Source organism: Mesorhizobium sp. M8A.F.Ca.ET.218.01.1.1, assembly GCF_004791165.1.
In the GTDB taxonomy this organism is placed as follows: Bacteria; Pseudomonadota; Alphaproteobacteria; order Rhizobiales; family Rhizobiaceae; genus Mesorhizobium.
This window is the reverse complement of record NZ_SRUZ01000009.1, coordinates 57,672-115,342: the sequence shown is the minus strand read 5'-3', so window position 1 is coordinate 115,342 and position 57,671 is coordinate 57,672. Positions and strand designations below refer to the sequence as shown.

Annotated in this window: 48 protein-coding genes and 3 pseudogenes (2 of these 51 cut by a window edge); 16 read left to right on the top strand and 35 right to left on the bottom strand. The window is 61.3% G+C overall.

Annotated features, from left to right (window positions below; genetic code table 11):
* The 4 genes from EN861_RS28490 to EN861_RS28475 all read right to left on the bottom strand — a co-directional run.
* Positions 1–1,380: the 5' portion of a S8 family peptidase gene (locus EN861_RS28490; RefSeq protein ID WP_135867171.1), read on the bottom strand. 957 nt of this gene lie to the left of the window's left edge; only the first 1,380 of its 2,337 coding nucleotides appear in the window; the start codon lies at positions 1,378–1,380; the stop codon falls past the left edge of the window.
* A gap of 12 nt (positions 1,381–1,392) precedes the next feature.
* Positions 1,393–2,388: an ATP-binding protein gene (locus EN861_RS28485; RefSeq protein ID WP_135867169.1), complete on the bottom strand. Its 996-nt coding sequence runs from the start codon at positions 2,386–2,388 to the stop codon at positions 1,393–1,395.
* A gap of 324 nt (positions 2,389–2,712) precedes the next feature.
* Entirely contained in the window at positions 2,713–4,941 is a 2,229-nt protein-coding gene (locus tag EN861_RS28480) for a relaxase/mobilization nuclease domain-containing protein (protein ID WP_135867167.1), read from the bottom strand.
* Positions 4,938–5,345, bottom strand: a complete 408-nt coding sequence (locus tag EN861_RS28475; protein ID WP_135867165.1) for a MobC family plasmid mobilization relaxosome protein — start codon at positions 5,343–5,345, stop codon at positions 4,938–4,940. Before EN861_RS28475 ends, EN861_RS28480 begins: the two co-directional genes overlap by 4 nt.
* Before the next feature lie 501 nt (positions 5,346–5,846).
* Between EN861_RS28475 and EN861_RS28470 the strand changes: the two genes are divergently transcribed.
* Both EN861_RS28470 and EN861_RS28465 read left to right on the top strand, forming a co-directional pair.
* Positions 5,847–6,527 carry a ParA family protein gene (locus EN861_RS28470; protein ID WP_189343761.1) on the top strand — a complete coding sequence of 227 codons (681 nt, stop codon included), beginning with the start codon at positions 5,847–5,849 and terminating at the stop codon, positions 6,525–6,527.
* Entirely contained in the window at positions 6,524–6,931 is a 408-nt protein-coding gene (locus tag EN861_RS28465; RefSeq protein ID WP_135867161.1) for a hypothetical protein, read from the top strand. The genes EN861_RS28470 and EN861_RS28465 overlap by 4 nt, the downstream gene beginning before the upstream one ends.
* A 116-nt stretch (positions 6,932–7,047) precedes the next feature.
* On the opposite strand, the gene EN861_RS28460 is transcribed toward EN861_RS28465, so the two are convergent.
* The 6 genes from EN861_RS28460 to EN861_RS28435 form a co-directional block, all read right to left on the bottom strand.
* Positions 7,048–7,389, bottom strand: a complete 342-nt coding sequence (locus tag EN861_RS28460) for a hypothetical protein (RefSeq protein WP_135867159.1) — start codon at positions 7,387–7,389, stop codon at positions 7,048–7,050.
* Between the two features lie 59 nt (positions 7,390–7,448).
* Positions 7,449–7,772, bottom strand: coding sequence for a DUF736 family protein (locus tag EN861_RS28455; RefSeq protein WP_135867157.1), 324 nt, complete (start codon positions 7,770–7,772; stop codon positions 7,449–7,451).
* A 706-nt stretch (positions 7,773–8,478) separates the two neighbouring features.
* Entirely contained in the window at positions 8,479–9,012 is a 534-nt protein-coding gene (locus EN861_RS28450) for a hypothetical protein (protein WP_135867155.1), read from the bottom strand.
* Positions 9,013–9,497: 485 nt separating this feature from the next.
* Positions 9,498–10,439, bottom strand: coding sequence for a DUF2493 domain-containing protein (locus tag EN861_RS28445; RefSeq protein ID WP_135867153.1), 942 nt, complete (start codon positions 10,437–10,439; stop codon positions 9,498–9,500).
* Positions 10,440–10,687: 248 nt separating this feature from the next.
* The gene (locus EN861_RS28440; RefSeq protein ID WP_135867151.1) at positions 10,688–11,731 is read right to left on the bottom strand and encodes a toprim domain-containing protein; all 1,044 of its coding nucleotides are present in this window, start codon (positions 11,729–11,731) and stop codon (positions 10,688–10,690) included.
* Positions 11,732–11,743: 12 nt separating this feature from the next.
* A complete protein-coding gene (locus EN861_RS28435; protein ID WP_135867149.1) occupies positions 11,744–16,240 on the bottom strand; it encodes a strawberry notch family protein in 4,497 nt (1,498 codons plus the stop codon).
* Positions 16,241–16,425: 185 nt separating this feature from the next.
* On the opposite strand from EN861_RS28435, the gene EN861_RS28430 reads away from it, so the two are divergent.
* On the top strand, positions 16,426–17,619 hold the full coding sequence (locus tag EN861_RS28430; RefSeq protein ID WP_135867257.1) for a DUF1173 domain-containing protein: 1,194 nt from the start codon (positions 16,426–16,428) through the stop codon (positions 17,617–17,619).
* A 34-nt stretch (positions 17,620–17,653) separates the two neighbouring features.
* On the opposite strand, the gene EN861_RS28425 is transcribed toward EN861_RS28430, so the two are convergent.
* Complete coding sequence (locus EN861_RS28425) at positions 17,654–18,337, bottom strand: transposase (protein WP_245512133.1); 684 nt, start codon at positions 18,335–18,337, stop codon at positions 17,654–17,656.
* Positions 18,338–18,627: 290 nt separating this feature from the next.
* Between EN861_RS28425 and EN861_RS28420 the strand changes: the two genes are divergently transcribed.
* Positions 18,628–19,023 carry a hypothetical protein gene (locus tag EN861_RS28420; RefSeq protein ID WP_245512132.1) on the top strand — a complete coding sequence of 132 codons (396 nt, stop codon included), beginning with the start codon at positions 18,628–18,630 and terminating at the stop codon, positions 19,021–19,023.
* Between the two features lie 188 nt (positions 19,024–19,211).
* On the opposite strand, the gene EN861_RS28415 is transcribed toward EN861_RS28420, so the two are convergent.
* From EN861_RS28415 to EN861_RS28405, 3 genes and pseudogenes are all read right to left on the bottom strand, one after another.
* Positions 19,212–19,811 carry a DUF1419 domain-containing protein gene (locus EN861_RS28415; RefSeq protein WP_135867145.1) on the bottom strand — a complete coding sequence of 200 codons (600 nt, stop codon included), beginning with the start codon at positions 19,809–19,811 and terminating at the stop codon, positions 19,212–19,214.
* A 132-nt stretch (positions 19,812–19,943) separates the two neighbouring features.
* Positions 19,944–20,126: a hypothetical protein gene (locus EN861_RS28410; RefSeq protein WP_245512131.1), complete on the bottom strand. Its 183-nt coding sequence runs from the start codon at positions 20,124–20,126 to the stop codon at positions 19,944–19,946.
* 58 nt (positions 20,127–20,184) lie between these two features.
* Positions 20,185–20,529 (bottom strand): annotated as a pseudogene (locus tag EN861_RS28405) (hypothetical protein); the annotation flags it as partial.
* A 408-nt stretch (positions 20,530–20,937) separates the two neighbouring features.
* Between EN861_RS28405 and EN861_RS28400 the strand changes: the two are divergent.
* On the top strand, positions 20,938–21,180 hold the full coding sequence (locus EN861_RS28400) for a DUF982 domain-containing protein (RefSeq protein ID WP_095775686.1): 243 nt from the start codon (positions 20,938–20,940) through the stop codon (positions 21,178–21,180).
* Positions 21,181–21,380: 200 nt separating this feature from the next.
* Positions 21,381–21,599 (top strand): hypothetical protein, encoded by a 219-nt coding sequence (locus EN861_RS28395; RefSeq protein WP_127399524.1) that lies wholly within the window; start codon positions 21,381–21,383, stop codon positions 21,597–21,599.
* 427 nt (positions 21,600–22,026) lie between these two features.
* Here the strand turns inward: EN861_RS28395 and repC are convergent, their stop codons facing one another.
* The 3 genes from repC to repA all read right to left on the bottom strand — a co-directional run bounded on the left by repC (position 22,027) and on the right by repA (position 25,599).
* The gene (gene repC, locus EN861_RS28390) at positions 22,027–23,232 is read right to left on the bottom strand and encodes a plasmid replication protein RepC (protein ID WP_135867143.1); all 1,206 of its coding nucleotides are present in this window, start codon (positions 23,230–23,232) and stop codon (positions 22,027–22,029) included.
* Positions 23,233–23,386: 154 nt separating this feature from the next.
* A complete protein-coding gene (gene repB, locus EN861_RS28385; protein WP_135867141.1) occupies positions 23,387–24,421 on the bottom strand; it encodes a plasmid partitioning protein RepB in 1,035 nt (344 codons plus the stop codon).
* Positions 24,418–25,599, bottom strand: coding sequence for a plasmid partitioning protein RepA (repA, locus tag EN861_RS28380; protein ID WP_135867139.1), 1,182 nt, complete (start codon positions 25,597–25,599; stop codon positions 24,418–24,420). The genes repB and repA overlap by 4 nt, the downstream gene beginning before the upstream one ends.
* A 408-nt stretch (positions 25,600–26,007) precedes the next feature.
* Here repA and EN861_RS36450 point away from each other — a divergent pair.
* A pseudogene (locus EN861_RS36450) lies at positions 26,008–26,456 on the top strand (hypothetical protein); the annotation flags it as partial.
* 403 nt (positions 26,457–26,859) lie between these two features.
* Here EN861_RS36450 and EN861_RS36445 read toward each other — a convergent pair.
* Positions 26,860–27,295: pseudogene (locus EN861_RS36445) on the bottom strand (integrase); the annotation flags it as partial.
* Between the two features lie 160 nt (positions 27,296–27,455).
* On the opposite strand from EN861_RS36445, the gene EN861_RS28365 reads away from it, so the two are divergent.
* Together EN861_RS28365 and EN861_RS28360 are read left to right on the top strand one after the other, a co-directional pair.
* On the top strand, positions 27,456–27,791 hold the full coding sequence (locus tag EN861_RS28365) for an MbcA/ParS/Xre antitoxin family protein (protein WP_179296568.1): 336 nt from the start codon (positions 27,456–27,458) through the stop codon (positions 27,789–27,791).
* Positions 27,788–28,306: an RES family NAD+ phosphorylase gene (locus tag EN861_RS28360; RefSeq protein WP_135867136.1), complete on the top strand. Its 519-nt coding sequence runs from the start codon at positions 27,788–27,790 to the stop codon at positions 28,304–28,306. Before EN861_RS28365 ends, EN861_RS28360 begins: the two co-directional genes overlap by 4 nt.
* Positions 28,307–28,350: 44 nt before the next feature.
* On the opposite strand, the gene EN861_RS28355 is transcribed toward EN861_RS28360, so the two are convergent.
* On the bottom strand, positions 28,351–29,574 hold the full coding sequence (locus EN861_RS28355) for a site-specific integrase (RefSeq protein ID WP_135867134.1): 1,224 nt from the start codon (positions 29,572–29,574) through the stop codon (positions 28,351–28,353).
* Between the two features lie 125 nt (positions 29,575–29,699).
* Between EN861_RS28355 and EN861_RS28350 the strand changes: the two genes are divergently transcribed.
* Both EN861_RS28350 and EN861_RS28345 read left to right on the top strand, forming a co-directional pair.
* A complete protein-coding gene (locus tag EN861_RS28350) occupies positions 29,700–30,722 on the top strand; it encodes a DUF1403 family protein (protein WP_135867256.1) in 1,023 nt (340 codons plus the stop codon).
* Between the two features lie 5 nt (positions 30,723–30,727).
* Positions 30,728–31,435, top strand: coding sequence for an SMC-Scp complex subunit ScpB (locus EN861_RS28345; protein WP_189343760.1), 708 nt, complete (start codon positions 30,728–30,730; stop codon positions 31,433–31,435).
* A 275-nt stretch (positions 31,436–31,710) separates the two neighbouring features.
* Here the strand turns inward: EN861_RS28345 and EN861_RS36700 are convergent, their stop codons facing one another.
* The 6 genes from EN861_RS36700 to EN861_RS28310 all read right to left on the bottom strand — a co-directional run bounded on the left by EN861_RS36700 (position 31,711) and on the right by EN861_RS28310 (position 39,691).
* The gene (locus EN861_RS36700) at positions 31,711–32,883 is read right to left on the bottom strand and encodes a Shedu anti-phage system protein SduA domain-containing protein (RefSeq protein WP_210235197.1); all 1,173 of its coding nucleotides are present in this window, start codon (positions 32,881–32,883) and stop codon (positions 31,711–31,713) included.
* Between the two features lie 52 nt (positions 32,884–32,935).
* Positions 32,936–34,900: an ATP-binding protein gene (locus EN861_RS28330; protein ID WP_135867130.1), complete on the bottom strand. Its 1,965-nt coding sequence runs from the start codon at positions 34,898–34,900 to the stop codon at positions 32,936–32,938.
* 209 nt (positions 34,901–35,109) lie between these two features.
* A complete protein-coding gene (qatD, locus tag EN861_RS28325; RefSeq protein ID WP_135867128.1) occupies positions 35,110–35,844 on the bottom strand; it encodes a Qat anti-phage system TatD family nuclease QatD in 735 nt (244 codons plus the stop codon).
* Entirely contained in the window at positions 35,841–37,151 is a 1,311-nt protein-coding gene (qatC, locus tag EN861_RS28320) for a Qat anti-phage system QueC-like protein QatC (RefSeq protein WP_135867126.1), read from the bottom strand. The genes qatD and qatC overlap by 4 nt, the downstream gene beginning before the upstream one ends.
* On the bottom strand, positions 37,148–37,768 hold the full coding sequence (locus tag EN861_RS28315) for a hypothetical protein (RefSeq protein ID WP_245512130.1): 621 nt from the start codon (positions 37,766–37,768) through the stop codon (positions 37,148–37,150). Before EN861_RS28315 ends, qatC begins: the two co-directional genes overlap by 4 nt.
* 150 nt (positions 37,769–37,918) lie before the next feature.
* Positions 37,919–39,691 (bottom strand): P-loop NTPase fold protein, encoded by a 1,773-nt coding sequence (locus tag EN861_RS28310; protein ID WP_135867122.1) that lies wholly within the window; start codon positions 39,689–39,691, stop codon positions 37,919–37,921.
* Between the two features lie 394 nt (positions 39,692–40,085).
* On the opposite strand from EN861_RS28310, the gene EN861_RS28305 reads away from it, so the two are divergent.
* From EN861_RS28305 to EN861_RS28285, 5 genes are all read left to right on the top strand, one after another.
* A complete protein-coding gene (locus tag EN861_RS28305) occupies positions 40,086–40,715 on the top strand; it encodes a DUF6088 family protein (RefSeq protein WP_135867120.1) in 630 nt (209 codons plus the stop codon).
* The gene (locus tag EN861_RS28300) at positions 40,708–41,772 is read left to right on the top strand and encodes a nucleotidyl transferase AbiEii/AbiGii toxin family protein (protein ID WP_135867118.1); all 1,065 of its coding nucleotides are present in this window, start codon (positions 40,708–40,710) and stop codon (positions 41,770–41,772) included. Before EN861_RS28305 ends, EN861_RS28300 begins: the two co-directional genes overlap by 8 nt.
* Before the next feature lie 105 nt (positions 41,773–41,877).
* Positions 41,878–43,596 carry an SIR2 family protein gene (locus tag EN861_RS28295; protein WP_135867116.1) on the top strand — a complete coding sequence of 573 codons (1,719 nt, stop codon included), beginning with the start codon at positions 41,878–41,880 and terminating at the stop codon, positions 43,594–43,596.
* Positions 43,593–44,210: a hypothetical protein gene (locus EN861_RS28290; protein WP_135867114.1), complete on the top strand. Its 618-nt coding sequence runs from the start codon at positions 43,593–43,595 to the stop codon at positions 44,208–44,210. Before EN861_RS28295 ends, EN861_RS28290 begins: the two co-directional genes overlap by 4 nt.
* Positions 44,207–46,621, top strand: a complete 2,415-nt coding sequence (locus EN861_RS28285; protein ID WP_135867112.1) for an AAA family ATPase — start codon at positions 44,207–44,209, stop codon at positions 46,619–46,621. The genes EN861_RS28290 and EN861_RS28285 overlap by 4 nt, the downstream gene beginning before the upstream one ends.
* A 1,217-nt stretch (positions 46,622–47,838) precedes the next feature.
* Here the strand turns inward: EN861_RS28285 and EN861_RS28280 are convergent.
* From EN861_RS28280 to EN861_RS28235, 10 genes are all read right to left on the bottom strand, one after another.
* Positions 47,839–48,594: an SDR family NAD(P)-dependent oxidoreductase gene (locus EN861_RS28280; protein ID WP_135867110.1), complete on the bottom strand. Its 756-nt coding sequence runs from the start codon at positions 48,592–48,594 to the stop codon at positions 47,839–47,841.
* An 18-nt stretch (positions 48,595–48,612) separates the two neighbouring features.
* Positions 48,613–49,386 (bottom strand): SDR family oxidoreductase, encoded by a 774-nt coding sequence (locus tag EN861_RS28275; RefSeq protein WP_135867108.1) that lies wholly within the window; start codon positions 49,384–49,386, stop codon positions 48,613–48,615.
* A complete protein-coding gene (locus tag EN861_RS28270; RefSeq protein ID WP_135867106.1) occupies positions 49,383–50,891 on the bottom strand; it encodes an FGGY-family carbohydrate kinase in 1,509 nt (502 codons plus the stop codon). Before EN861_RS28270 ends, EN861_RS28275 begins: the two co-directional genes overlap by 4 nt.
* A 46-nt stretch (positions 50,892–50,937) precedes the next feature.
* Complete coding sequence (locus tag EN861_RS28265; RefSeq protein ID WP_135867104.1) at positions 50,938–51,273, bottom strand: carboxymuconolactone decarboxylase family protein; 336 nt, start codon at positions 51,271–51,273, stop codon at positions 50,938–50,940.
* Complete coding sequence (locus tag EN861_RS28260) at positions 51,270–52,868, bottom strand: acetoin dehydrogenase dihydrolipoyllysine-residue acetyltransferase subunit (protein ID WP_281041228.1); 1,599 nt, start codon at positions 52,866–52,868, stop codon at positions 51,270–51,272. Before EN861_RS28260 ends, EN861_RS28265 begins: the two co-directional genes overlap by 4 nt.
* A gap of 17 nt (positions 52,869–52,885) precedes the next feature.
* Positions 52,886–53,863, bottom strand: coding sequence for a pyruvate dehydrogenase complex E1 component subunit beta (locus EN861_RS28255; RefSeq protein ID WP_135867100.1), 978 nt, complete (start codon positions 53,861–53,863; stop codon positions 52,886–52,888).
* Positions 53,860–54,933, bottom strand: coding sequence for a thiamine pyrophosphate-dependent dehydrogenase E1 component subunit alpha (locus EN861_RS28250; protein WP_245512128.1), 1,074 nt, complete (start codon positions 54,931–54,933; stop codon positions 53,860–53,862). The genes EN861_RS28255 and EN861_RS28250 overlap by 4 nt, the downstream gene beginning before the upstream one ends.
* A gap of 12 nt (positions 54,934–54,945) precedes the next feature.
* The gene (locus tag EN861_RS28245; RefSeq protein ID WP_135867098.1) at positions 54,946–55,920 is read right to left on the bottom strand and encodes an ABC transporter permease; all 975 of its coding nucleotides are present in this window, start codon (positions 55,918–55,920) and stop codon (positions 54,946–54,948) included.
* 13 nt (positions 55,921–55,933) lie between these two features.
* Positions 55,934–57,439, bottom strand: a complete 1,506-nt coding sequence (locus EN861_RS28240) for a sugar ABC transporter ATP-binding protein (RefSeq protein WP_135867096.1) — start codon at positions 57,437–57,439, stop codon at positions 55,934–55,936.
* A 71-nt stretch (positions 57,440–57,510) separates the two neighbouring features.
* Positions 57,511–57,671 carry the final stretch of a sugar ABC transporter substrate-binding protein gene (locus tag EN861_RS28235; RefSeq protein WP_135867094.1) on the bottom strand. It continues 970 nt past the right edge of the window, so the window shows 161 of its 1,131 coding nt (coding positions 971–1,131); the start codon falls outside the window, past its right edge — the gene reads right to left on this strand; it ends in the stop codon at positions 57,511–57,513.

Genomic DNA, 57,671 nt, shown 5'->3' with positions numbered 1-57,671 from the left:
GCCGAGCCGCGCATCGAGCCCATTGCCATGGGCGAGAGACCCGACCGTCACAACGTTGATGGCGCCGCCGGGCTCAAAAATCCGATTGCCCTCTTCGATTAGGTAGCGGGGATACTCCGTCACGGCCTGTTCGATCCTGTTGCCCGCACGCGGGGCACGGTTGCCGGCCGAGACCACGATCACAACATCAAGTTCGCGCGCGAGTTCATCCAGTGTCGCGGCCCAGGTGCCGACTTTCCCACCGTCATAGACGCGCTTGCGGTCGGCTAGCGCTATGACAAACAGCCGGCATCCAAAACGGGCGTGAAGCGCAGTGACCGCCTCTCGCATCTGAGAGGGTACCAATCGCCGCTCATCGAAATCGCCGCGCTCGTTGACGACCTTGGCGGAACAAAGACGCGCTGCGCGCGCGAGGGCACCGCCGGCAAGCTGAGCACGAAGATCTCCGAATACGGCCACGCCGCCAACGCGCGTTCCATGCCCCCATTCGTCGGCAGTGCCCAGACGTTCGGGAACGCCGATCGCGCCCACGAGGATGTCCTCAATTAGGGGATGGTCATTGACGCCGCTGTCGATCACGCCGATGAGCGGCGCGTCTTCACCAAGGAGCCCCGGCTCCGGCAGTTCGCCTAGTTCGAGGCGCATGGCTTCTGCCGTTGCAACGTCCGGGGACGGCGGAAGGTCGATGGACGCGACGTCCTCAAGCGAAAGCAACGATCGAAAAACCTCTCCGCTGGCGCGGATACGTGCCAGGGTGATCGACGGCCCAATATACTCGTCGAGCCATTCGCCGCCGCGAGCGACCACATAGGCTTCGATGTCGGCAAGTTTGCGCTGACGTAGGTCACGTCGGCCCAGATCCCAGAGCTCCAGGTCGGCGATCAACTCACCGACAGCGTCGAAGTCTTCGGAATCGGTGTAGCCCTCTTCTCTCAGGCGCATCCCAATCCGATCTCTTGGATCGACCGTACCGACCGATGCAATCGAGGCGACGAAGGTCGCATACGGAGCGCCCGCCTGCCCAGCCGGGATCGGACCGCCATAGGCGACGATCCGCGCCCGGAAGTCGTCCAATTCGTCGTTTGACGAAAAAAGGACAAGAGTTCGGTCAGCGTCGCTCGATAGCACCGTTAGGCCTAGATCCTCCCAGTCGCTTTCGAGCAGCGAACCCGTCATGCGGACACGAAGGATCAGAGATGGATTGACGGTCCCAGGAGGACGCCGACGCTGCTGAACCGCAACCGCATCGTTGAGCTCCTCGGCGATTCGGCGGCTGTGATCAGGACGGTCGCGCTCCGGTGCTGCACCAAAGCCCGGGCGCTTGCGGCGTTCGAGTTGCTCCGGCAGCCTTGCGAGCTGCAAATGGTCGTACCGGGCCATTAAAGCGGCCTCCTACGACTGGCTGGTGAGGCGCGACCGACCCGCACTGCGACGCTGTTCGTCGAGGATGGCGGCATTGAAATCCCGCTCCCTGACGTCCTTGCGCTTTTCGATGACCGCCGACTTTATCGCCTGAATGCAGACGCGCTCGATCTCCGCGTAGGATAACCCGATCAGTTCACCAGCCTTCGTTCCGACATCGAAGGCCGTCGACACATTTCGGAATTTTGTGCGTAGGTAGCGGCCGATCAGCTGCTCATCCGGCTTGTCAAACCAGATCACCTCGTCGAACCGCCGCCAGATCGCGCTGTCGAGAGCGTGGTCGAGGTTTGTTGCAGCGATCAGGAAGCCCTGGGGTCTGAGGCGGTCGATGAACAGGAGCAGACTATTGACGACGCGCCGGAGCTCGTTGTGTTCGCTTGAATCATCGCGAGACCGCGCCAATGCGTCGAACTCGTCGAGAAAAAGAACACAAGGCTGCTTCCGGGCGAAGTCGAAGATCTTCCGAAGATTGCTCGCGGTTTCCCCAAGATAGGAGGAAATCAGCTGGTCGAGTTTGACGGCAAACATCGGCAAGCCGAGCTCAGCGGCAAAAACCTCCGCTGATACGGTCTTGCCGCAACCGGGCGGTCCGCAAAACAGGAGCTTTGATCGCACAGGCAAACCCCTGCGCCGGATTTCTTCAGCCCGTCGGAACTCCTTGAGGAGTCCGATGAAGACACGCGTGTTGGAAGCGCTGAGAACGACGTCTTTGGTTGTATGCGTCGGCTCGACCCGCTCGACAAAGTCCTTGGCGGCATCCGGAAACGGGATGAGTGGCGCAAGCGATTTCATGGACCTAGGCCCGCTCGGCGAAGGACCGCTTTCGAGAGTCTTGCGAAGAGTGCGCGCAAGAACCTTGTTGTTCTTCTTTTCTTCCTCGACGATTATCTGCTCAGCAACCGCACGAAACTCATCGTCGCGGCCATAGCTCGCCAGCAATTTCTTCATCAATTCACCGCGAGCCATCAGAAATCCTATACTTTGCCCTTGCAGGTACTTGATAATCGCTCCGTGCTGAGGAACCCCGACGCTTAGCGCCAGACCGTCAGAATCGGCCCCGCGATACCTTACTTGGGAATCATTCTGGTCGAAAGCGGTTACAGGGCCGTTTCTAATGCGTTGACCGAGTTCGGCGAGCGGTCCTTCATGACGGGACGTCCGCTTTCGGCGTCGCATAAGAACTACCGCAATGTCCGCAATGGGGGCGCATTACTACTCTGCAGCCTGATCATTCTGTGACGAATGCGTCGTTTTGCTGACCACGCGCGAGGACGCCAGGATGGCCCTTGCTCAGCGCTCGTAGTCGTTATCATTCGAGCGCTGAGTCTTGCGGTCCTGCTCTTCAGCCTGCTGAACCTTCTGCTTTTTGGCATCCTTCTGCTTGGCTCTCTCCAGCTCGGTGCCGGCGCGCGGCTGCTCCGTGTGGCGGGGATCGTCCCGGGTTGGAAGGTCTCGCCCTCGCGCCTCGCGCTCGGGGATCGGCTCGCCACCACCACGACGCTGTTGCTGCCGCTCGAATTGCAGCCGCGCGAGACGATCGTGCATCTTGTCGTTCACCTCTTCACGATACTGTTCGAACTGTCCTTGATGCGCCGGCGGCAGCGTCTCGCGCATATTGTCCAGAGCCTGATTGACGCGGGCCATCTGACGCCGCATTTCCAAGGGGGTCTGCGCCATGTCCAAATCTCCTATCAGTGCATTCAATTCTCTCATACCGGGATGGGACAGGAAAGACTTTTGCCCCGGTTGATCAGCCCCGCGGCCCGCGGCAGGCCTTGCCTGCCCCTCTCCTGCCCGATCGCGACGGAATTGCAGGAAATTGTTGCCGATCGACTCCGCTGCCGTGAGAGCCTGACCGACTATGCCCGCGGTCCGCATCGTCGTCACAGTCTTTTGCCATGCGGTAGCGATTGCATCGCCGTTCACGACAAGGGAATGTCCATCCAAACGGCGTTGCCGCTTGGCCTCCACGCGCTCGATCGTTCTTGCGCTGACCTGGTAGCGCGGATCGCTCTGGGCGCGGCTGTAGGCTCCGGCATGCTCCTTCGTGAAGGGCCGCGTCATCGCATGATCCATGCGCCGCGTCGCCACCATCGCAATGCCGTTCTCGCGTGCTTTTTCCGCAAAGGCCTCGCGCCAGGCGACCAGATCTGGCTTGTAGAATTTCAGGCGCTCGCCGTCGGCTGACCGTGCCTGCACCATCGCGTGGATATGGACGTGCTTGGTGTCCTTGTGATGCGCCAGGACGAACTTGTATCCTGGCGCTCGCTCCTCGAGCACGGCGCGCGCCGCGGCCATGACGGCGGTGGCATCGGTGCCGGCTCTTGCCGAGAAAAGCAGGTGATAGGCATTGCGGCGCTCACGCCCCGAAAACTGCGGGCGCCATTGTTCATAGACCGAAGCCGCCGCCTTGGTGGAATTCTTCGCCCCGGGCACAGGTTCGCCATTTGCGTGGCGGACCTGGCTGTGGGTGCGGATGAACTTCTGCAGGAAATATTTCGCTTTGGGTTCACGGCTTACGGCCGCCGTCACCTCTGCCTTGGCTACTACCCCCGCCGCGCCCATGGCTTCGGACAACCGCGCCTCGATCTTGTCGAGCGCCTTGCTGCGCGAATTCTCCCGCCCACCGGCAAGCACCTTGGCGAGCGGTCCTGCCCGCTCATCGGTGTGCGCGTATACCTCCACCGCCTCACCGTCCCGTGCATAGATGAACGGTTTTGCGCCGAAGGCCTTGTTCAACGCCTCGCTCAAGGCGGCATCGGTGAGCTCGCCGGCGAGCTCGAAACGAACCTCGATAAAATTGGTATTCTCCAAGGGCGGTTCGAACGTTTCGCAAAACGTCTCCAGGAACGCCTTTCGTGCGCCGCCTGTCGCAAGGACCTGTCCATCCTCATCGAAGATATCGATGTCGTGTTTCTCGCCTTTTTCGTCCTCGCGCTTGCCGATGTAATTGAGCAGCCGACCGGCGGCCTCCTTGGTCGATGGCGGATTCGGCATGACCTTGAACACGGCAGGTTGCGCGCCCGCCGCATAGCCTGCCCGTGCCGCCACGGCCCGCGCCTGATAAGCGACCCGCGCCGCTCGTCCCGTACCGCTCTGGCGATCGGTGCCACGGCCGCCGCCGCCGCGCCGCTTCCAGTCTTCCTCCTCCTCTTCCGGCCGGAAACCGGCGAGCGTGGCGCCATAGACCATGATCGGGGCGCTAACGGCCTTGGGCGAGCTCGCCGCAGCAGTGGACTTCGGTGCCCCGCTGGACATGGAGATCCCCGCCGCTCCTGCCCCTCCCGGCGAAGAACGAGCGGCGTTCCTGCCGCCACCTAGCGTCGAGCCGGCTTGTCCTTGCCCCAGGCGTCCGCCGCCACCGGTCAGCTCATAACTCTTCATCGCCTGGAATTCACCGGCCTCGCGTCGGGCGCCCGTCACGGACTTGTCGTCGTCCATGTCCTCACGCTTCACGCCGGACTCGCCGCGCAGATAGCGTTCGATTTCGGCCGCGTAGCCAGCAAGACGACCGCTCATGGCCGGACCTCCCTCGCCTTGCGAGACTCGACGGTTATCGTTTTCAGTTCCTCGCGAAACTGCCGCACAAGGTCGCCCACTGCGATCAGCGCCTGCTCAAGATCCTCATCGTGGGCAACACGGCCGTCGTTCATGGCGCGCACGGCCTGATTGAAATTGATGCCGACGCGCCGCAGCTGATCGGTCATATCCACGATCGCCGGCCGCAACGCCTCTGACGCAAGAGGCAGATACCCCGCCTCTGCCCGCACTACACGCCGGACGACCTCGCTGACGGTGACGCCGTCCCGCTCCGCAATGGCTTTGAGGCTGGCCAGCTCGTCAGCCGAAAACCGGATGTGCGTCACCTCGCCGTAGCGTCGTGACGCGCTCTTCACCGCTGTTTTCTGGACGTCTGCATTCATCTCTCAAGCCCGCTTGCGGGCGCTAAGGCCCCAGGGCCGCGCCGCTTATTTTGTGTGTATCACAAAATAGGCTATCCTGCCAATAAAACAGCGAGAAAGCAGAGAATTGAAAATTACGGGGCGCGCCTTCTCACCAGCTCAGTTGTCGGCGGCAGTAGCGCGGGCGAAATGTTCCCATCGTGATTTGATGCGATGTGTATATGATGCGTTGGCGACTTGTTTCCATGTTAACATGGAAACATCGGCCTCTGATGGTCAGCCGGAAAGCGTAATCGGAAAATGCGCGGTCGACGGGCCACCGGGCCCGTTCTTTCCTGAGATAGCAGCTGCGCATAAACTGCATCTTTAGCGAGCCCTTATCTGTGCGCGCCTGGGTTGCCAAACCAGGCTTCCCCGTCGACTATGCCATGATGTTTCGCCCGTGATTTTGTTTCATGATCCATGATGACTTGTCTCCACGTTAACATGGAGACAAGGAGACAACGCCGGAAGGAGGCCCCCATGATCATCTCCGCTGCGATCCCAAAGGGCGGCACTGGCAAATCGACGATGCTGCGTGCCCTCGCATCCGTCGCGCTGCATCGGGGCTATTCGGTCACTCTCATCGACGGCGACCGGCGGCAGAACATGAACCGCTGGTTCGAGATGCTGGGCGAAGCTGGCAATCGTCCTGACAGGCTCCAGATGGTGAGCGCGATGACCCCACAGGAAATCCTTCGCGCGGCAGCCACTCACAACGGTGAACGCACCGTCGTCTTGATCGATACGGAAGGCACCACAAACGACAACCTCATGGCCGGGCTCTTCGCCGCCGATATTGTGGTCGTGCCGGTGTATTTTGCCCTAGACGATGTAACCGCCGCTATCCAGATCACCGACCACTACATTCCGCTGGCGGTCGAGAGCCGGGATAGACCGCTGCCTGCGATATTCGTGCTGACCAAGCAGACCATCATCGATGGCAGGGCGCGAGCCCTGACCGAACTGCGCGCCATCATCCAGGCCAACGGCACGCCGATTGCAGAACACGTCCTGCACAATCGCGTTGCCTACCGCGACCTTCAGACCGGGCAGACCCTTTACAGCCCCGAGGTGCCTGACGCGAAGGCGGTTGCCGAGAGCGAAGGGGTCTTTGACGACCTTCTGCAAACCTTCATCGAAGCCACAAGGAACGCGGCATGAGTGAAGAAACCGCGCCGAAACCCGGTGACGACAAGAAAGCCCGCATGATGAAGGCGATTTCCACGCAGCCGCCGGCGCTGCCGAGCATGTTCATCACACCGAAGGTTGAGACATCAGGGACCAAGGAGCAAGCTGCGCCACAGGTGCAGGACCCGTCAAAGCCGTCCCCGGCAGTCGGGCCCGACTTTCGCAAGCTGCTGCGACAGGGTCAGAAAAAGGACCCCATCGCCGGAAAGAAGATTCGCGAGGAGGAGATGATCCGCTGCGGCTACTATTTGACGGCTGCGGAGCAGCGCCAGTTCAAGTTGCTGGCGATCAGCAACGGGCACAGCATGACCGAACTGCTGCGAAAGGCTGTCCAGGACTATATCCGCATTCATAAGCACAAACTGCCGAAGGAATAATCGGCGGTTTGGAGTCGCTGTCTCTTGCTGTAGCGGGTGATGTTCGTGGCTCTTTTGCGACGTGCAAAAAAAAGGGCCGCGACGGAACACTCCGTCGCGGCCCTGGGACGTGTTGCCTACTTGGGTTGGTTGAGGTGTTTCAGCACCTGGCCGAAGATTGTGTCTCGCACCGGACGCCCGCTGGCTGCCGCTTTGTCGTCGACCAGCTTTGCGGCCAGTTTGGGCGACAGCGACATGAAGTCGTAGCCGTGTGAGATGGCTGCATGGCGAAGATCCTCAAGCGTTTCGAACGCGCGATTGTGGGTGCCGAGCCAAAGACCGGGCTCGTCGGTTTCTTCGTGCGGGAACGCTTGCAGGAAGTAGGTCCGGAGTGGTGGATCGTAGCCGATGACAGCGTCTGGGTCCGAGCGGCCCTGTCCGGTGACGGTGCCAGTGACGGTGATGGTGTAGCGGCTCATTGCAACCTCCTTTTTGCCGGTGGGGAGCCGGCCCCTTGCGGGGGCCGGCCACCGATGCCTCACTGGGGGTTGTTCCAGAGGATGACCTTCTTGTTTTCCTCGCCACCGGGGGCGGGAGCGACATTGCCGAAGATGACGCCGATCTCCGGGGCTTCCAGCTTGACCGAGAGGTATTCCTCGCCCGAACGCTGGGAGATGCGGTGCCAGCCGGCTCCGATCTCGAAGCCCGTGCGCTTGTTGACGATCCGGTAGTCGGGCGCGTCCTCGCGCGACTTGTTGGTGTTCGGGATCAGGGTGATCGGAGCGTTGACCCGGAGCGTGGCGAAGACGCCTTCCATCGAGCCGTCGGCCTTGGTGGTGAGGTTTGCGATCGTGGTGGCCATGGTAGTTCTCCTTCGGTTGCATCGGGACCATTCCCGATGGCGCCAAAGGAGAGGGCCGTCCTGCTGCGGTCATCTCGGCGAAAATTCTGGAAAATTCTATTTTCCGAAAAATTGCGGGCAGGCCCTTCGCCTGTCCGCGGACAAAAAGCAGAAATCGAATTTTCCTGAATATTCGCCGAGTGTACCCCCAACGGGGGTTGACCGCACAAAGCAGGCGGTCGTCTACAAAGGCGACATGAAACGGGAATGGTCCCGGATGCGACCGAAGGAAAAGAACTCAGGCCGCCATCGCCAGACCGCCGACGCAACGCTGGCGGATCGCAGGAACATGCTGCAGCCTCTCGGGTCATATAGTCGCCATTGCCAACACATCGAACAGCAGCCCGGCGCGTGACCGCCTTGCGTGTTCGGTATGGCGGCATAGCGGTTTCGAGATCGGGCCGGCTGGCAGCGGCCTTCACGCCCCCTCGGGGACGATACCGCGCAGTCAGGTTGGATGACCCGGCAAGCCAGGATGTTGTTCGGCACGCTTGCACCGGCTTCAGAGGTGAGAAAAGATGATCATCCGCACAAAGCCCCGCGGCTCTGCGCGTGGACCGGTTTCGAAGGGGCCGGCTCCGTCCGCACATACAAATGGATTAGGCGACGAGGAGCCGGATCCACATATCTGATTGAACCCGCCGGGCTGTCGGCGGGACCGCATCCATCATCCTGGCAACGTTAGACGCTCCTCGGGCGTCATGCGGGCTTCGACGTGGCGGCGAGTGTCCGGATCGACATGGCGGAGCATGGCGCACCAGTCCTCCACATTGTACGTTGTCGCCATCCGGCCCCTGGCCAGATCGTAAATGACGCAGGGCCTGTTCGCGATTGCGAGCCGAAGCACGTTGACGGCCGTACCGGGTGATGCGCCGTCCCAGACCATCATGCCAAAGTCGGCGCGCCGCGCCATCTCCCGGTCCTTGGCGGCATCGTCCCAATATCCATGAGTGCCTCCAGGTGACGGGACATGGTAGGCGGCCCAGTCGCCCAGATTGTTGCGGGGCTCGTTGCCGGCATGGAAGACGCCGACATGCTCGTACTTGTAGCCCGCGAGCAGGATCTGCGCCTCGGCATCTGCTCCTGAGGCGTCGCCAATCAGCACGCCGTGCTCGGCAGCAACGATTGCACTGATGCGAGTGATGGCAGGTTCCGGCAGTTCGAATATCTCGCTTGATCCACCTATGAATATCATCGACATCGTGACTTTCCCTTCTCTCCAGCGTCCCCCGCCCCCGCGCCCACCCCCCTCTCCCTCTGGCCCTGCGCGAGGGATCGTCACCCGAAGGCCGAGACGGCGAAGCCGGCGCGGGAGCGGCGGGACGCCGCGACTAGAGCCCGGCCGGCCGCAGGCCGGCGCGCCCAGGCCCTGAACCGCTGCCGGAGGTGCTACGCGCGCGGACGGCCTTCGGCCAGCCAGAGGCTCGCGTCCTGGATCAAGTGGATCAGGATAGACGGGTTGTCCCGCAACGGAACAAAACCCCAGCTCCGCCAGTAGCTCTCAGCCTCGGTGTCGATCGTCCGCACCACCACCGCGCGGCCTCGCGGGCTGCAATACGAAGCCGCGCAGCGGCACGCTCCGCCGCGTTGATACGATCCGTGGAGGCGCAGGGTGCCGAGCTTCGCGCGCGCGGGCGAACCCGACCGCGGTCGGGTTCGATGGTGCGGTTGCGAGGAAAGCGGCGCTCACGCGCCGCCCTCCGCGAACCGCCAGACGGGGATGCCGAGCCGACGGGCCTTGTCGGCAAGATTGTCGGTAATGCCGGAGCCGGGAAAGACGATCAGGCCGGAGGGCACCACCGAGAGAAGCTGGTCATTGCGGCGGAAGGGTGCGGCCTTGGCGTGACGGTTCCAGTCCGGCTTGAAGGCGATCTGGGTGATTTTGCGGTTCTCGGCCCAGCAGGCGGCGATGCGCTCAGCGCCGCGCGGGCTGCCGCCGTGAAGCAGCACCATGTCGGGATGCTTTTCGTGGGCCTTGTCGAGTGCGTCCCAGATCCGGTCGTGATCATTGCAGTCGAGACCGCCGGCAAAAGCAATCTTGGTGCCGGCTGGAACGAGCACCTCGGTTTCAGCGTGGCGACGGGCGGCTAGGAAGTCTCTGGAGTCGATCATGGCTGCGGTCATTGCCTGGTGGCTGACCTTGGAGCCGGTGCGCGGCCGCCATGCGGATCCGGTTTGTGCCTCGTAGAGGTCGGCAGCCTCATCGCGCATGATTTCGAGCACGTTGCGGCGCTCGATATAGGTGATGCCCTCGGCGGTGAGCCGTTCGAGCTCGACCGACTTCACCTCCGAGCCGTCCTGCTCCTGCTGACTCGAGCGCTGCGCCTCCTCGTTGCGGTCGAGGCTGCGGGCGACGCGCTCGGCGGCACGGTGGAAGACGTTCGCGAAGGACCAGAGCAGATCGTCGAGATCGGGTTCGAGCCTGGTGTCGCCAAGCATGCCGGCGAAGGTTTCCACGATCCCGGCGAGGCCGGCCCGGATCACCTCGTCGTCGGGAAGTGGCCGAGGATCAGGTTCGTCCTGATGCGGGCGATGGCCGTACATCTGCAGTTCGAGGATGACGCGATCGGTCGGCGAGGAGGCGTGGTAGGGCTCGTAGACGTCGTCGAGAGGAAGGTCGTAGGTCATGGCGGTGTCTCCGTCGGGTGTGGCCGCGCCTATCGCGGCCTGACAGCGCATCCCGGCCGCGCGCCGGGCGCGGCCGCACCGAAGGCCGGAGCGCGAGCGAAGGACGGCGAAGCCGTTGCGGCCGTGACCGGGGGGTGGCAGGGGTCGCCTCTCAGGCAGGCCGCTGGCGCGGCCTCTCCGGTGGACCGCCGCCATGCCTGCAGGCTATCCGTCGGCGTCGCGCCGGCCCGCGTGCCGGCCCGACCCATTCATCCGGGCGGCAGGAAGCGACGGGCATCCTCCGGGACAAGCTGGTCGCTGAGCCATGCCGCGAGATGGGCCGGGCCGAGATGACGCAGATCGTCGTTGAAGTCGCCGAGCTGCGGCCTCAATACCAAGGCGAGAATCCCGGCCTCGGCTGCGCGCTGGCTGAGACGCTCGATGCCGTGCCGGCCGGCGGCGTCGGCATCGGCTGCGATGTAGAGGCGACGGCAGCCAGGCGGGAAGATCAGGCCGGCGAGGTGATTGGCCGAGGTGGCGGCTGCCACCGGAAGCGCCGGCATGACCGTCCGGAGCGACGCCATCGTCTCAAGGCCCTCGCCGGCGGCCACAACCGGGACTGGTGCACGGGGCTCGTGGCCTAGCCAGATACCATTGCCAAACAGGTGACCCAGCGAGCGGCGTGGATCGGCGAGTTGCGCCTTGCCTTGACCCGAGGGATCAAGCCAAGTGCGCTGTAGGCCTGTGATCTGCCCGTCGAAGTTGGTGACAGCAGCAATCAGGGCAGGAAGCGTCCGCGTCTCGCCCGTAAAGAGATCCCTGTAGTAGCAGCCGGGATGGAAACGCAGGGCACGCTCACGCGTGGAGAGCAGAATGCCGCGGCCGGCAAGATAGCGTTCGGCCAACGTGCCGGCGATCGGCTGGGACATGCCGAACAGGCGCCGCGCGGCGTCAGGCGAGCCGCGTGCCGCGACGGGTTGGCGCTGCGCGCCAGGAGCTTGGGGCGGTGGGAGCGGCATGGAGAGGAAGCGACGTGCTTCATCCGCGACCTCGCGGAAGTCGACCAGACCACAACTCTGCTCGATGACGTCAAGCAGGTCGCCATATTCCCCCGACGATTCGTCCACCCATTTCCCGGCTGCCTTGCCGCCAACCGCCTTGAGCCGCACATGCATGGAACGGCCGGGCGTATTGTGGACATCGCCGACCATCCAGTAGTTGCCGGAGCGATGGCCGTTGGAGAGAAATTCGCGGCACACCGCCTCGGCATGTTCGCCAAGGCGGCGCGCCAGCTCGGAGGCCGAGACGGTCATGATCGTCTCCCCTCACGCCGCTGCCGTAGGGTCGGTGACCCCGACCAGCGTATGACGATCGAGAAGGGAGGCGAGGATGGCGCACCCCAGCGCGGACGTCGGGATGAACAGCCGGAGCTTCCAGGAGATAATGTCGGAGATCAGCCCCAGCGCCTTCAGCCGGGGGACCGTCGCCTCGGTGAAGCCGATCAGCTCGATACGGTAATCGTTCATGACGCGGCTGCGGCGCAGGATCAGGCCATCGGCGAGTTGCAGTCCGATCCTGCCTTCCACAAGGCCCGTCCATGCATCTTCCGGCGCGAGCGCCGGCACATCGTCGAGCCCCAGATTGTGGAACATGGTCGCGACAAGGGTCGGAGCGATGTGACGCCCGATGATGCGTTCGCCGGCATCGGTCTGGATCCGGTAGACCTGGCAATCATGGTCCGGCAGCCGACGCCAGATCGGCAGGAGCAGACCCGTCACGATGTGGAACGTGCTGGTGGTGAACTCCGGGATGGCGGCCACTTCCGACTGCCACAACTCGCAGAACTGCCTCCGGTCAGCCGGCTCCCAATGGGTCTCGGCCAGGGCGTCGAGACCGAAGCGCAGTTCGTCCGTCGGCCGCAGCAGGCGTACGCGGTGCTCTATCGTGCCGTCGTCGAGCATCAGGCTCGCCGTCGGCAGCCGGATCGCCGCGCGGTTCGACCGCGTGTTCACCAACAGAACCGATTGCGGCTCCGCCCGGACAATGGCTAGCGCGTCGATCAGGCCGAGCGGCCGGATACGGTCCTTGCGCGCGACGGTCAGCACATGCGACTGCGCGCCCGAAACCGGATGCGAGTAGACGGTGCGGCGATCGGTGACGACTATGCTTTCGGCCGTGATCGTCTCCAGGCCCTTGTCGTAGTTGCCGGCGGCGATGGCGCCCTCGACTTTTGCCGTCATCAGTTGCTCGAACACTTCGAACAGCAGGTTCTGGGTTTCGATGCGCAGCGCCAGCAGCCGGTTGAGCCAGGTCGTGATCGGCGGTAGCTCGTCGCGCACGCCGCCTTCATCGGTGGTCAGCGACAGGCCGGTGACAGTCTCGAAGGTTGTTAGCGAGCAGCCTTCGATCTTGCCTTGGTGCAACAGCATGTAGAACTGGCGCAGGGCGGCGCGCGCGTACGGGCTTTCGAGATTGTCCTCGGCACGGAACAGCCCTGCCCCGCCGGTCTGGCGCTGGCCACGCGTGATCGCGCCCAGCGTGTCGAGCCGTCTGGCGATCGTCGACAGGAAGCGCTTGCCGGCCTTCACGTTCGCGGCCATGGGCCGGAACAGCGGCGGTTGCTTCTGATTTGTGCGGTGGGTCCGTCCGAGTCCCTGGATGGCATTGTCGGCGCGCCAGCCTGCTTCGAGCAGATAGTGCTTGCGTAGGCGCTGGTTCTTCACGCCGAGATCGGCGTGGTAGGAGCGCCCGGTGCCGCCAGCGTCCGAAAAGACCAAGACGCTCTTGTCGTCATTCATAAAACTCTGGGTCTCGGCGAGATTGGCCAAGCCAGGGCGGTTTTCCACGGCCAGCCGGTCGATGCCGTCTCGGCCGGTCTTCTTCACGATGCGGCGCGACCGGCCGGTCACCTCGGCGACGGTGTCGGTGCCAAAGTGGTGGATGATCTGGTCGAGCGCGCTGCCGACCGGCGGCAGCGATGCGAGTTTTTCGACCATCTCGTCGCGCCGGCGAACGGCCTCGCGGCATTGAACCGGATTGCCATCTTCTTCGTGGAAAGGCCGCGAATAGACGTTCCCCTCCGCGTCCGAATATTCCTCGAACAATTGGGTTGGGAAGGAGTGCATCAAGTACCCGCCGACGTACTCGCGCGGCGTGACGTCGACATGCAGGTCCGACCATTCCTCGGTCGGGATTTCGGCAAGGCGTCGTTCCATCAGCGCCTCGCCGGTCGAGACGATCTGCACGACCGCCGAATGACCTTGGACCCGGTCCTTTTCGATCGCGCCGATCAGGGTCGGCGTCATCATCGAAGTGATGAGATGGCTGAAGAAGCGTTGCTTGGTGCTCTCGAAGGCCGAGCGCGCCGCCGATTTTGCGTCGCGGTTCAGCGTGCCGGCCTCGCTGGTGATGTTGGTCGCCTCGAGTGCGGCGGTCAGGTTGTTGTGAATGACCTGGAACGCATCGGCATAGGCATTGTAGATGCGGATCTGTTCCTCGGTCAGCGCATGCTCGAGCAGGTCGTATTCGACACCGTCATAGGAGAGCGAACGCGCCGCATAGAGGCCGAGCGATTTGAGATCGCGGGCGAGCACTTCCATTGCTGCGACACCGCCATCCTCTATTGCGGCGACGAACTCGGCGCGGTTGGCGAAGGGAAAATCCTCGCTGCCCCAGATGCCGAGACGCTGCGCATAGGCGAGGTTCTCGACCGCGGTCGCGCCAGTGGCCGAGACATAGACCACGCGGGCATCGGGAAGCGCGTGCTGCAGCCGCAAGCCTGCCCTGCCCTGCTGCGAGGGCGCGACTTCGCCGCGCTCGCCCTTGCCGCCCGCCGCGTTTGCCATGGCATGGGCTTCGTCGAAGACGATGACGCCATCAAACGCTTTTTTCGTCCCTGTCGCGGCTTCGCCGCTCCCCGCCTCTTGCCCGACCCAGTCGATGATCTGCGCGATGCGAGACTTCTTGCCTTCGCGCTCCTGGGAGCGGAGTGTGGCATAGGTCGTAAACAGGATGCCCTCGGCAAGGCGTATCGGCGTACCCTGCCGATAGCGCGAGAGTGGCTGGACGAGGAGTTTTTCCTGGCCAAGTGCTGCCCAATCGCGCTGGGCGTCTTCCAGCAATTTGTCGGACTTGGAAATCCAGATCGCGCGGCGTCGCCCCTGTAGCCAGTTGTCGAGGATGATGCCGGCGACCTGCCGTCCCTTGCCGCAGCCGGTTCCGTCACCCAAAAACCATCCACGGCGGAAGCGGACAGCGTTCGCAGCCCCTTCTGGTGCGGCCGAGACGACATCGCAGGTCTCGTCAACCGTCCAGGTGCCGGCGAGATGGCCGCAATGGGCTTCGCCGGCATAGACCACGCTCTCGAGCTGGGCGTCCGACAGCAGGCCTTCGTCGATCATCGCATCAGGAAGAAGCGGCCGATAGGAAGGTTTTGGTGGCGCGACGGCGGCCATTGCTGCCGACTCCACGAGCGGCGTCGGATGCGGCTTTGCGCGGGGAATGTCGATCGACTGTAGCGCGTAGGGTTCGTAGATCGTGTCGGTGAACCGGCCGCCCTCTTCCGGCATCCAGTCGCGTATCTCATATGCGAGGGGGACCGCCGGCGTGCTGTTTGCCTTGACCTGGCGGGCGGGGTTCGCCCGCGCATTCGTACGGACCGATTGGATGGCCTTCGGAGCAGAAGTTGCGACTGTTAGGGGTGCGGCTCTTGTCCCCGATCGGGCGCCCATGTGCATGGCGGCATTGCACGGGATGCCGCGGGACAACGCGCCGATTGTATCCGGAAAGCCGCCCAGTGTCCGGGGCGGGAGATCTGTGATCCAGGAGAGCAACGTTTCGACATCCTTGGCCTTGCCGGGTGACCGGACGAAGCTTTTCGGGTCGGCGGCCGGTACCTTGTCGATAATTGTCAGGCGCGTATCAGTGGTGGTGCCATGGCGGGCGTAGACACGGCCGTCGATCCCTGCTGTGAAGATGACGATGCCCTGCTGCTGCAGGCGTTCGAAGGCCGGCCGCCATTTGGGGTTTTCGGGAGACAGCCCGGTGCCGGTGATGGCGACCAGGCGCCCGCCGGCGCGCAGGCGGGCGAATGCGGAAAAGAGATGCCGCCATGCCGCGTCAGTGACGTGGCCGTCGACATAGGCGCCGACGCTGAACGGTGGATTCATCAGCACGACGGACGGCTCGATGGCCAAGTCGAGATGATCGTCGATATGGGCCGCGTCGTGCCGCGAGACGGGGACCCTTGGAAACAGCAGGCCGAGGAGATCGGCCCGCGTCGCGGCAAGCTCGTTGAGGGCGATCGAGGCGCGCACCATCTCGGCATGGACGGCGAGCAAACCGGTGCCGGCCGAAGGTTCGAGAACCAGGTCGCAAGATGCGCTCGCCGCGGCGTGCGCCGTGACGAAGGCGAGCGGCAAGGGCGTCGACAGCTGCTGCATGGCCTGGCTCTCGTGGGACCGTCGCGTATGGGTAGGAAGAAGGTTCGCGATGCGCTTGATCATCGCCAGCGTTGCCTGCGGCGTGGTCGACCGCGACAGGATCGCAGGGCCGAACCGGCGCAAAAACAGCACCTGGGCGACTTCGAGCGCCTCATAAGCGTCCTTCCAGACCCAGAACCCTTGCGCATCGCTGCCGCCAAAACTGGTCGTCATGGCGGTGCGCATTGCGGCGGTGATGACAGGCTCGCCCTGTTCGAGAAACGGCAGAAGCTGCATTCCCGCCTGATAGATCGCCTGGGCGGTGTCGATGCCGTCTTGTGCCGGCACGTCGAGGGGAGCAGCAATCCGGGCAACGGCCGGTGTGGTCGAAACAATGTTCATGGAAATGTCCTTCGCGAGAGGGCAGTGGCGCCCGCGCCGGGCACTCTCTGCGCGCCAGCCGGGCTCCAATCTTCACGGCTCCCCTCTCCCTCTGGCGCCGATGCACCAAAGGGGTTGCGCTCCGCGCAAAGCCAGACTTGAATGCCCGGACAGGGATGCAGCGGCGACCTGGAGCTGTGGAGGGGATGCGACGGTTCAAAATTGGCAGTGCGGTCTATGAGGAGGGAGCGCCCGACCTGCAGTCGGCGCTGGCGAACGCCTATGCCCGCAGCGAGCGCCCGCTATGCCTGTGCAGCGAGCCGGGCTGCCCGATGTACATCGCCCGCATCGGTGACCTTCATCTGATCAAGCGCATGCCGCTCAGCGGCGGCGGGCATGATCCGTCCTGCGATTCGTACCAATCGCCTTACGAACTGTCCGGCCTGGGCGCCTTGATGGGCAGCGCGGTACAACTCGATCCGCAAAGCGGCATGGCGGCCCTCAAGTTGGACTTCAGCCTGTCGAAGACGGGGAGCCGCGCGGCATCGGTGCTTTCGGGGCAAAGTTCCGCCAGCGTGACGGCCGATCCCAGGCGGATGTCGCTGCGTGGCCTGCTTCATTATCTCTGGCACGAGGCCGAATTGACCGTCTGGACATCGAGGTGGGCTGGCAAGCGACATTGGTGGAATGTCCGCTGGCACCTTCTCGAGGCTGCCGGGCAAATGACGGTGAGGGGCGGAGCGCTCGCAGATATCCTGTTCGTGCCCGAGCCATTTCGCGCCGAGAACAAGCAATCGATCGAGCAGCGTCGCAACGCGGTTCTCGGCACGGCGCTCCCGCCGAAATCCGGCCCCCGAAAATTGCTCGTCCTGGTCGGCGAGGTGAAAGAGATTGTTCCTGCTCGTTCCGGTCAGAAACTTGTCATCAGGCACCTGCCCGGCTTTCCCTTCATTATCGACGATGCATTGCACCGCCGTTTGCAGGCACGTTTCGACAGAGAGTTGTCGCTGTGGGCAGCGGATTCGAACTCACATCTGATGGTGATCGCGACCTTCGGACTGAACCTGGCCGGCCTGGCCATTGTCGAGGAGATTGCCTTGATGGTGGTCTCCGAAAACTGGATTCCTTACGAGACGGTCCCGGAGAAAAGGCTCGTCGATAGGCTCGCCCGCCTTCGCGAGAAGAGCGTGAAGGGATTGCGCTTTGACCTGCAACCCGACCAGCCGATCGCCAATGCGTTGCTTCAAAACAGGGACGAGCCGATAGCGCTCTTTGTCGTTCCGGCCGGAGCGGGCGAGAACTACGAAGCGTCGCTCGATGAAATGATGGCCGCGCGACCGGAGATCGGCTCCTGGGTGTGGCGGGTCGGCGAAGGCGACATGCCGCCGCTGCCGCTCTGAGCGTCGGCGGAATTTCCAATTGGCTCAGTATGTCTTACGCAAGGCCCAGCTTCTTCTTGAGCTCGGCATTTTCCTTGCGCAGACGCTCGGCAAGCAGGTTCTTGAGGCGCTTGTTTTCTTCTTCGAGCGCCACAAGATCGCGGAGATCGCCGCTGTCTAAAGAAGGTGCGACAGCCCTCTTCCAATAATAGTAGGTCTGCTCAGATATGCCGGCCTGGCCGACCGCGATCTTGCTGGTCGCGCCGGCAGCGATCGATTTCTCGATCTGGGCAAGCTTCTGCGAGCGTTCCTTCTCGGAATATGTCTTGCGGGCGGTCTTCGCTGCCACTGGAGCTTCCGCCGCCTGGGGCGCAGGTTTCGCTCCGTTCTTGCGGACCGGCTTTAAGAGCTCTGCCTTCACTTTCTTTGCTCGCGGAACTTTCTTCTTCGATTCAGGCTCTTCCACTTTAGCTGGCGCTACTGTCGTCTGAACAGTCTGAGCGTCCTGAAAATCGGCCATCATATACTCCGCTTGTGGTTTATCCCCTTCTTCAGCATCAAGGGGTCTTATACTGAAGTCAATGACCTGGGAATTTGGGAGCGGAGCAGCATAGCCAGGCTGCGTCATCTCCGTGGCAATCTTGGACAGGTCGAGATCCCCCCAGATCGAATGGCTTGGCTTCTCCTTACCGCGCCTCTGTTTCATTTCCACGATGAATGGCCGGATCTGGCGCTTCATAGTCTGTTCCTTGATGTGAGCATGACTTGCTAGCCAAGTCGCAAGTTTGGGTTAGCGAGTACCCGACGTATATCGCTTTCGCCGTGCTTTATCGGAGAAGCCCCGCAACGAGCAAGCGGTGTGTCATGGGCCTAGGGCAATCGGCTCAATGAACGGGGGCGAACATGCCTACCGAGAGAGTGCTGCCTCATACACGCGATGCTCAGGCGTCTAGCTGGCGGAGTGCGATGACTGTGCACAATCCGGCTGGAGCGGTTGCAATCCTTATATTCTTGGGAACTAATCTTCTCATGGCGGCGGATGAGCTGGACGCGCTTGTTTTCGGGATGGCGGTCGACAGCGTTCGGGCGCTTCCTGTCCCTTTCACGGAAAAAGTCGCGGAAGTCGCGAACAGAAGCCAGGGCGTCCTGCTTTTCAGTTTGCGCATTGATGGCGACATGGAACTTCAGCGCGTCGCCGCCATCCGGTATCCCAGCAATCAGACAGGCGTTCTGGTGCTGGATAAGCAAGGCCATTTGACCAGCCATTGCATGGTCAATGGCGCTTTCTCCAGCTTTATCGCTCCTTTGGAGGACTGGAACACGCTGCCGCTCGCAACGCAGGCCAGGACGAGTATCGCCGGCCCGGCCAGCCTGTTCATCGGCGCTTTGCGTAATGCCGGATACCTCCCGCGTGGCAGGCACTGACCCCAAGTTTTGCTGAGGGCCAGATGCTTGTATCCTCGGGGCAGTTGGCCATACGGTCTCGCAGGTCTCAACAGCTGAGGATGGGCCGTACGCGGGTGCATACATTGAGCGAAAGTCGGTCACGTTGATGGAGACACTTTGCTCGCCGAAGCGCGGTTCTTATAGATGCCCATCGTCGTCTTCCTTCGTCAGCTCCGACGCAATCGCACTTTGGACAGGTACTCGGCGATCTCGAGATCCGACAGATCATCGAGCAGCCTGAAGGTAGCATCATGCCTTCCGGCGTTAACGAGAATCGTGCGTTTGCCGCGATGTTCGGCCCACCCGGTCTCGGGGTCTGCATTGCGGGCGGTCCCCCTGAGCTTGACAGGGGTTATGTTCCAGATCGCCTCGAGCTTTTCCGCGCGGGTCATGCTGTCGCTCGCGCCGGTCTCGTGGGCGATGATGGCGGCGCGCATCTTGTCTGGCGACTGCCGATCCGTGAGATCGCAGAAGCCATGAAACCAGCGCTCGCCGCCCCGGATCCGGATCGCCAAGAATACGCTGGTCACGTTGCCCGCCTTATACTCCGACATTCCGAGCATGCCGGTGCGCATGAAGAGCGGCGGCAACAAATCTAGCATGAAGTGGTATTCGGACGCGGTGATCTCAAACCACTCGGCTGAATAGGGAGTGCCGGAATTGGGATCGATGCCAGGAGTGTCTTTGTGACGGCTGAACAGTTGGAACATCTGCTCTCGGGTGGCGACGCCGTCGAGCACCTTCCTGAAGGGTGGATGTGCGGTCATAAGGTTCTCATGAAGGCAAGTCGGCCACGCGCGGCATCGCCGCGCCATGGCAACTGCTTGCTGTGTTGTGGCTGGCGACGGGCCGAGCCTGCGGCCGGCACGTGCACTGGCGATGATGGGGTTTGCAGGAGTTTAGGCGGCGCGTCGCTCGGAGGAACACGAAGCGTCTCGACCAACCCCGGTGATGGCACGGACGGCGGCGGCGAGCGCCGGGATATCGTCGAGCATGCCGAGTGCGACGAAGTGGTTGGCCCCGCCGATGTAGTCTTTACGGCCCTTGCAGGTGCGGATCAGGATACCGTGACCTGAGGACAAACCGAACTGGCTGACCTGGATGTAGGCGTCGTCGTGGTGCAGGGTAATTTCACCGCAAACGGCGATAGGTGGCCGGCGCGCCGACCAGGCTGGCGAGTTGGCCAAAACTCCAATGCGTTGGGGCAACAGGCGCACGCGTATCGGGCAGCATTAGCCTCAGGCGCTCCGGATCGTCGCGGCTGGCCTCGACGCGGATCAGCTCACTTTCGACGATGCGGGTCTTGCTACGCTCCGACCGGCTCTTCACCGAATGCCGGAGGTCGGTGAGCGACAGGTATCGCTCGTCCGCCGGCCGGTTGAACCATTCTGACGACACGCGGCCGATGCGCTGGCCGCGGCTGACGTCGATCTTGTAACCGGCACGCTCGTTGCGCTTGGGCGCGTGAATTTCTATCTGGGTCATGAGTGTCGCTCCTAGGCGGGCGCCGGAAGACTCTCTCCCGGACCTTTACCCGCCATCGCAACCCGCCCGCCCTCTTCCTCTCCCGGCACCCGCGCGCCCCTAGAAGCGTCGCCCATGCGGCAGGGCCGCTTCAAGGCTTGCAACCAGGAAGGAAGGCTTGGTTTCAGCAAAGCCCGAGACTGGGCGAAGCACCCATTCACGTTCCGGACGCGACAGAATTCCCCTGTGCTTTATTGCGCACCAAGACCGAGGCCCCTCCGGATTGAGGTAGCGGCCTTCTGAAACTGGTCAGGCTCGAGATTGAGCACTGCTGTTTCCTCTTCCGTGCATAGTCAATGACTGTATAAACTGACCCAACGTTATGATACGCGAAGTCCGTGTCATGGTCTGAATTGAAAGTGTAATTGCATGTCGAGCAGGTTCGTCCGGCCCGTGGTGGTGCAAGTTGGCCGGCAGGAGCGTGAGCGCGTCATATTCGATGTGAACGACGCAGCCGCGATCCTGCTGCGGAGTTTCCCTCATCAGACGACGAAGCGAAAACTGGCTATGGATGCATGTCTTCAGGTTCTGCGCGGCGAAGCTCAGACGCCGGTTGCGAGACGGGCTTTCGTTGCCGCGGCGTTGGAAGCGAACATCTTACGCAGCGACTGAGGTCCAAGTTGATAGTAGCCTCGATGGTTTCGAAAGTGACTTTGAAAAGTAGAGCTTCAAAGCAACACAGCGATGAAGGGGATTTGTTCAGCCGGCAGCAGAGCATCGAGTTCTGCCATCGCGGGAAACAACCGACGTTCATCTGCTTAAAGCGACATCGGTCAGCAAGACCGCAATTTTACGTCGATCGGAGATGGGATATGAGAGATTTGCCGAGCGACTTCGATGCTGACGTTGTGATCGAAGTCAGTCGGTTTCTCGATGATGCCGAGGATCTCGCCCCGTTGCCGGTGCACGAACTGGTTAAGCGGATTCGTACGACACTGCAGACCCGCCTTTCCGATCAAGCAATCGAAAAACTGGTCGTCGAGATGGCGTCTAAACGTGGATTGCCCATGGTCTTCGACAAGCCTGCATGACTGGAGAGAATGGCAGGCCGAGAAAACGGCCATGTGCGAGTCTTCACCTGCCGGGCTGGCGAACATAAGCCGTCGGCTTGACAGCTCTGATAATGGTTCTCGGTTCGCCGGGAGGGGCAAGGCGATATTGGACGAGCTTGGTAGCGAGATGCCCAATCAGTGGCCGGACGTCGTCGCCCCGTTTGCCAGTTTCTCGCACGCATGAAAAAGGCCGGACCAAAGGCCCGGCCAGGTATGAAGGTCAAAACCTCCAGAGGGGAACGCGCCAGACGAATGGGAGGAAACATCCGACGCACCGCGCATATGGGTCAGCAAGGGTGACACTTCAGCGACATGCCGTAGGCCACCAGACTTGTTCTCTTGGTGCACTGAAGCTTGCATGCCTGATGCGATTTCGCAAAGGGACAAGCTGCGGGATTGGCGCTCGTCATCCCGTCATCCTCGCCGTCGTCCCGTTCGCCTTGAGCGCCGCCATCAGCATCGGCCCGACTGAGAACTGCCCTGCCGTTGCCTTTTCGGTCAATACCCGCAAATAGCCGCCGGCCGAGTTGATGTGCTGCGCCCTTTGCAGAATGCAGGCAATCACGATCGCCGCGATCTCCTGGCCCATCACATGGCAAGCCTCCTCATACGCTGACGGCGAAACGCCCAGATATCCCCTCACCTGGGCGGCGGTTATCATAAGATCGCGCCAATTGCCGATCCCGTCGACGGCATAATCCGCAATTTCGGGGCAGGCCTTTAGCACCATCCCCAGCGGGTATGTTTTCGGCGCCTCTGCGGTCCTCGTCCTGGGCTCGGCCGTCGACCCGCTTTTCTCTAAAGCAGGTTCAAATTCAAAAATAGAGTCGGTATTTGAATCAGATTGCTGCCGCTCGTTTTGAGAGTCATTGCCGCTCGGATTCGTAGATTTCATATGAATTTCCAGCAGCTTATCCACATCCTCACGCAAGGCGGCCAGATCAGCGACGATGGGCTCGAGCTCGGCAATGCAAGCTCGGCGAGGAATTGCCTCCACAACGCCGCGGAAGCGCTTCCACAGGCCTCCCCAGTCGCCAGGGACGTCTTCATCAAGGGCCGCCTCTATCAGCTTATGGATGTCACGGCGGTGCAAGGTGATCCGCTCGCGCATAAGCCTGAGCGCCCTGTTGTCGGCGCGAACACGCTCGGCCGCCGCCTGGAATTCGTAAGCACGGGCCAGCAGCGGCGCCAGGGAGAAGCCAAATGCTTCCTCGATCTCCCCTCCCCTGCCCTTGCGGGCGTAACGCTTGCCGTTCGGGCTATCCCGACGGGTGATCAGCCCGCAGTCAACAAGAGCCGCCAGGTGCCGCCGGAGCGTGGCATCAGGCATCCCGTGCGCCCTCAGCGACAGCTGAGCGTTTGAGGGAAAGACGATGAGATCGTTCTCCTCACTCAACTCACTGTCAGGATAGAAAGATAACAACGCATTCAGGACGGCCAGAGCACGATCGCCGACGCCGACGATGCTCTTGCCTTCGCAGAGGTTGCGGTAGATCTGCCACTTGTCGACGACCCTGCCCTTGGGGATTCCACGTGAATCGTTTTGCGCTGCCAACATGGCAAGCGACATCGGCCGCCGCCCAAAGGGCGTCGTTGCAATACCCGTCTCCATTTTCTTTCACCCTCGATTAGGCAAAAGAAATCTGCTCGCCGAAACGACGCCAATGACTCTTGACAGTGATTCGTGGAGATGCGATTCTCGGAGTGCTTAGTTCAGAGAGAGGCTTCCACGGCTTGCCGTTCGGGGGCCTTTTTCTTTTGCGGCTTCAGACTCCTTGTTTCGTGGTGGACTTCCGAAAGGCCTCAAACAGGTCGTCCAGTTGTCCGGCGATAAACGCTGCGAAACGCGATCCTTCGGCCTCTCCCACGGCAATCATGGTAGTTTTTCCGTTGTCTTTGAGGCTGACGCTGACCGTTTTGTCTGGAGCAGCCCAGGATTTCATAGCAATCATGGGCTTTGATGGCTTGGCCGGAGCCGCAGGTCCTTTAATCGCATTGGTATCCGACGGGAGCGTCTCAAGCAGCATGATGAATCTGTCATCGGACGTTGCCTCGCGGAATTTGTTTTTGTGAGTAAGATCGAAGGCTTTCGCGAGTGAGCCATCGACGGAATAGCGGTTTGAGAATTCCTGCCATCGTCCTCGACCAATCCCGGGGGCTTTGCCAATCGATTGCAGTATCTCCTTGTCGACCGAGGAGGCGATTTTGATCATCTCGGAAACGTGCGATTTTCCGGTCGACAACGAAGCGCAGATGGTATCCCGTTTGTATCCTGCTTCCTGTTGCGCAAGCGCAAAAGCGCATTTTTCGATGTATGAAAGATCCTCTCGAGCTGTGTTTTCTTCCCCTTGGAAAATGACAGCTTGTTCATCGGTTAGCTCGCGGACGGCCGCTTTGAATCCGATCCCAAGCTGCTTAGCTGCCGCTAGTCTTCTGCGACCATAGACGATTTGAAACTCGCCATCCTTGCCTTGTACTGGTCGAACCAATCCCGGCACAATTTGACCGCGCTCCCGCATGGATTCTGTGATTTCAGCGATGGCGGAAATCTCATAGGCGTCATCATATCGATCGGTGATAGATGACGGCCGTATTTTGTCGGGATCGAGTTCAATGATCTGTTCGCCTGACTTCAATAACTTGTCGGCTATATCGCTACGCTCTTGCATTTGGCGAACACCAGCCGCTACCTTCATCAGGTGTGGGGATGACGTGCGACGGCTGAGGGCTTCCTCCGAATTCTCCTCCCCAAGTTGCCCCAAAACAGCAGCAAACATGCCCTTAGAATCTTTGCGGCTCACTGTTCACGCCTCCATGCCATTGTGATGAGGCTTTCTATTTCCGCGTTCGCGGCATTGATCGATTCGATTGCACGATCATAAGTTTTAGGTGCCGAGAACCTCGATCGTTGCACTTCGTAGAGGCTCTGCTTCCAAGTGAGAGCGTCGGCAACTGCAGTTGATTTGGAGACTGAATTCAGAAGTAGATCCTCGCCAAAAACTTGACGCATTAGGGCCTGCATATTGGCTTGCGGGTGGTCATTCGCCTCAAATTTGGTGATGAGGAATTTGGCGAAATCCCAACGCGCACCTGCACCAGCCTCATCCAGGATTTGCATATAAGACGCGGCCAGCTCCAAAAACTTGCCTGTGGAATCGACATCGAGCATGTGAGCCGGCACTGGGATGAGGACCCCGGTAGCGGCCGTGAGCGAGGAAAGCGTAAGGAAATTGAGTGACGGAGCGCAGTCGAGAAGAACGATGTCGTAGCGATCAACGATCTGTTCTAGCGCCTGTGACACTCGAAGAAGGAAACTCGTTCCACCGCTCTTGCGCATCTCAAGGGTAACGGCGGTTTCGAATTCTGTCAGCTCAAGACCGGCGCAGATGACGTCGAATCCGATGATATGTGTCTGATGCACAATTTTTTCTGTTGGCACCGGATCGTCAAACCGGATCGCCGAGTAAAGGGTGTCACCTTCTCGGTAGTCAAATCCCGGTAATGCTCCTTGCAGACTGGTTAACGACGCCTGGGGATCCATGTCGACTGCGAGAACGCGATACCCACGAAGTGCCAGCCAGTGACCCAAGTGAATAGTGGTCGCTGTCTTGGACGATCCGCCTTTGAAGTTGGTGATCGCGATTATCTGGCAGTCTTCGCCATCAACGCGACGAGGATTGATCCACTTCTTTCGCGCCTTTTCCGCCAGATGCATCCGAAGCTCAAGCACCTGCCCCACGGAATATAGGCGCTTTCCGGTGGTTGTTGTCTCTGGCTCGGGTCCCTGCCCTTTTAAGGAAACCTGGCGTATATAAGCTTCGGTCACTCCCAGCAACGCCGCCACTTCGGTCGAAGTGAATTTGCGCATGGTACGAACCGCGTCAGGAGGATACTGAGCCAGCGAAAGATTGTTGAGTGCCTTCTCGAGTTTCGTCGAAAAGGTATTCATGAACTGAAGGCTACTTAGATGCCGCGTCACCCAGATTCTCCTCTTGCACCCAGCCACAATGATAGCGACTGTGGTTAACAAGCCGTTAACGCCACGCCAACTACGCCAACTTTTCGAATTACGCGGTTTTTCCGTTACTGGCTTATGCCCGATTCGGAGTATTCGAGCAAATGGACACAAGGCAGTTCCCAGCTGGGAACTTTTCGTGGTCGCCGGCTTCGTGTGCCTCAAGTTGCAGTCGACGTCGGTGCCGGTTGGCCTCTAGCTTCCCGCGTACGGCGGCGAGTGACCTACATGCAGGCACCTTTCGACGCCTGGAGAGACCGCCACATTGGCGCGGCGGCGAAATTCTCTTTGTGACGGCAGGCGCGGAGCTCGGGCGGTCGTTCGCATCGGCAACGATCGGTTATGTTGTGATGATGCGGCCATGCCACGCCGCTTCCGATGTCGCGCGATCAAACCAACGGTCGCCGCTGGATTGAATTCTTCCCAGACAAGGGGCGTGCCGGTTACGTTGCGGGGCAAGACTGGCTGGCGGAGGTCGAATTGGTCGCGGCTCGTCCGACGCCACCTGCCGATCGTCGCCCTGCAGACCTGGCTGAAGCTGGCCAGTATTGCGCATGGTCCCCTGTTCCGCCGCGTCACCGGTCAGGGCAAAGCGGTGGAAGCCGAGCATCTGAACGGTCAGGAGGTGGCGCGGCTGGTCAAACGCGCGGCCTTGGCCGCCGGCGTGCGAGAGCGCTATGGGCAGAAGCAGCTTCTCCACGCCTACCGAGATGACACGCAAGTATCAGCGACGGCGTCACCGTTTTCGACTCACTCTAACTCTGGAAGAGCCAACCCACCCGAGAGCCACATGCCCCAACCATAAAGTTGAGGGTATCTAGGTTTATTGGTGCCGTGCAAGCCTCCAACTTGAAGAGCTGTTCCCAGCTGGGAACTCAAAGTACGGGCGGACGAGTTGTGCGAGAAGTTTGGTTCTCGATACGTCCCCAGGATCCTTCGCCAACAATTGGACTAGACCCAGAGGGAAGTTGCCTGACGGCTGCAGCAGCCTCTTGCTTGCCTCATCGTCGACGCACCGGAGGAGAGTGCGCGTGGGGCGCCCACGCGCCAAACGGTGTCGATTGCTGGCAAATCGCGCTTCGTGATCGCCCCGCCGGGCTGGCCAGTCAGACGCCCCACGGCCCCCTTTTTGCAACGAGGCATTCTGTCCGGGCCGAGCGATTCTCGCGAATGGCAATTCAATGGCTAGGATTTGTCGCCAGCCGGCAACATCGAGGCAGACGATTCGGATCGGCGCAAGCCACCGGCGAAGCCCAAAAGCAGCATGACGCGGTCGCGCAGACCGCGCAGGTGCCGCGGTCAAGCGTTTCCAGCATGGCGAGAAGAACGTCGCGCAGGATGGCTTCCTTTGATGGGAGGAGAGGCGTGTTTGTTACGGATGCCGGCGAGCACCGTGGCGATATGCCGGTCCTCTCGGTCGAACGGTCGACCGCGTTGCGTGCCAAGTCAGCGACGACAGGCAGCACTCGATGGTCGACGCCGACCTGTGTCCCTTGCCGATCCCGAGGCCTGGACCGCGATGTTGAGGCCGACGATCTGTGGGTCTGGCGGCTGCGGATCAAATAGCTTACGCCGGCACCGGGCTCAAAAAATGCTTCCAGTTGCCGGCATAGGCACGACGGGTGTTTGCCTAACTCGCTGCTTCGACATAAGCGCGCAGACGGTGGGAGCAGCTTGAATGGTTCGGTCCTGGGCTTGAAAGGTGCCGAGAACTGCCATATCTTTTGCACAAGAAATATGACTCTCCATATGGTAGGATGAATTCTGTGGCCCATGCACTCAAGATCCCCGAGCAGAATGGACCTCTCGTTTTGTCCTATATGGACCGGAACGGGAAGATTGCGATCGAGCAGGTCGCGGATGGTTTTGGCATGTCCAAGGGCCAGTTGGCCCAGACCGCCGGTCTTGCTCGCGAGACCCTTTATCGCTCAGAGCGCAGCGCTACGGTTAAGACACAGGGGCGTCTGCGGGAAATGCTCGAGATCATAAGTCGCGTGACGGATTGGGCGGGCGGCAAGGAGCAGGCGATGGCTTGGTATCGAGCTCAGCCGCTTCCAGCATTTGGCGGACGCACCGCTGAGGCGCTGGTGAAGGACGGCAAGGCAGCAGCGGTCCGTGACTATCTCGATCACATGGCCGTTGGCGGGTTTGCGTGAGGTTCGTTGGAACCTGCTACCGCGCACACGATCCACGTTGGGCATTCAAGCCGACTTCCGGCGAAGGGGCGGCGATCAGAGGTGCGCGATTTAATCCCAAAGGCGTGCCGGCGCTCTATTTGGCGCTGACCATCATGACAGCGGTCAAGGAAGCCAACCAGGGGTTCGCGCACCGGATCGATCCTTGCGTGCTGTGTTCCTATGAGATCGACTGCGACGACATCGTGGATCTGACAACGGACGAGGCGAGGGGAGAATTTTCTATCGCGCTCGAGGACATGGCCTGCGCCTGGGCGACGGCGCTTAGCGACGGAGAGCGCCCGGCGTCCTGGTCCGTCTGCGACCGGCTGCGGCCTCGGAGTATTGCCGGCATTGTGGTCCCAAGTTTCGCGCCGAGCGCCGAAATGGAGGATCGTAACCTGGTCCTTTGGGACTGGGGTCCGGGTCTGCCGCACAATATAACCGTATTCGACCCAAGCGGCCGGTTGCCGAAGGACCAGCTATCCTGGCGATAACGTACTTCTCGGCATCCGAAGGGCAGGGGAGAGGCGTGCCCGGCCTATAGTCCGCTCGCCTTGGTGAGATTGATACGGAAGCGATCGCGTCTGCGCTGATAGCGGCGAGTCATTTCAGCCGAGGCATGGCCGAGCTGCTTTTGCACATAGCGCTCATCGACTTCGGCCGAAGAGGCGAGGCCAGCGCGTAGCGAATGTCCGGCAAAGAGCTTTGCTCGTTCGCCTTCCGACAGATCGCCGCGCACGCCGGCCGCCAGCGCAGTGCGCTTGACCAGGCGCGCCACCTCCTGGTCGTTGAGTCGATCGGCGCCGACCGCCTTGCCCTGGCCGGTGACGCGCCTGAAGAGGGGACCATGCGCGATACGGGCGAGCTTGAGCCAAGTCTGCACCGCGACAACTGGGCAGGTGGCATCGGACGAGCCGCGCCCGACTTCGACCTCCCGCCAGCCGGTCTTGCCGCGAAGAGAAACGAGCATGCCCTTGTCAAGGATCTCGATCCAGCCTCGGCCGTCCTCGGTCTGGTCGCGGCCGACATCCAAAGCCACGATCTCGGAGCGCCGCAGGCCGCCGGCGAAACCCAAGAGCAGCATGGCGCGGTCGCGCAGGCCGCGTAGCGTGCCGCGGTCGAGCGTCTCCAGCATGGCGATCAGATCTTCCGGCAACACCGCCTCCTTCTGCCGGGGTGGGGAGGCGTGCTTGTTGCGAATGCCGGCCATGACGGTCGCGATATGGCGGTCCTTCCTGTCGAGCGGCTGGCCGCGCTGCGCATAGTTCCACGTCAGTGAGGAAAGCCGGCGCTCGATCGTGGACACCGAGTTCGGCTTCTTGTCGCCGGTCGCCGTGCCAGAGGCGCACGCGGTGATGTAGAGCCCGACCACCTGGGGATCCGGCGGGAACGTTTCGACGCCCTGGCGCCGGCACCAACTCGCAAAATGCTTCCAATCAGCCGCATAGGCCCGACGCGTATTGGCGGAACTCGCCGCCTCGACATAGTCGCGGGCGCGATCGGCCAGCGCGTCGAGATGCGCCGGCAGGCGGGGATTGGCGACGGCCGGGAGAGGGGAGGGGGCTTCGGCCGGCGGTTCCTCCGGGATACGACCCATCTCCATGACAACGTCGACGATGTCGGGCAGGTCGTCGGCGATCGGCGTGTCGTGCCCGGCCGAGGCCACCTGCGCGATTTGATCGACACCCCGCGCCGTTTCCTGTGGTCGAGCGGAGCGATGCCGAGTACGATTTTCGGGGTTTTGATCGACGATAGGGGCCATTTCCTCTATAAAGACCAACACGAACGATAATGCAAGATTATCATTCGTTGTGTGTTGCCTACAGGTACAGCGCTTTTTGCCTATTTCCGTTGCGAAAAGCGCCGTCATGATTCATCGTGCTTGCAATGATTCTGCGCGCCAAACCCTTTTCGCGTCATTACGCCACGCTTGCCGGTGCCGCTTCGACCGCGCCGATGGCAGCGGTGCCGGCCTGGCTGCGCCGCGCCGTACCGGATGCGCAAAGCCTTGCGGGAAAAGGTGTTGATGACGTCGCGCTCGCTGCTGGTGCCGCCATCGGCGCGCTCGATGCAGTCGTTCGCCAGCAGGAGCGGTGGGCCGGCGCTTGGCGGCAGCGGCTTGCGCTTTCGGCGGCAGCGGCAACGGCGAAACAGGCCGGCCGCGTCGAGGATGAAAGCGCACTGCGCGATGCCTTGCTGCTCGCGCGACCGGGCGATTTTTGGTCCGTCGGTCCCGCCGGGCTTTTGCTGCTTGCCTGGCGCCGGCTGGCAGCCCGGCCCGCGGAGGAATTGCTGACGGAGAAAAACCTCGCCGCGGTGTTGGAAGAGTTCGGCTATGCCCCGGATGATGAGGTGGTCAGCGATTTGGCGGATGATCTCCGGCAACTCGCTGCCGGCACTGATATGGTCGCAACGCTGACCGGCACATTCATGGCCGCCGAACGCCACGGCTTTGCGCGCGCCGTCGGGGCATGGCTCGCCGACGGCTTGCTGGCGCAACGGCTGGGTTGGGTACACGCGGTGCCGCTGCTGGGCGCCGAGGCAGCCTTGGGCATAAGCGCCCGCCCGCGTCGATCGGCAGCCATCTCTCCGGTGACAGGCATTGAGACAGATCTTGAGCGTGCCAGAAGTCTGCTGGCCGTGCAGGCGCGCGCTGCGCTTCGCGCCATCGATCTTTCCGCTGAACTCAAGCGCCGCGCGGACCGGCTGCTTGCGGTCGCGCCGAAACTCCGGGCCAAGGCGGCGGACGCTGTTGTCGACAAGCTACTGGCCGACGATGCAATCATTGCCTCGGAAAAGGTTGCCGGCATGAGCGACCGCGGCCTTCGACGCCTGTTCGATCGGCTGGTCGAACTTGGCGCCGTGCGCGAGCTTTCCGGGCGCCCAACGTTCCGCATCTACGGGCTGTGACGATCATGGCGGAGACGGCGCGGAGGCAACGGGGGAGCCGGTCAGATGACCGTCGATCAGCTGACCAGTTGTTTGACCGGGAGCTGGATCACCTGCCGCCGGAGGCGCGCTGGCGCGAGTGGATGCATCGCGTCGAGGCAACAATTTTTGCGGCCAGCGAACCGGTGACGCGCGAAACGCTCGCCCGCATCGTGGGGAAAGGCTGCAGCATCGATCTCCTGATCGACGACATCCGGGAAGAATTGCGCGGCCGGCCCTACGACCTGGTCGCCGTCGCTGGCGGGTGGAAGCATCTGACGCGGTCGGCCTATGCCGACGCCATTCGTGCCGCGGTTGGCGGCAACGAGCGCGCGGCAGACCTCACGCAGTCCGAGGTGCTCGTGCTGATGTGCATCGGCTACTTCCAGCCGATCACTCGCGCCGAGCTTTCTTCCTTCTTCGGCAAGGAGATCAGCCGCGATTTTATTGGTCATCTGCGCGGCGCGAAGCTGATTGCGTCCGGTCCGCGCAGTCCGACACCCGGCGCGCCCTACACCTATGTGACGACGAAAGAATTCCTGCTGGAGTTCGGGCTCGATACGCTGCGCGACCTGCCGGATTTCGAGGCGCTCGAGGATGCCGGCCTGCTGTCGAAGGAGAAGTTGCTTGCGGGCAGCATCATGCCGGACTTTGCTGGCGTCCCAGAGGACATCGGAGTCGAGACGGACGAATAGCTCTGCGTTGACACCAAGGGTCCCTCTTATCGCGTTGCAGAGGGTCCGCGCCATGCCGCTATGCCGGCTTCGCCGACAGGAGCTCGCGCAAGGATTTCAGCTTCGCTAGCAGCTCATCGAAGGTGATGATAGACAGCCCGGACAAGCTGTTGCGATACAGTTCGAAGGAACGCTTCCGCTCGGTATCCGGGATTGTGCCCGCCAGCACCACACCTTTGATGCCGTAGGACTCCAGCTTATGCTGGGGATTAAGCGCTTTAATTCGGTAGATATCGCTACGCAGTTTGTCGATCTGGTCGCGGGGTCTGCACGACCGCGCCGACGAGCTCGGGGGAGGGCGCCAAGACTCCGCCCCGGTATTGCTTCTTGCTGACCAGGTCCATGCCGGGCGTTTTGATCTCCAAAATAGCAATACTGTCGGTCAGCTGGTTGGTGAACAGGAAATCGGCGATCTTCTCGCCTGACCCGTCGAGGATCTTCCCGCCGACATGGGCCTGCCCCTGCAGCAAAAGCACCGGCACGTTGAATGCCATGTCCAGGATAAAAGGGTTGGCCTCGAACAGCTTCTGCCATTGCGGCTCGGTGGCCCTCGCGGCGAACTGCGTTTCCATATGGACTATCAGCTCATCGAGGGAAGCAAGTTCAATCTCGTCATGAAGTTTTACGAGCCCGGCGCGCTGGGTTTTGATTGATTTGCGGACCGTTGCGCCGGCGAGGCTGACAACGGCCGCCCGGTCTTTTTCCGAAAGGCGGGCGTCTACAATAGTCTCGCCGATCACTTCCGCTAGATCATCAGGTGCGCGCTCGAACAGCTTCAGCGGAAACTTTGTACGGTCGAGCCTGGTGAGAAGATTGGTGTAGGCGGCCTGGTGCTTCTTCTTCCTGCTCGAGGCGCGCGCCTTGTCATCAAAACGATTGGCCCCGCGGCGCAACTCGTCGAAAAGGCGATAGCCCATCTCAAAGGTCTTGCCGTCGGCCGACCGAGAGACCTCGAGGGTCTTCTCGTCGGTCAGGCGCAATTGCTTGATACCGTCGATCTGTGACAGCGCCTGGGTGATGAATGAAAGCGTGCGATCGAGCCCAAGCCCGAAATTCGGGTTTTTAGTGAACCCCGAGGGCATGCACTCCTCTAGGTACATCTGCACGTCATCGAGGGTGCTCGGCACGACGAAATGTTCGGCTCCGTCATAATCATCGACCATGTGGGCGAACCCATTCTTCAGTACCAGCTCGATCGAAACAATGGGATCGTGCTTAGGCGTCAGGAAGCTCGCGGACGTGGGCATGGTATTGACGGGATAGAGCGTGGTCGTGTCCGTCCTAGCCTCGAACTTTATAAGCAGGACGCGGGTCGTTGGGTCCCCCTCGCGGTGCGCGATCTTTAGTCGCGTCGCTGAAGGCTGGAAAAACACCTCCACGAGGCCTCGTCCTCGTTCCTCGATGGACAAGGTGCCTAGGTCGTCCTCTCCAAATCGTGGGCCGAACGTTGCCATGCTGATCCTAAGGGTGTGCCGAAGCACCTGCGCCGGCAGCGGCTAGCAGGTCCCGCTGTGGATCCGGTGGCGGCGTGATGAAGGCATCGCCATCAACACCGTGTTCCTTCAGGAACGGGGCCTCCTTTAGCCTTTCGCGAAGGCCGAGCATTCGCTTTTCCGCTCTACGGATGAAAGTATTGTAGGTCATCGGGATGATGGTAACGCGTCCGTCCCACTCGGTTCGACTCCCGCCCTCGGCGGCATCGATCTTCGAGCCGAGGATGTAACAGGTCGTCACGGCCGCTTCGGTCAGAAGCCCCTTGCTCCTCAGCTCCTTCACATACCGCCACGCCTGATCTTTCTGCTCGGAGCCTATGCCCACGCCGGGCTTCTTGATCTCGGCCACGACCAGGCGGGACACACCATCCACTTCATGTCCGAGATCATGCGCGTCGCGGCTATAAAGCCCAACGCTGCCATCGGGCAGCATCACGAAATCGGGTCGCTGCCTGCTACCCGTTTCATTCGACCCAAATATCTTGCGAATGACCTCCGTCATGCCTTTGTTGCTTGTGAACTCGAGGCTCTCAAACTCAGGGCCGAACACCCACAGCGATCGCTCGAACAGCGGCTGCAGGTCGCCGACCTCGTCCATGGTGTCGTCGCGAAGCTTCTTATCCAAGTCCTTGATCAGCTTCAGGCGCGTCTGGATTTCATCGAGGGCGTCCTTCGCGAGCCTGAGAGTCCAGTCGTCGAGGAGTTCGTACAGCGCATCGAGATCGCCCGGCTGCAGCTCGTTCAGCTTCCCTACTAGGCTGAATTTCGACGTGCTCAGTTCAAGATTGGCGAGGATGCCCGCGACCTTGCCGATCTCTTCCGTCGAGATCGAGGGGCAATTATCGATCACCTCATCCACGAACTGATTCCAGCGTTCGCGCCCAACGGGAGGTAGCTGCCGCACCGTCTTGACCAGCTGTTCCTTGACGGAGTGTTTCGCCTCACGGCGGCGATCAGCAGAGAAGGTGGAGAGGTACTGCTTGATCTGCGCATGCACGGCGGGCCGGGTGGCCTGCCATGCCGGGTCATTGGGAAGGAACCCGCTCCAGTCCGGCTGCACCGCATTCTCGAGGATGTCTGCCGAGACGATGAACTGGAAGCGTTTCGCTTCGGTGCTCCGCCCGTCGAGGATACGCTCATGGTCGAACCCGACCCAGCCCGGGTTTCCGACAAGCCGCGAATTCACGCGCCATGCAATGCCGTGCTGCCTCGTGGTCCGATCGGCTTTCTGGCTATCGATCATTACGATCTGGACCACCCCAAAGCCGGGCACGTCGACGTTGACCTTCTGGATGTTGCGCGTCGGGATGTCATCGAATGTGACCAAAGTTCCGTCGAGCGAGACCACGAAATTCGGGTCCGCGAGAAAGCGCGTGCCGATGATCTCGCGGGCTGTGTCCGCGCCCATGGAAGTGCCATCGGAGGCGGTCGCCATTATCTCCGTACCATGCCCAATGACCTTGTCGCGGGAGTTGATCACCATGACGTCGAAGGGTTGGGTGACACCGCGACGAACTTCGTAGACGGTTTCGACGCTGTCCCGCCAGGTGCGCACCGTGTAAGGGTCGGAGAACTTGAAGGCCGCATGGCGGCCTTTACCGTTGCGGCCATACGGGTTTCGGGGAGGGGAGTCTGACAGATCCTCGGGCGGCCCCGACTTGGTGCCCTCGTCGGCAAGGCGATTGTAGTCAAGCGTATTCCAACGCCTCTCGAACTGCGCCGGGGTCATCCCTTTGCCGTTGTCAGTGATGGAAAATCGGATGTCTTGGCTGCGCTTGGGCCAGACTATATCCACCTTGGTCGCGTAGGCGTCCCAAGCATTCGCGACAAGTTCAACGATGGCCACTGCAGGATCGGAAATGATCGGCCCTGCATATTTGTCCAGGAAACGGTCATCGAACAGGACGGCCTGGTTTGGTCTTTCCTTGTCCATGGTGCTGTCCCCCTCTTTCTATTACACAAGGATTTTCCGTTCACGTCCACAGCTATGCGCCACACAGCGATGTCTGTCATGGCTCACCAAGCGCAGCCGGAGCATCTCAACGCCGTCGGTCATTGATCGAGCCTTTCCAGCATCAGATTGCGTTGCCCAACGACGTCGCGACGATGGCCCGTGCTGGCCTTTCCGACTTGATGCAGGCCCTACGGCTTGCCCGTTGTCAGCGCCACAAGATTGTGTTTGAGAATTGCAGCCGCTTCCGCTTCGGGGATTTGCCAGATGTCGGAGAGCATCTTCAATGCTTGCCAGGAATCCTTTGGCTGAAGCGGCCGACTGCCTTCGAGAGCGAATGGACCGTCGGTTTCGGTGAGCACGCGGTTGCGCGGCAAGGACCTTGCAATCGCCTTTCCGTTCTCTGACTTCAACATGGAGGGCCCGCAGCTGAACCAGCAGCCCTGGTCGACAGCCCGTCTGAGCTGTCTTTGAGATCCGCTGAACCAATGCAAGATGGGAGTGCCGGCAGCGGAGTGTTTGGATAGACAATCAAGGACCTCGTCAGCGGCGCGGCGGCTGTGAATGGACAGGATCTTGCCGCCGAGGTCTGCTGCTGTGGCCAATATGGCAGTGAAGACGCGCTCTTGAGCCGCCTTCGCGCTTCGCAAATGCTCGGAGCCATCCAGGCCGATTTCGCCAAAATATCTGGTCTCAGAGGCAAAATGCTTGAAAAGGGGTAACTCACCTTCGCGCTCATGGGCGAGTTCGGGGTGCAGCCCCAAGGCTGTGCGGATCCGTGGCCGGTTCGCACACAATGCCGACGTTGACTTCCACGCCCTTGGCGTCGTGGTCACGCAGAGGACATAAGCCCCTGATTTGTCCGCATCTTCGACCGCAAGCTCGGGATACCGATAGAGGTCGAGATGGCAATGAAAATCGATCACATCTTGAAGCCACTGTCCGCGAGGTATCTGCCGACCTCCATTAGACCGCGTCGATGGACATCGACAAGGGCCGATCGGCGATCGACATCGGCAGGCATAGGCCCTGATTGAGCAACCCACGTGTCGGCATTGGCACTGTCCAAGCGCTTGACGGCCGAGAGCATCGCGACCAGGTCGTCTCGGGTGTCTTCGACTTTCATCACCTCAACGAGGCTGGCAGACTGGTAAGAGGTCTGGTCATCCACGTCACCTTCGTAGAGAGACGCCCGTCTGATGAGACAGGGCACGCAGCGTCCGCATTGTTGGCCTTCTCGCTTCCACTTTCCGCAAGAGACTGTTTCTGAGGCAATGGCCTGAAAGAGTTCGCTCCCGCTCACCGATCGCACCATTTGCCCTTTTGTCCAGGTTGCAAACGGATTGTCGATCGTGGCCGGGATGCCAACGGCGCCGAAAATCGCTTGGACACCATCCAAGAAAAAGGGATGCGTTGTGCGCGTGCTATGGGACCCGATCCGTCTCGGCGTTAATGGCGCGTTCAACGCAATCAGGCCGTTCTCGGGAACTTGCAGTGCGATCGGGCGCCCGCCGACCAGCCTTGATTTCACGTCACAAACCAAAGCGGCGATGGCTATGAAGAGGAAGCTTCTGGAACGCATCGATATCTCGGACGTGCGCTCCGAGTTTGGCCAGGCATTTACCGAGACGTGCTGAAGGGCTGTCGGTAAGCGGGCGACAATGGCGTTCTGGACGGATTTGTCGCCGGTGTAGGCATGAGAAACCAGGACCGGGCGGGCGCTCTCCTCGATGAGCCGGAACGTAGAGACGGTGCTGTCCAGACCTCCTGAGAAAAGCGAAACGAGATCGCCGGCAAGGAGGTCTATCCGTCTGTCATGCTGCCGGATGACCGAGGGAAGGGGAGGAGCCTCGCCGCCGCCTTCAAAGTGAAAACGCCATTGGTCACCGCTCAGAAAGCCGAGCAGGCGCTGCAGTTGGGACTTTACCATATTCCATGTGTCGGGTGCTCGCAGCGGCAGGTGGATCTCGATATCCCTGCTCCAGCTGTCCGCAGCGTCATCTCTTAAAACGAATGTGTCGGCCGCGGTGACCGCGAGCGCGATGGACACAAAATCAACGGCTGTCGCGGACGGCTGCACACCGAAACGCAAAAAGAGGTCTCGGACCTGGTTCCCGATGGCGATGGCTCCCGGAATTGGGGCTGATCCTCCGTAAAGGAGAACGTGCAATTCGTTGGGAGGGCAGTCGGCGGGAAAAGTCTCCTTGTCCAGAAAGAAGCGGCACAGCGTCACTCATTTCCCTCCCATTCGGCCCAGATCGCGTCCATTGCGCGACGTTCCTGTGCCTCCACTTGCGCCCGCGTCATGTTCTGCATCCCGTTGGCCAGAGCAGGCGAAAGGTGCCTGTCGACCGCGGCATGGATAATGTCAAAAAGTTCGTTCTCCGCCTCGATCGTGCGATCCTGGTCAGGAGCCTTGTTCCAGGCGTCCCCGGCGTCGCTGACAATGTCCTGAAAGATGATCCTCGTGAAAAACTCGATCAGGACTGCGATCAACACGTCGCCATCAAGATCGGCGGGTTCGAATGACGCGGTATCGGGCAACACTTCGGCCAGCGCCTCTTGTACCGCTATGCGGATCAGGTCGGCATCCGCATTCTCAGGGGCGAGTGCTTGCGCAATCGCCTGAACCGCCTCGGCCAGGGGGCGTCCATTCAGCGTCGATAGGTCTATTCCCGCGAACTCGGCGCCAGAGCCGCCTTGTTGAAGATCGTTGAGCAGCCCGACAAGCGCGCCGCCGGCTTGGTATGCAGTGCCAAACCTTCGGGGTCCGACTGTGGCACCCCCTGTTGCGTCACGCGCATATTTGCCTAGCGCGGCAGACAGAGATCCACCGCCGGCGCCAGCCACTGCCCGGCCAAACTCCGTACGAAAGCCCCTGAACCGCTGTCCCTCGGGCGCAGGTACCGGTTGGCCTGGATTGGCATCGGCATGCGGTGGAACCATCGGGCTGTTGTTCTTGCGCCCCTTAGACGACGACGATGTCCCCATACCCTTTCGTCACTCCTCCCACCACGGCTTGTCTTTGAGCATCGTTGAGACCCATCCCGGGGTCTTCGGAAGCTGCAGCGATCTGAAAAAGCGGTTCAGCAATTCGGCCGCGGCTGCGGATCTGTCGGCAACCAATGTGGCTCCACGAAAATCCATCCGTGCTCGCGACCAATCAGAGTCTTTTCTCATCACCTCGATGACCGCTTCCATGACGGGGATCATGTCCCCCGGCTGCAGGCTGTCCAACGCCGCCTTGGCGGCTGGCGAAGACACGGACCGGATCTGAAGGAGTGTTTCGACGGCTTTTGCAGCGCCGCCGGCGAGAGAACCGGATCTCATGCGAAGCGGGACAGTCTCCCGGGCGAGGTACACTGCAGGCCGCAGATCAACACCAGCCAGCCCAGGCGGCAGCTTCGCCCATTCCATCAGAAATGGAGCATGTTTCGACCACTTCTCAGGCAAGTCAGCGACTGTTACGCCGGGCTTGGCATGTTCAAGGTTGGCCAGGATGGCGGGCTTTCCGCGCGGGCTGGCGTTGATGAGATTATGAAGCTCTTCCGTCGCATCGATGTCGGTGCAACGCTCGAACAACGCCAATTTGGTGATCATCGCCTCGTCGATAGGCATTGCACGGCGACGAGCAACGTTCGCCCGCATCCTCACCACGTTGAGCATGCGCTTCACGGTGCGGGGGTTGCCGACGACGCCGGGCGACAGGGCCAGGATCGGCGCCATCCTGTCGGCCATCTCCCATGCAGTCGCCAGCTCTTTCGACGCCTGCACGCCGGACTGGGTCAGCATCTCGTTGATCGTGAAGTCGCCATCATCCTTCCATGAGGTCCGGAGGCGGTCGATGAGATAGAGCCGCAGTTTTTCAACGGCTCCGTCATTCAGATCGGACCGGCTCGCAAGCAGCAGAATAAGGTATGCGCGGACCTCCTGTATGCCCGCCCTTGGCACCCTTACCGGGACCTGGATCAGCTTATCCAAATAGTCGGTGATGTGGCGCTGCGAGGGGCTGTTGAAGTGTTGACTGACGGCATGTCGGATCATGTCCTCGTCGGCGGCTACGACGAATGCACTGTTGGGCATGAACAGGAAAAGCCGCACGGCCTCCATGGTCTCTATGGCGTTTCGGGGCAAACAGCGGTCGAGGTTGTCGATGAAGACGACCATCGTTTTCCCGAGGTCCTGGAGAACAGCTTTGAATTCGGCACGAAATGCGTCGATCTCATCGGGCGGACCCTTCTCTTCCGCCTCGCGCAAGAGCGATGCACCGCGTGACTGGACGTCAGAGGCGGCATCCTTGACGGCTTCGAGGTTCGTGTCCTCTTGCGAACCCGAAAAAAGCGCGCCAGCGGCTGTCACACCTTTGGAAATCGCCCCGAAGGTGGGCACACCCATTGCCCAGGCGCCGGCCTCCAGCGCCACGCCCAAAAACCGTAGTTTGTTCACGCGCCCGATCAAGGATTTCGCTCTGTCCTTGAGGGCAGGCGGGGCCGCCTTTACAAGCGCACCGGAGATCACACTCATCAGTGCGGCGCGCGCGTCATCAAAGTCCTGATACATCCAAGCATCGAACTTGATGACGAGATAGCGTTCCGGTGCCTTATCCAATTCGCGCTCAACAAGGCGAAGTGTAGTTGACTTTCCGATTCCCCAGCCGCCGAACACGCCGACAGAAAGTGGCAACAATTTCGGGTCGGCGAGAAGGTCTACAACAACCTCCGCAACTTCCGAATAGTTCAAAAAGTCGATGTCGGTATCCGAATCGGACCACATAAGAAGTTTCCAAGCCCAGCCGTCGGTTGTGCTGTTTGTCCAAGCAGGTGTCAATTGGCTGCACGGGTTTTGAATAAGAGAGTTACGGACGGTGGCCCAAAGGGGACCAGGTGAAATTCAAACGTCGGAGCTTGGTCAACATGCAACCGACCGAGTAATGAACCATCATCGAGCGGTCTGGGGATGAAGAGTGGCCAAACTTATGGCAATCGATGGGAGGGCGTACAAGGAACCCTTGGAGAGGGGCTAAGGTCACGTCATAACGGTCATCGATCGACAAAACCCAGACGCCGGTCCTTTCGCGGACCGCGGCCGGCAAACTCGCTTGAAACGCCCAACTTCGCGTATCACGTAGGCCTTGCATGTCAGAAAAATATGTACTATTTTCTGACACATGAACACGACCGTTACGTCAGCTCCAGATCGGATTGTAAGGCGCGCCCGCAGTAGCGGACGCGGCAGCGTTTTCACGCCCAACGATTTCCTTGACCTGGCTGCGCGGGCGGCGATCGATCAGGCCCTGTCTCGCCTCGTCAAGAGCGGCAGGCTCCGTCGCCTCGCGCGCGGCCTTTACGATTTCCCCAAAATGCATCCAAAGCTTGGTCCCCTTTCTCCAGCGGCCGATGACATCGCCCAGGCACTGGCCAGAGAGACAGGCTCTCAGGTGCAGGTCGCCGGCCCGCGCGCGGCGAACGTCCTCGGCCTATCGACCCAGGTTCCGGCCCGCAGTTCATACCTGACGGATGGACCATCCCGTCGGGTGGTGCTCGGAAAACGCATCGTCGATCTCCGCCACGCTTCGCCCAAGCATCTCATCGCACCGGGCAGTGCGGCGGGGACTGTTGTTCAGGCGCTACGCCATCTGGGGCCGTCACGGGCGGCCGATATCGTTCACGTCGCGTCGCGCCAGCTGTCGCCGAGCGACAAGAAGAGGCTCGCGTCGACGGCCGTTCAGGCCCCGGCCTGGATGCGCCCGACGCTGCGCGCCATTGCGGACACCAGATCGGACGCGGCCAATGGATAGCTTCGCTCGCCAGGACGCGTCCGATAGGGCGGCTGTCTTCGGCGAGTCCGGCGCCTTGCGCGGCGTCGCCAGCATTATCATCGAGAAGGACTTCTGGGTTTGCTGGACCTTGAAGCGTCTCTTTGAACTCCAGAAGGGCGATGCGCCCACTCTGGTTTTCAAAGGTGGCACCTCTCTCTCCAAGGCCTATGGTGCAATCCGACGCTTTTCGGAGGACATCGACCTCTCATTCGATCGTGCCGACCTCGGCTATGATGGTGATCGGGATCCAGAGCGGGAAGGGATCAGCAAGAAGCAGTCCGCCAAGCTCATCGATGCGCTCATGGCCGATGTCGAAAAACATATCGCCAACAACATGCTTCCTGCCCTGCGAGAGGCGATCGCTGTCCAACTTGGCGAGCCGGTCAAGGGCAACTGGTCGCTGGAGGTCGACGCCAACGACCCCCAGACCCTGAACTTTCACTACCCGGCCGCGCTGACCGGTCAGGACTATCAAGGCGTCACCTACATAACTCCGCGCGTCAAACTGGAGTTCGGTGCACGCGGCGATCCTTGGCCGACCGAGCAGAAGACCATCCGACCCTATTCAGCTGACGATTTCCCCACCTTCTTCGAGAATCCGGATTGCACCATCACGGTGCTGGCGGCGCGCAGGACTTTCTGGGAGAAGGCCACTGCGCTTCACTCCGAAGCGCACCGTCCCGAAGACTCTCCCACCCCTCAGTATTTTTCACGCCACTATTATGATGTGGCGATGCTTCTCGACACGGCCGAGGGGCAGGCGGCGGCTGTCGACTTCGAGATGTTGGCGCAGGTCGCCAGGCACAAGGCCGTGTACTTTCGATCGAGCTGGGCGAGCTATGACACCGCGCGTTCGGGCACCCTGCGTCTGATGCCGGCCGAGTATCGCCTAAAGGACCTGCGCACCGACTACCAAGCCATGCAGGCGATGATGTTCGACGAGAAATCTTATTCGTTCGATGAGATCCTTGCGCGCATCGAAAAGCTGCAGACGACGATCAACAAAGATGTTCCGGCCGCCGACACACCGAAATAGGGTCTGCTGCCGGAGCATGGAGTTCTACTTGGCGGTGTCGCTATCTAGCCGCGCGCGCCATGCTCATCTACGGTCACTATCTATCCGTGCGTCGAAAGCCAAAGTATGCCAGCTGCGCCAAGCGCTTCAACGATTTCCGTTCGTCAAACCCTCGACATCCTCGATGGTCCCTTTCGCAGCGTCGCGACGGGCATCGCCGAGGACCAGTATGCCTTTTGGCTTGGTTCGGGCATCTCATTCGGACGGGTAGATGGCCTGAAGCACATCATCGTGCGTGTGATGGAGTTTCTGCGCCAGCAGAGCGATCCGGCCAACCCCAACTGTCCCTATAACATAGCCCTCAAGCGTGCCCTCGGCCTCGCCCCGCTGTCGGCCGACGAATGGGCAAGGGTCGATTTCACCCTTGGCTTCGCCGCTTGGCCGGACCAGGCCGCCATTGTCGCGCGGCTGACCAACAATTATGCTCGGCTGCTCGACGTCACCGTTGCCGGGAAGGCCGATGACTATTTGCTGTGGGACGGCGTGGGCGTCCCCGCCACCTTCGCGAACCCCGCCATCGAACCCGATGTCGAGCATCTATGTATGGGCATTCTAGTTCTCGAAGGCAGTGCGTCTAGCATCGCCACGGCGAACTGGGACGGACTGGTCGAGAAGGCTGTTGCCGAACTGACGGGAGGCGTTCCCAAGCTCGTGGTCTGCGTTCGCGCCGAGGATCTTCGTCAGCCGGAGCTTACCGGTCAGATCATCAAATTTCATGGCTGCGCAGTGTTGGCCGTCGCCGACGAGGGAACCTACAGGCCGTTTCTTGTCGGCCGCTACTCGCAAATCAACCGTTGGGCCGCCGCACCCGAAAATCAAGCCGTGATCAACCGTCTGCTCGATATTGCCGTTTCGAAGCCGACCATCATGATGGGCCTATCGGCCCAGGACTCCAATATCCAGGCCTTCTTCGCAAAGGCGGAATCAGTGATGCGCTGGCCCTGGCCCGGAAACAGGCCCAGCTTCGTCTTCTCGGGAGAACAGGTCGGCGCCGACCAGGAGGGACTACTCAAGAACGTCTATCCGCAGATCTATACGGCGGCGACCCGCGACCAGATCAACGAGCAGTCGCTTGTCAGAGCATACGCCAACCCGCTTTTGCTCGCGCTCGTACTCTCGGTCATCGCCGACAAGATGCAGGTCATGGTCGACACGGTCCAGGGTACCCTCGACCCCGCCGCGCGCGCGGCTCTGCAACAGGGAGTGGTGGCACTGCGGGACCACCTGGCGACCCTCGACAATGGCGATCGACTGCAGTTCGTCCGCAAATTCGTCGACCACGCCTCGCGCACGATGATGATGTTCCGGGACGGGGGGGCAGGGGTTGCCCCGCGCCGCTACAACCCTGTAACGCCCTTGCCGCTTCATCAGATTGCGGCTGACCAGACCCTCCCTTCATCCGGATTGCCGGAGATCGCGGTCTTTGCCGGTTTGCTTGGTATTGGCGTGGCGGAGGGCACCTGGACCCTAGCCGAAAGTGATCCCGCTGATCCCGCCTCGGGTGCGGTGAAAGTGGTGACTGCGTCGGCAAGCACTAAGCTTGTCCTTGCGGCCAATGGCCGGTCAGCCATCCGGCTGCAGCAGAATGGCCATATCGATGACAACGAGGACGCCGTCCTGGTCTATAGTGCAGAGAAGCCACCGCCGATGCCCCGCTCGCCCCGAAGCTCACCCGGTCGGACGGGCGTGCTGGGATTGCGGGAGGTCAGCATTTACGACCTGCTCCAGCACGCGACCAGTGCGGCAGATCTCATGCAGCAGTTTCGTTCGGAGGCAGCGATATGACCAGCGCCACGCCAGTCGAGGGGGTCGTCGCGCTGCTTTCGGAAGCGGGTTACCGCCCTCTGTCAGTCCCGCTGTCGATCGCCGGCCTATCGTTCGATCTTCCAGCCGCCCTCGTCGGCGAAAGCCCGTCGCCCGACCTCATCCTTGTCGCTGACACGGCGTTCGACACCGAACAGAAGATCCTCCGCAAGGTGGAAGGGGTGGCGCGCGCGCTCGACGTCACCCGCTCCAAACGTCCCCTGACCACGATCCTTGTCGGGCCCAAACCCTCCGCCGCCACGCTTGATGCGATGACCAAGGTTTGCCGTGTGCTTCCCGTCGGTGTGACCGAACAGGGAGCGACAACTGCTCTGCTGGAGAACTGGCTGGCTGTCCTGCTGCCGCTCAAGTTGCCTGAACCGACCAGCGACACGGCGGAGTCGCTAGACTCGATCGTCAGCAGATCCGCCGATCTCGACCAAAATATCGTCGGCCTGGTTGCCTTCGCGGACCAAGGCGCAGATGGCGTCCAGCAACATCTGCACGAGCTTCTCAACGCCGCCATCGAGGCAGAAATTGAACCAGAAGAAGACATCGATCTTGGGCCAGAGTTAACACAGGGAGCTTCGGAATGAGCGCTGCTCAGTTGAGTTCGATCACCCTCACAAATTTTCGCAGCATCAAGGGGACCATCACCGTCCCGCTGGACGCTCCCATCGTCCTCATCCACGGCGCAAACGGCGCGGGCAAAACAAGCCTGCTGTCGGCCATCGAGCTGGCTCTGACGGGCCAAGTCGCGTCGCTCCAACGGGTCGATCCCGACTACGCAGCCCACCTCGTCCACAAGGACGCCAAGTCCGCGGAGCTCAAAATTGAGACGAGTGGCCTCAAGCGCAATGAGGCCAGCCTCAAGGTGACCGCCAATGCGATAGAGGGCGAGGCGCTGCTCGGACCGGATCTCGCCCGGTTCTATGCCGAACGCTGCTTCCTCGCGCAGTCATCGCTGGGCCGCCTGCTCGAACTCTATCAGGATTCCGCGAAGCGCTCGGATTCCGCCCTTACCAAGTTCGTCAAGGACTTGCTGGGCCTGGATCACCTCGATGCCATCATCGATGGCCTGCATGATGCGGGTGATGTGCGGCGGCTGCGAAGCGGCGTTCCGGGATATGGCGAGACCAGGGACACCATTCCCCAGGTCGAGGGCGAACGTGACCGCCTGGGTGCCGAATTGGAGAAGACCGACGTCAGGATCCGACAGCTCGAAGAGCAGAACGACGCTCTATCGAATCGATTGGTCTCAGTTGGCGACGGTCCCGCCACCGGCCCAACTGCCGGCGAGACCGAGCAGAGCGAACTCCTGAGGCTCACGACGGTGCGCCGCGAGCTTGAGGCCGCTGGCTTGCAATGGCAGCAGATCGCCGGCACAGACCTTGCTCGCGATCGCGCCGCCGCGCAGCCGCGCAGCGAGAACGCCGGCCGGGCGGTCGCGGCATGGTCCGCGACAAAGGGAGCCGCGCTTCAGGCCGTGCTCGAACGGCTCATGCCCTTGTTCTCCGACCTTCCGTCGTTGAGCGCCGGCGGGCCCCAGCCGGCCCATGCCGCCGCGACAAGAGCGGTGCGGGAAGAACTTCGGCGTTGCCAGGAACTTCTCGACAACGACGCAGCCGACGCCAAGCTCGAGGCCGATCATGAGGGCGCCGTCACACGCGGTCGGGCGCGCATACAGGCGCTCGAGCAACAAATCTCGAACCTCGCATCCGAGGCCGGCGCCCTTGCCCAGTCATTGAGCGGCGTGCTGCCGCATATCCATACCGACGACTGCCCGGTTTGCGGCCGCAATTTCAAAGAGACCTCGGAGGTGCCGCTACAGGCCCATGTCTCTGCGCGGATAGCAGAGCTCACCGCTGTCGCCGGGCAGCTCCAGGCCCTAAGCCGCGACCGGACCTCTTCCCTTTCGACAGTGGTCGTCGCCGAGAGGGAGCTCGGCGAAGTCCGAGGGCGACGCCTCGACGCCACCAATCGAGACGCGCTTCGGACCCGCGTCGCACTGTTGCAGGAAGTGGACCTGTCACTGGCCGGCATGATCAGCGACGTGGAGGAAGGTCAACGCCTGATGGGTGAGGCCGCTGCGGCCTCCCGCGCGCTTTCAGATCTCGCCGTCCAGGACCAGGGCGGCACCGCTTTGCGCCAGTCGGTCGAGCGCTTCAGCACGGAGCTCGGTGTGGCGCCTCTCGGCCCGACCGAAGATATTGCAGCCGCTCTGTCGCGCTTTGCCGCCGAGGCGTCACGCCTCGTCGAAATCTATACCGCGAACCAGACGATCCGCCGCGAAATGGCGGGAAACGCCCTTGAAGTGCAGCGGCTCAATGCCTCACGGCAACCAGTCGTTATTGCAACGGGAACCGCTCAGGGTCGCCTTGGCAGGCTGAATGCCGCGAAAGATCGCGCTGACCGCCTGATTCTTGACGCCCGCGAACTGGCAAAGCGCGCGGGAGAAGCCCGGACCGCCATTGTCAGGAAAGTCTTCAACGGCTCGCTAAACCGGGTGTGGCGCGACCTCTTCGTGCGGCTGGCGCCGGAAGAGCCTTTTGTGCCCGCCTTTGCCGTCCCCGAAACCAATGGCGGTCCGGTAGAGGCGGTGCTTGAGACCTGGTATCGCTCGGGCGGCAAGGGCGGCGATCCCCGCGCAATGCTGAGTGCCGGCAATCTCAACACGGCCGCGCTCACGCTTTTCCTCGCTCTACATCTTTCGGTTTCCCCCGACCTCCCTTGGCTGGTGATCGACGACCCCGTGCAGAGCATGGACGAGGTCCATATTGCCCAGTTCACCGCACTGCTCAGAATGCTGGCCAAATCAAACCTGCAGCGTCAGATCATTATCGCGGTGCACGAAAAGCCGCTGTTCGATTATCTCTCGCTGGAGCTCAGCCCGGCGTTCCAGAACGACCGGCTGATTACCATCGAGCTCAGCCGAAATGCCGATGGCCAAACGCTGATGAACTACCTGCCCCACGTCTTCACTCCGGACCAAGCGGTCGCGGCATGATCAGGGCCCACCGCGGGAGCACAAGTCCGATCGATGAGGCGCCGCGCCAACAAGGACGGCATTGGTGTTCACCATTTGGGCCTCAAAAGTCGCATAAATGGCAGACTGGTATGACGTCCGGAATTATCTGTCGTCGTGAGGGGCAAGAGTCCAGAATTATCTGTCGTCGGCCGGACTTCTAAGTGGATGATATCCCGCCGCTTTCGCCCGAAGAGGTTACCAATGCCCTTTGGACAACAGGTTACCAATGTGCCCCGACGACAATCGATTCCCGACTGGCCTTAAGGGGATGTTTTGATTGAGCTTATTGCAGCCACGATTGGGAACCTAAGGCCAACGAACACGCGCATTCGTAACCTCCAGCGACAGGTTTGGTAACCCTCATCGAGCGAGTGGCGCTCGCACTCGCCGATATTGCCTCCGCGAGGTAGTCTCGGACGATCTAAATAGTCTACACGTTCGCGAGGTAGCATATCCCCGCAAAATTCTCAGGAATTGCCCCGCGTCGACGCCAGGTTGCTAGCTATGAGTGAGTGGCTGCCCACAGTTGAGTTTGCTGCGCTGGTCGGCATTGGGCGACAAGTCGCTCACCGCGCTCTTCGTCGGCGTCACTGGCGAAAAAATCCGCTCGAAGTGCGGAAGGTCAATGGTCGGCGCGGCGGGAACGCCGGGGAGCAATATAGGTGAATTCCGCGTCCCTGCCGCTCGAATACCAGCACCGCTTAAAGGTCTCTCAAACCCTCGTTGGAGACCACTCGAAATCAATCACCGGCAGGACGGCAGAGCACACATGGTGGCTCGATTACCTGAGGCCAGTGCTTCAGCATCCAGCCAAATCGACTGCCCGCACCGACGCTCTGTCCGAGCTAGCAGACAACCCAACGCGGAACTGGGAGGGCACGGCGGTCAGCTATTCCCTGCGGACGCTGCAGCGCCATGCCGCACGCTTTGACGAAGGCATGAAGGTCGGACGGCATGGTCGATCGGACAGGGGCACACCTGGGGCAGCGAGCAACGTCTCCCGGAAGGCTTCAGGTCGCTTCGTCTTCCGGTTGGGCTAAGGCGCGCCGTATAACGTTCCTGCTCCGTTCGACCTCGTGTCGGGCCTTTATCAACCAAAGGCAGCAATCGCCTTGCTGCACGCGGATGTTTCATGGGATTCTTTTGACACGGTCCGAAGGAGATGAGAATGCCTCCACGTTTTCAGCATCTTGAATTCAACTCAGCACGATGCCGCCATCGACATTTAATGTCTGACCCGTGATGAAGGCTGCATCGTCGGATGCTAAAAAGGCAACTGCGCCGACAACATCCTCTGGGTCGCCGATCCGGCGCATCGCGGTCTTGTCCTGCCAGCCCTTGCGCACGGTCGGATCATCGAGATTGACACGGCCCATATCGGTCAAGATGATGCCGGGGCAGACGCAATTGGCCGTGATGCCATCGACACCAACTTCCTGCGCCAGAACCCGGGTAAAGCCCATCACCGCCGCCTTGGACGCGGAGTAATGCGCCTGTTCGGGCGCGCCATGCTTGCCGCCGATTGAGGCGATGTTGACGATGCGGCCATATTTCCGGGCCTTCATCATCGGCAGAACGGACTGGATGACAAGGAAAGTGCCCTTCGCGTTCACGTCCATAACGCTGTCCCAGTATTCCTCCTTCAGGCCTTCGACATCGCCGGAAATCAAAATGCCGGCGTTGTTGACGACGGCATCGAGGTGCCCGAAGGCGGCACGGATCTCGCCCGCCATTCGGCCGACATCGGCCTTGCTGCTGACATCGGCAAACACGATAAGGGCGCGGCGGCCGAGTGCTTCGATCTCGCGCGCAAGCTCTGAAAGCAGGTCTTTCTGACGCTTGATATCGTTGATCGCCACATCATAGCCACGCTTGGCCATGCCGATCGCAATGGCCTTGCCGATGCCGCGGCTGGCGCCTGTTACCAACACCGTTCTCGTCTGTTCACTCATCTTTCAAAGTCCTCCAGATTACATGGCGGTATAGCCGCCATCGACCGTCAGCACCGTGCCGGTGATGTAGCTCGATGCGTCGGCGGCCAGAAAAAGAACTGCGTTGGCGATTTCTCGCGGTTCGCCGAGGCGCCCCATCGGGGTCATGCGCATCCAGGTGCCGAACCATTCCTCGTTGCTGCGGCCCCGCAGTGTCAGCTCGGTGGCGACATAGCCGGGTGCTACGGCGTTGACGCGCACGCCCTGTTTGGCCCACTCCACGGCCAGCGATTTGGTCAGGAGATTTACCCCGGCCTTGGCCGCATTGTAGGAGACCTGCGGCTGCGGATAGACAGTCACCTCGCCGCAGATAGACGAGATATTGACGATCACGCCGCGCCCGTCCGCAATCATGCGCCGTCCAAAGGCCTGCGAGCAATTGAAGACCCCGCCAAGATCGATATCGATCACGGATTTCCAGTCGTCGAGACTCATCTCCGCGGCCGGCGCATTGCGCACAATGCCTGCGTTGCTGATGAGGATGTCGATCCTGCGATGCGCGGCATAGAGACGCTCGACCACCTCGGCGATCTGATCGCGATCCGTGACGTCGAGCGCAATGGCGCTCGCAGTGCCGCCTGCCTGCTCGATGGCAGACATTGCAACTGCAGTCTCCGCCTCGTCGCGATCGGCAATTACCACATGCGCACCGGCTGCCGCCAGCCGCTCGGCCACTGCCCGGCCAATGCCGCGGGCCGCCCCCGTCACCACCGCCACCTTGCCGTCCAGCCTGAAATCCGCATCGCCCGTCATGCCGTGGTTCCGCTCATCTGGCGAATGGATTTCAAGGCGGGATAGAGCGCCCGGTATTGCAGGTAGATATCGTTATACAGCCCTGCCTCGCGCGGGCGTGGCTCGATGCGCTTTCCGGGTTTGACCATAGCCGCGATCCCGTCGTCGATAGTAGCGAAATGGCCGGCACCATGGGCGGCAAGCACAGCCGAACCGACGGACGGCGCATCGCGGGATCCGGGCACGCAAACCGGCAGGCCCGCCGTATCGGCATGGATCTGCAACCAGAGATCCGATGCCCCGGCCCCGCCGCCAACCGTAATTTCCTGGCCGCTATAGCCCGCGTCGGCCATGGCATCGAGGATGGCGCGGGTGCCGAAACCGATACCTTCCATGATCGCCCGGAAGATATGATGTGGATGATGCGCAAGCGTCAGGCCGATAATGGCGCCGCGGGACAGCGGGTCTGTATAGGGGGTGCGATTGCCCTGGAAATGATCCTGCACGATCAGCCCGTCGCAGCCCGGCTCGAGTGCGACGGCCTTGCGGTTCAATTCGTCGAGATCCATCGTGCCGTTCATCAAGCGCCCAAGCCAGGCGATGATCGAGCCTGTGGAGGTCTGCCCCCCTTCAACGATGTAGCGTTTGGGATAGACGCAATCGGGATAGCTGCCCCAGATCCCCGGCGCGTTGAGCGGCGTCTCCGAGACACCGAACTGCAGGTGCGAGGAGCCAGTGATCAGCGCCAACTGGCCCGGCTGCGCCACGCCGAGACCGATCATGCCGATCAGCGCATCCGCGCCGCCCTGCACGAGCTTGACCGTGGCGGGAAGCCCCAGCGCATCGGCCGCCTTGGCGCTCAGCGTGCCGACGACTTCACCGGGGGGCACCACGCGCTGCGGCCATTTCTGCATCAGTTCGGGTATGCCGAGCGTCTCGATCAGCGATGTCGCCCATCCGCCGCGATCCGTCTGGTAATGCCAGCGAAGCGCGATATTGTTGAGGCTGGCGGCCCGCTCGCCGGTTAGCCGCAGAGTCATGAAATCCTGATATTCGCAGATCGTATGCGCCGCCTGGAATATCTCCGGCTCGTTGCGGGCGATCCACAGCGCCTTCGGGATCATCCATTCGGCGGAGACCGGTCCCTTCCCGCCGCCATTGGTGATCAACGCGCCGTCACCGGTTGCCAGCACCGCATCGGCCTCCGCATTTGCGCGCACATCCATCCAGATGATGGCGGGCCGAAGCGCCCAGCCGTCCTGGTCGAGCGCCACCACCGTGCAACTCGTCGTCGCAAGCGTGATCGCCTCGATGGCAGATGCGTCGACCCGGGCTTCCAAAATCGCCTGACGCGATGCCTTGACGAAGGCCGACCACCAGTCCTCGGGATCTTGCTCTGCCCGGGCACCGGCGGAGAACTTTGTTTCATAGGGAACGGCAACGCTACCGAGGCATGTTCCAGAAAGATCGTAGACGCGAGCTCGCAGGCTCTCGGTACCACCATCGGCGGTCAAAAAGTAAGCCATCCTGTCTCCTCCCGCGCCAGCACCCAGCCGGCGCGCTTCTTGGGCGCTACTGAAGAGCGCGCATGATTTCCAATGCTTTTGCTCCATACATGACTGCTGGACCGCCACCCATCTCGATCGCCACATCCAGCGCCTCAACGAGTTCCGCCTCCTTGGCTCCGTGCTTGAGTGCGGCATCAAGGTGATAGAGGATGCAGTCCTCGCAACCCTTCGAAACGGCAATGGCCACGGCCATCAATTCCTTCTGGGCCGCCGTGAAGCTGCCTGCGGTCGTCGCCACCTTGCTGACCCGCGCAAAGCCGCCGAAGAGGTCAGGGCTAGCCTTTGCCAGGGTGCCAATGCGTCTTTGCGCTTCTTTCAGTTTTTCGGCAGTTTCGCTCATGGTTTGTCCCCTTGTGAGAGAAGGATATCCAGCACCTCCTTCGTCTGATCCCATTGCGGCATGTGACCGGAGTTGGAGAGGAAGTGGACCGGAACACGCGCCGGCAAGCCAAGCGCATGCTTCCAAGGAATGATCCGGTCCTCGAGGCCGAAGAGCACCCGGATCGGCATCGTCGCGGCAAGCTTTTCGATTGCCGCAAGGCCATCGACCTTCTGCCCCATCGGACCAACGACCGCCTCGGAAAGGGCTACAAGCCGGCCCTTGGCGAGGTCACTCGCGAGTGCACTGAGTGCCTCTTCGGAGAGGTGCACGCTGTTGACTGAAAGTCTGCGGAGAAGATGCGCGACCTCGCCACCCGACCTGGCAGCCGCCATTCCCTTCACGAACTGCATATCGATTTCCAAGCCAAGGCCTGCGGGTGCGATCAAGGTGATCGAGGCGACCTTGCCCATCGATTGCTCCGCGAGCCCCAGTGCTGCGATGGCGCCAAGCGAGTGAGCAACCACGTCCACTCTGGTAAGCCCCACGGCATCGAGAAATGCCGGCAGATCAAGCGAGAGATCGGCTGCGCCATCCGCTTCGATCCCCGTCAGACCGTGACCGGGCAGATCAGGGATGATGACGCGTCGATGAGCTCGTTTCAATCCGGAAGCAAGAGCGGCCCAGGTCGTGCGGTCACCGGAGAAACCGTGCAGCAAGAGGACGGGCGGATCGCCGGCACCTCCCAGATCGAGATAAGCCATTTTTCCGCGCTGGAAGGCTGCGTATTTGACCTCCCCGGTCGCAGCGCCAGCAGCAGCCGGACTGCTGCCTGCAGCGGCGTTCAGGACGTCGGCTTTCTCGATGCGCCCACGACGGCCGCTTCCCACTATGGTCGACAGATCGATGCGCTCGCGCCTTGCAAGGCGCCGTGCAAGCGGGGTAGCGCGCTGCCGTCCCTCTCTCTGACCGATCTCCCTTGGCGTCACTTCAGCCGCGGGAGCACCGTGCGCTTCGGAAGCGAGTTGAATCGGCGTTCTATCCTCATCTCCAATCGCAGACGCCGGAATTTCGATCCTTGCGATCGGTTCCCCGACCGGCACAATGTCGCCGTCATCGCGAAGGATCGAGACAAGCCGCCCGTCAGTCATAGCCGGGAGCTCGGCAATCGTCTTGTCCGTCTCGATCTCGATGATCGCCTCGCCGCGCACGAAACTGTCGCCTGGCGCCTTCAGCCATTTCGCAATGCGGCCCTCTTCCATGGTCTCACCGAGACGCGGCATTTCAAGATTGTTCTCGACCAGCACGCCTTCGCGTTGCTCCATTGTCGAGGCGACAGCTGCCTCACCGGTCGTTTCGCTCTCGTCGCCTTCGCCGGCGGTCCAGTCCGGGCCATCGCCGATGTCGATGCGGGCAAGCGGCTTGCCGACATCGATCATGTCGCCGATCGATACCAGGATTTCGCCGAGCCGGCCGTCGCCGAGGGCTGGAAACTCCGCGATCGTCTTGTCCGTCTCGATCTCGACGATCGGGTCGCCACGCTTGAAACTGTCGCCCGACTTGATCAGCCAACCGACAATCTTGCCCTCTTCCATCGTCTCGCCGAGACGCGGCATTTTTAGAATGCGCTCGCTCATGAGAGCATTCTCTCAGCAACGCCGGCGATGACCGATGCCGACGGCACACTGCCGGATTCGAGCTCCTGCGACACCGAGATCGGGATGTCCTCGCCGGCAACCCGCACGACCGGCTGTTCAAGGAAGTCGAAGCATTCTTCCGAAATGCGGGCAGCGAGCTCGGCGGCCACGCCCGAGGTCATCACACCCTCCGAGACGACCATCGCTTTGCCGACGCGCTCCACATGGCTGCGCACCGTGTCGAAATCGAGCGGATTAAGCGTTCTGAGGTCGATCACTGTGACCTCGAAACCCTTCTTAGACAGCATTTCGGCAGCGTCCAGCGCATAGAAAACCTGCCTGGAATAGGTGACGATGACGAGATCGCCGCCCTCGCGTCGCACGGCCGCCTTTCCCCATGGCAAAGGCTCGGCTTCGAAATCAACGTCTTCCTTGCGTGTATAAAGCGCCTTGTGCTCGATGAAGACGACAGGATCGGGCTTGGTTAGGCTCTGACGCAAGAGATGATAGGCGTCGGCGGCCGTTGCAGGCATGGCGAGCCTCAGGCCCGGCGTATGCATAACCCATGCCTCGAGGCTCTGCGAATGTTGAGCTCCGGCCGATCGTCCCGTGCCTCCTTGCGTGCGCAATACCATCGGCACACCAATCTGGCCACCGAACATGTAGCGGATCTTGGCGGCCTGGTTAGCGAGCTGGTCCATCGTCATGCCGAGGAAATCGACATACATCAGCTCGGCGACGGGCCTGAGACCGGTCATGGCGGCGCCAACAGCCGCGCCGATGATCGCCGGCTCAGAGATCGGCGTGTCGATCAGCCTTTCGGGACCATGGGTCTTGATCAGGTCCTTGGTAACGCCATAGGCGCCCCCGTAGCGTCCCACCTCCTCACCGATAACGACAATTGTCTCGTCATCAGTCATCGCGTCGTCAAGCGCCTTACGAAGCGCGTCTCTATAGGTGGTAGCGGTCATCATGCATCATCCCTGGCAAGTACACGATCGATACGGACGCTGACGGGTTCCGGCTTCGGCTCTCCGAGGGCATAAACATCACGGAACATCGACGTCAGTGGCGGCGCCTTCGATCCGACGGCGAAGTCGATCGTCGCATCCATCTCGGTGACGATCTCCTTGTCCATCGCATCGAGCGTGGTTTCCGTTTCCAGCTTTTCGGCAATCAGCCTGTCACGGGCTAAGAGCACCGGATCCTTCCTGCGGCCCTCCGTCTCTTCGGCCTCCGTGCGGTAGGGGCTTTTGTCCATTCGCGCATGACCGAAGAAGCGATAGACTTCGACCGAAAGGAAACCAGGCTTTCCTGCGCGGGCGTCATCCACGAGCCAGCGTGCGGTTGCCTCGACCTCCTCGACGTCATGGCCGTTGACTACTGCGCCATTCAGCCCGAAGGCCTTTGCGCGCTCGTCGAACCGGGTGCTTTTCGTCGCCTGGTCGATGCGGGTGCCCATGCCGTATTGATTGTTGACGCACACGAAGAGAACCGGAAGATTCCAGAGCGCTGCCATGTTCATGCTCTCGTAGAGAATGCCCTGCTGCATGGCCCCATCGCCGAAGAAGGCGATCGAAACCGAGTTCTGCTTCAGATATTTGCTGGAGAGGCCGGCGCCGACGACAGCCGGGATACCGCCGCCGACAATAGCATTAGCGCCCAGATGGCCAAGTGCCATGTCGGCAATATGCATGGACCCACCCTTGCCCTTGCAGTAGCCCGTCTCCTTGCCGCCGATCTCGGCCATCATTTGCTTGGGGTCAGCGCCACGAGCAAGAAAGATGCCATGCCCGCGATGGTGCGTTGTGAACGTATCCTGCGGCTGCATAGCGGCACAGACACCTGCAGCGCTCGATTCCTCGCCGATCGACAGATGCAACATCGAGCCTGCCGACTGGCCGCGGATGAAGAGTTCTCCGACGCGTTCCTCGAAGGTGCGGATGCGCCGCATGACACGGTAGAGATCGATAAGCTGGCTGTTGCGTTTGGGCAATGCGGAACCGCCGGCGCTGGCCGCAAGCTGGGTTTGATCCTGGGACACGATATTATCCTTTCAGAAGAAGCGGATTTCGCCACGCAGTACCGCAAGGGCGACAGCCGCGATCATCACAACGCCACGCACGATGTTTTGCAGGTAGAAGGGCGCGCCGAGGAGATTGAGACCATTGTCGAGCATGCCGATGATGATGACGCCGATGATCGTTCCTTCGACGGATGCCCTGCCCGGACGGAAGCATGTCATGCCGATGAAGACTGCTGTCAGCGCATCCATCAGGTAGGGTTCGCCAGCACCGGGCTGGCCGGTTCCCAGGCGTGCCGTCAACATGACGCCGGCGGCAGAGGCGCCCGTCGCTGAAATAACAAGCGCAATCTGGCGGCAGCGGTTGACGTTGATGCCCGATAGCCGTGCGGCAACGATATTGGTGCCCGTGGCAACTGTCGCGCGCCCATAGCGTGTCTTGTTGATAAGCGTATGGACAGCGATGACGACGATAATTGCAAGCAGCACTGGCACGGGAAAGAACCCGAAGATGCGGCCTGTCGACAGGTAGTAGAAGGCATCCGGCATCTGTGCGTAGATCGAGTCACCGCCGCTATAGGCGTAGTTGATGCCAAGTGCGATCGGCCCCATCCCGAGTGTCGCAATCAGCGACGGGATGCGCAGATTCGTCACGAGAAAGCCGTTGACGATGCCGATGACGAGTCCTGCCAGGATGGATAGCGGGATCGCGACGACGACTGGCTGGTTGTTGAACACCAAGAGGCCCGCGACAAGCATCGAGGAGAGGCCCGCGACCTGTCCGACCGAAAGATCAAACTCTCCGCTCACGACTGCAACCGTCAGGGCGCTTGCGACCACCGTCAAAGCGGAAATCTGGACGAGGACGTTGCTGAGATTGTTAGCACTCAGGAAGCGCGGGCTGAAGATCGAAAAGACTACGAAGATCACCAGGGCAGCAAAGACGGTGCCATAGCGGGTCGCGAAATCCATCCAGTTGATCGGGACTTTGATAGCGTTTTCTTTCACTGTTATCTGTCCTTCAATTGGTTTTCAGGAGCAGGGTTTCTTCGGTCATCTCCACCGCCGGGAAATGATCGGAAAGCGTGCTGTTTGAAATGCAATAGATGCGATCGCAAATGGCGATCAGTTCGGTAAACTCGGCACTCGTGACGATCACCGTCCCGCCGCGTATGGCCAGGCGCCCGATGAGATCGTAAAACTCCGCCTTGGCGCCGACGTCGACGCCTTCTGTCGGATTATCAAGCAGGAAAATCTGGTTCCTCAGGCTATCCTGGCTGAGACCCGGGCGTGACAGCCAGCGCGCGAAGGAGACCTTCTGTTGGTTACCACCTGAGAGTTCCTGGACCTTCTGGTCCTGTCCGGCGCATTTGATGGCGAGCGCCGAGATCAGTTCGCCGGCACGCGCTCTCGCCGTGCGGCTCGAAATGAAGCCTTTCGACGAAAGCCCCGAAAGTGATGCGGTCGAGAGGTTTTCCTCGACGGTCAGTGCCCCGAAGATCGCCGTGTGTATGCGATCGGCGGGCACTGAGTAGATGCCGTCTAGAACCGCGTCGCCAACGGTCTTCGGTAGGCCGGGTTTTGCAAACAGCTCGACGGAGCCGGCCTGCGACGGGCGCCGGGCACCCGCAAGACATTGCAGGAATTCGGTTTGGCCCGCACCGATTAGCCCGGCGATGCCGACGACCTCGCCGCGGGCCGCCTCGAACCGATTAACGTGTAGACTCCCGACCTTGAGGTTCTCTACGGAAACGACGGTTTCACCCGCGACCGCAGATGAGGCTCGCTTTTCTTGAACGACGCTCCGGCCTATCATCATCTGCACTATGTCTTCGCGCGTCAGGTTGTTATCCACGACACCTTGATGGACAAGCCGGCCGTCTTTTAGGACCACGACGCTGTCGCAGTGATCGAGGACTTCTTGGAGGTGATGCGAGATGAAGATCACGCCGATGTTCTTTGTCCGCAGTTGATCGATGAAGGCAAACAGCCGCTTGCTCTCGCCGAGCGTCAGAGTTGCCGTTGGCTCATCGAGGATGAGAATGCGAGGGTCCGTCGCGAGCGCCTTCAGGATGTCGACGATCTTTTGTTCGCCGGGCCCGAGATCTCCGCATTCGGCATTGATGTCGATGTTGACATCGAAAACCCGCCAAAGCGCTTCCGCACGCCTGCGCAGTTCGCGCTTGTCGATCAGGCCGAAGCGCGTCGGCTCGCGGCCGAGTTCGATATTCTGGGCACCGGTGAGGCGCGAGATGGTCATGTTGTTCTGGTGGGCAACCGAGACGCCGGCAGCGACGGCTTCACGCACGTTCCTGTAGTTCTGCTGCTGGCCATCGATGAAGATGGTGCCTTTGTCGGCCGCATATGCGCCACAGATCACCTTGATCAGTGTCGACTTGCCCGCGCCGTTTGCACCGACGAGGGCTAGAACTTCGCCGCTTCTCAGCAACAGGCTGACATCCTGCAATACCTGGACACCGCCGAAAGCCTTCGAGATGGCTTCGACCCGCAAAAGTTCTTCGCTCATGTTAAATCGCTTATGATGATCCAAGGCTGGAACGGGGGCCGGCAGCCACAGCTGCCGGCCGGCTTGGGAGGTCAGCCTTTCATGCCCTTCAACACGCGGTCCTGGTACAGGTAGTAAAGGTCCGTCGCGGACCACGGCTGGTCATCCTTGCCGGGGATGTTGACCTCGCTGACGAGCAGCGGGGTCGGGAACTCGACGATTGGAACGGGAACGAGCCTCTTGGCATCACCGC

What these genes read in the sequence shown, in the direction of transcription:
- EN861_RS28485 (WP_135867169.1), bottom strand. Translation starts at nt 2,388, where the DNA reads ATGGCTCGCGGTGAATTGATGAAGAAATTGCTGGCGAGCTATGGCCGC.
- EN861_RS28480 (WP_135867167.1), bottom strand. Translation starts at nt 4,941, where the DNA reads ATGAGCGGTCGTCTTGCTGGCTACGCGGCCGAAATCGAACGCTATCTG.
- EN861_RS28475 (WP_135867165.1), bottom strand. Translation starts at nt 5,345, where the DNA reads ATGAATGCAGACGTCCAGAAAACAGCGGTGAAGAGCGCGTCACGACGC.
- EN861_RS28470 (WP_189343761.1), top strand. Translation starts at nt 5,847, where the DNA reads ATGATCATCTCCGCTGCGATCCCAAAGGGCGGCACTGGCAAATCGACG.
- EN861_RS28465 (WP_135867161.1), top strand. Translation starts at nt 6,524, where the DNA reads ATGAGTGAAGAAACCGCGCCGAAACCCGGTGACGACAAGAAAGCCCGC.
- EN861_RS28460 (WP_135867159.1), bottom strand. Translation starts at nt 7,389, where the DNA reads ATGAGCCGCTACACCATCACCGTCACTGGCACCGTCACCGGACAGGGC.
- EN861_RS28455 (WP_135867157.1), bottom strand. Translation starts at nt 7,772, where the DNA reads ATGGCCACCACGATCGCAAACCTCACCACCAAGGCCGACGGCTCGATG.
- EN861_RS28450 (WP_135867155.1), bottom strand. Translation starts at nt 9,012, where the DNA reads ATGTCGATGATATTCATAGGTGGATCAAGCGAGATATTCGAACTGCCG.
- EN861_RS28445 (WP_135867153.1), bottom strand. Translation starts at nt 10,439, where the DNA reads ATGACCTACGACCTTCCTCTCGACGACGTCTACGAGCCCTACCACGCC.
- EN861_RS28440 (WP_135867151.1), bottom strand. Translation starts at nt 11,731, where the DNA reads ATGACCGTCTCGGCCTCCGAGCTGGCGCGCCGCCTTGGCGAACATGCC.
- EN861_RS28435 (WP_135867149.1), bottom strand. Translation starts at nt 16,240, where the DNA reads ATGAACATTGTTTCGACCACACCGGCCGTTGCCCGGATTGCTGCTCCC.
- EN861_RS28430 (WP_135867257.1), top strand. Translation starts at nt 16,426, where the DNA reads ATGCGACGGTTCAAAATTGGCAGTGCGGTCTATGAGGAGGGAGCGCCC.
- EN861_RS28425 (WP_245512133.1), bottom strand. Translation starts at nt 18,337, where the DNA reads ATGAAGCGCCAGATCCGGCCATTCATCGTGGAAATGAAACAGAGGCGC.
- EN861_RS28420 (WP_245512132.1), top strand. Translation starts at nt 18,628, where the DNA reads ATGGCGGCGGATGAGCTGGACGCGCTTGTTTTCGGGATGGCGGTCGAC.
- EN861_RS28415 (WP_135867145.1), bottom strand. Translation starts at nt 19,811, where the DNA reads ATGACCGCACATCCACCCTTCAGGAAGGTGCTCGACGGCGTCGCCACC.
- EN861_RS28400 (WP_095775686.1), top strand. Translation starts at nt 20,938, where the DNA reads ATGTCGAGCAGGTTCGTCCGGCCCGTGGTGGTGCAAGTTGGCCGGCAG.
- EN861_RS28395 (WP_127399524.1), top strand. Translation starts at nt 21,381, where the DNA reads ATGAGAGATTTGCCGAGCGACTTCGATGCTGACGTTGTGATCGAAGTC.
- repC (WP_135867143.1), bottom strand. Translation starts at nt 23,232, where the DNA reads ATGGAGACGGGTATTGCAACGACGCCCTTTGGGCGGCGGCCGATGTCG.
- EN861_RS28365 (WP_179296568.1), top strand. Translation starts at nt 27,456, where the DNA reads ATGGACCGGAACGGGAAGATTGCGATCGAGCAGGTCGCGGATGGTTTT.
- EN861_RS28355 (WP_135867134.1), bottom strand. Translation starts at nt 29,574, where the DNA reads ATGGCCCCTATCGTCGATCAAAACCCCGAAAATCGTACTCGGCATCGC.
- EN861_RS28350 (WP_135867256.1), top strand. Translation starts at nt 29,700, where the DNA reads ATGATTCTGCGCGCCAAACCCTTTTCGCGTCATTACGCCACGCTTGCC.
- EN861_RS28345 (WP_189343760.1), top strand. Translation starts at nt 30,728, where the DNA reads ATGGCGGAGACGGCGCGGAGGCAACGGGGGAGCCGGTCAGATGACCGT.
- EN861_RS28330 (WP_135867130.1), bottom strand. Translation starts at nt 34,900, where the DNA reads ATGGACAAGGAAAGACCAAACCAGGCCGTCCTGTTCGATGACCGTTTC.
- EN861_RS28310 (WP_135867122.1), bottom strand. Translation starts at nt 39,691, where the DNA reads ATGTGGTCCGATTCGGATACCGACATCGACTTTTTGAACTATTCGGAA.
- EN861_RS28305 (WP_135867120.1), top strand. Translation starts at nt 40,086, where the DNA reads ATGAACACGACCGTTACGTCAGCTCCAGATCGGATTGTAAGGCGCGCC.
- EN861_RS28300 (WP_135867118.1), top strand. Translation starts at nt 40,708, where the DNA reads ATGGATAGCTTCGCTCGCCAGGACGCGTCCGATAGGGCGGCTGTCTTC.
- EN861_RS28295 (WP_135867116.1), top strand. Translation starts at nt 41,878, where the DNA reads ATGCCAGCTGCGCCAAGCGCTTCAACGATTTCCGTTCGTCAAACCCTC.
- EN861_RS28290 (WP_135867114.1), top strand. Translation starts at nt 43,593, where the DNA reads ATGACCAGCGCCACGCCAGTCGAGGGGGTCGTCGCGCTGCTTTCGGAA.
- EN861_RS28285 (WP_135867112.1), top strand. Translation starts at nt 44,207, where the DNA reads ATGAGCGCTGCTCAGTTGAGTTCGATCACCCTCACAAATTTTCGCAGC.
- EN861_RS28280 (WP_135867110.1), bottom strand. Translation starts at nt 48,594, where the DNA reads ATGAGTGAACAGACGAGAACGGTGTTGGTAACAGGCGCCAGCCGCGGC.
- EN861_RS28275 (WP_135867108.1), bottom strand. Translation starts at nt 49,386, where the DNA reads ATGACGGGCGATGCGGATTTCAGGCTGGACGGCAAGGTGGCGGTGGTG.
- EN861_RS28270 (WP_135867106.1), bottom strand. Translation starts at nt 50,891, where the DNA reads ATGGCTTACTTTTTGACCGCCGATGGTGGTACCGAGAGCCTGCGAGCT.
- EN861_RS28265 (WP_135867104.1), bottom strand. Translation starts at nt 51,273, where the DNA reads ATGAGCGAAACTGCCGAAAAACTGAAAGAAGCGCAAAGACGCATTGGC.
- EN861_RS28260 (WP_281041228.1), bottom strand. Translation starts at nt 52,868, where the DNA reads ATGCCGCGTCTCGGCGAGACGATGGAAGAGGGCAAGATTGTCGGTTGG.
- EN861_RS28255 (WP_135867100.1), bottom strand. Translation starts at nt 53,863, where the DNA reads ATGATGACCGCTACCACCTATAGAGACGCGCTTCGTAAGGCGCTTGAC.
- EN861_RS28240 (WP_135867096.1), bottom strand. Translation starts at nt 57,439, where the DNA reads ATGAGCGAAGAACTTTTGCGGGTCGAAGCCATCTCGAAGGCTTTCGGC.